Annotated in this window: 53 protein-coding genes (1 of these 53 only partly in view); 26 read left to right on the forward strand and 27 right to left on the reverse strand. The window is 70.6% G+C overall.

The window, feature by feature from the left end; all coding sequences use genetic code 11:
• From BLQ73_RS19670 to lon, 3 genes are all read right to left on the reverse strand, one after another.
• Positions 1-94 carry the 5' portion of a C39 family peptidase gene (locus tag BLQ73_RS19670; RefSeq protein WP_093171972.1) on the reverse strand. 1,187 nt of this gene lie to the left of the window's left edge, so only the first 94 of its 1,281 coding nucleotides appear in the window; its start codon is at positions 92-94; its stop codon lies off the left edge, out of view.
• 87 nt (positions 95-181) lie between these two features.
• The gene (locus BLQ73_RS19675) at positions 182-1,342 is read right to left on the reverse strand and encodes a Fic family protein (protein ID WP_093171974.1); all 1,161 of its coding nucleotides are present in this window, start codon (positions 1,340-1,342) and stop codon (positions 182-184) included.
• 73 nt (positions 1,343-1,415) lie between these two features.
• A complete protein-coding gene (gene lon, locus BLQ73_RS19680; RefSeq protein ID WP_093171976.1) occupies positions 1,416-3,785 on the reverse strand; it encodes an endopeptidase La in 2,370 nt (789 codons plus the stop codon).
• Positions 3,786-4,016: 231 nt separating this feature from the next.
• Here lon and BLQ73_RS19685 point away from each other — a divergent pair, with 231 nt between their 5' ends.
• From BLQ73_RS19685 to BLQ73_RS19715, 7 genes are all read left to right on the forward strand, one after another.
• Positions 4,017-5,339 carry a sensor histidine kinase gene (locus tag BLQ73_RS19685; protein WP_093171978.1) on the forward strand — a complete coding sequence of 441 codons (1,323 nt, stop codon included), beginning with the start codon at positions 4,017-4,019 and terminating at the stop codon, positions 5,337-5,339.
• Positions 5,336-5,998 (forward strand): response regulator, encoded by a 663-nt coding sequence (locus BLQ73_RS19690; RefSeq protein ID WP_093171980.1) that lies wholly within the window; start codon positions 5,336-5,338, stop codon positions 5,996-5,998. Before BLQ73_RS19685 ends, BLQ73_RS19690 begins: the two co-directional genes overlap by 4 nt.
• Positions 5,999-6,142: 144 nt before the next feature.
• On the forward strand, positions 6,143-6,895 hold the full coding sequence (locus BLQ73_RS19695; protein ID WP_093171982.1) for an alpha/beta hydrolase: 753 nt from the start codon (positions 6,143-6,145) through the stop codon (positions 6,893-6,895).
• Complete coding sequence (locus BLQ73_RS19700) at positions 6,885-8,060, forward strand: acyltransferase family protein (protein ID WP_245691208.1); 1,176 nt, start codon at positions 6,885-6,887, stop codon at positions 8,058-8,060. The genes BLQ73_RS19695 and BLQ73_RS19700 overlap by 11 nt, the downstream gene beginning before the upstream one ends.
• A 77-nt stretch (positions 8,061-8,137) precedes the next feature.
• Positions 8,138-8,788 (forward strand): biliverdin-producing heme oxygenase, encoded by a 651-nt coding sequence (locus BLQ73_RS19705; RefSeq protein ID WP_093171984.1) that lies wholly within the window; start codon positions 8,138-8,140, stop codon positions 8,786-8,788.
• A 29-nt stretch (positions 8,789-8,817) separates the two neighbouring features.
• Positions 8,818-9,417: a TetR/AcrR family transcriptional regulator gene (locus BLQ73_RS19710; RefSeq protein ID WP_093171986.1), complete on the forward strand. Its 600-nt coding sequence runs from the start codon at positions 8,818-8,820 to the stop codon at positions 9,415-9,417.
• Positions 9,418-9,452: 35 nt separating this feature from the next.
• The gene (locus BLQ73_RS19715) at positions 9,453-10,922 is read left to right on the forward strand and encodes an MFS transporter (protein ID WP_245691209.1); all 1,470 of its coding nucleotides are present in this window, start codon (positions 9,453-9,455) and stop codon (positions 10,920-10,922) included.
• A gap of 28 nt (positions 10,923-10,950) precedes the next feature.
• On the opposite strand, the gene BLQ73_RS19720 is transcribed toward BLQ73_RS19715, so the two are convergent.
• Positions 10,951-11,808, reverse strand: a complete 858-nt coding sequence (locus tag BLQ73_RS19720) for a hypothetical protein (RefSeq protein ID WP_093171990.1) — start codon at positions 11,806-11,808, stop codon at positions 10,951-10,953.
• 229 nt (positions 11,809-12,037) lie between these two features.
• Between BLQ73_RS19720 and arfB the strand changes: the two genes are divergently transcribed.
• From arfB to BLQ73_RS19735, 3 genes are all read left to right on the forward strand, one after another.
• Entirely contained in the window at positions 12,038-12,460 is a 423-nt protein-coding gene (gene arfB / locus BLQ73_RS19725) for an alternative ribosome rescue aminoacyl-tRNA hydrolase ArfB (protein ID WP_093171992.1), read from the forward strand.
• Between the two features lie 6 nt (positions 12,461-12,466).
• A complete protein-coding gene (locus tag BLQ73_RS19730; protein ID WP_093171994.1) occupies positions 12,467-12,931 on the forward strand; it encodes an NUDIX domain-containing protein in 465 nt (154 codons plus the stop codon).
• 187 nt (positions 12,932-13,118) lie between these two features.
• Complete coding sequence (locus BLQ73_RS19735; RefSeq protein ID WP_093172084.1) at positions 13,119-14,309, forward strand: M20 metallopeptidase family protein; 1,191 nt, start codon at positions 13,119-13,121, stop codon at positions 14,307-14,309.
• A 250-nt stretch (positions 14,310-14,559) separates the two neighbouring features.
• On the opposite strand, the gene BLQ73_RS19740 is transcribed toward BLQ73_RS19735, so the two are convergent.
• Positions 14,560-15,147, reverse strand: a complete 588-nt coding sequence (locus tag BLQ73_RS19740; RefSeq protein ID WP_093171996.1) for a DUF6328 family protein — start codon at positions 15,145-15,147, stop codon at positions 14,560-14,562.
• A gap of 343 nt (positions 15,148-15,490) precedes the next feature.
• Positions 15,491-16,414 carry a TIGR03619 family F420-dependent LLM class oxidoreductase gene (locus BLQ73_RS19745; protein WP_093171998.1) on the reverse strand — a complete coding sequence of 308 codons (924 nt, stop codon included), beginning with the start codon at positions 16,412-16,414 and terminating at the stop codon, positions 15,491-15,493.
• A 114-nt stretch (positions 16,415-16,528) separates the two neighbouring features.
• On the opposite strand from BLQ73_RS19745, the gene BLQ73_RS19750 reads away from it, so the two are divergent.
• Positions 16,529-17,488, forward strand: a complete 960-nt coding sequence (locus tag BLQ73_RS19750) for an aminoglycoside phosphotransferase family protein (protein WP_245691210.1) — start codon at positions 16,529-16,531, stop codon at positions 17,486-17,488.
• A gap of 60 nt (positions 17,489-17,548) precedes the next feature.
• Positions 17,549-17,818: a TFIIB-type zinc ribbon-containing protein gene (locus BLQ73_RS19755; RefSeq protein WP_093172000.1), complete on the forward strand. Its 270-nt coding sequence runs from the start codon at positions 17,549-17,551 to the stop codon at positions 17,816-17,818.
• 140 nt (positions 17,819-17,958) lie between these two features.
• Here BLQ73_RS19755 and BLQ73_RS19760 read toward each other — a convergent pair whose 3' ends face one another.
• The 6 genes from BLQ73_RS19760 to BLQ73_RS19785 form a co-directional block, all read right to left on the reverse strand.
• Entirely contained in the window at positions 17,959-18,927 is a 969-nt protein-coding gene (locus tag BLQ73_RS19760; RefSeq protein WP_093172002.1) for a hypothetical protein, read from the reverse strand.
• 45 nt (positions 18,928-18,972) lie between these two features.
• Positions 18,973-20,622: an ABC-F family ATP-binding cassette domain-containing protein gene (locus tag BLQ73_RS19765; RefSeq protein ID WP_093172004.1), complete on the reverse strand. Its 1,650-nt coding sequence runs from the start codon at positions 20,620-20,622 to the stop codon at positions 18,973-18,975.
• 449 nt (positions 20,623-21,071) lie between these two features.
• The gene (gene meaB, locus BLQ73_RS19770; RefSeq protein WP_093172006.1) at positions 21,072-22,070 is read right to left on the reverse strand and encodes a methylmalonyl Co-A mutase-associated GTPase MeaB; all 999 of its coding nucleotides are present in this window, start codon (positions 22,068-22,070) and stop codon (positions 21,072-21,074) included.
• Entirely contained in the window at positions 22,060-24,243 is a 2,184-nt protein-coding gene (scpA, locus tag BLQ73_RS19775; protein WP_093172008.1) for a methylmalonyl-CoA mutase, read from the reverse strand. Before scpA ends, meaB begins: the two co-directional genes overlap by 11 nt.
• A gap of 2 nt (positions 24,244-24,245) precedes the next feature.
• Complete coding sequence (locus tag BLQ73_RS19780; RefSeq protein ID WP_093172010.1) at positions 24,246-26,054, reverse strand: methylmalonyl-CoA mutase family protein; 1,809 nt, start codon at positions 26,052-26,054, stop codon at positions 24,246-24,248.
• A gap of 51 nt (positions 26,055-26,105) precedes the next feature.
• Positions 26,106-26,885 carry a peptidoglycan recognition protein family protein gene (locus BLQ73_RS19785; protein WP_245691212.1) on the reverse strand — a complete coding sequence of 260 codons (780 nt, stop codon included), beginning with the start codon at positions 26,883-26,885 and terminating at the stop codon, positions 26,106-26,108.
• A gap of 101 nt (positions 26,886-26,986) precedes the next feature.
• Here BLQ73_RS19785 and BLQ73_RS19790 point away from each other — a divergent pair, with 101 nt between their 5' ends.
• Entirely contained in the window at positions 26,987-28,342 is a 1,356-nt protein-coding gene (locus tag BLQ73_RS19790; protein ID WP_245691213.1) for a DUF5925 domain-containing protein, read from the forward strand.
• Positions 28,343-28,418: 76 nt separating this feature from the next.
• Here BLQ73_RS19790 and BLQ73_RS19795 read toward each other — a convergent pair whose 3' ends face one another.
• A complete protein-coding gene (locus BLQ73_RS19795) occupies positions 28,419-28,886 on the reverse strand; it encodes an ATP-binding protein (RefSeq protein ID WP_093172014.1) in 468 nt (155 codons plus the stop codon).
• 213 nt (positions 28,887-29,099) lie between these two features.
• On the opposite strand from BLQ73_RS19795, the gene BLQ73_RS19800 reads away from it, so the two are divergent.
• Entirely contained in the window at positions 29,100-29,573 is a 474-nt protein-coding gene (locus tag BLQ73_RS19800; RefSeq protein ID WP_245691214.1) for an adenylyltransferase/cytidyltransferase family protein, read from the forward strand.
• Positions 29,574-29,724: 151 nt separating this feature from the next.
• Entirely contained in the window at positions 29,725-30,696 is a 972-nt protein-coding gene (locus tag BLQ73_RS19805; RefSeq protein WP_176955553.1) for a magnesium transporter CorA family protein, read from the forward strand.
• Between the two features lie 107 nt (positions 30,697-30,803).
• Here the strand turns inward: BLQ73_RS19805 and BLQ73_RS19810 are convergent, their stop codons facing one another.
• A complete protein-coding gene (locus BLQ73_RS19810) occupies positions 30,804-32,300 on the reverse strand; it encodes an alpha/beta fold hydrolase (protein WP_176955554.1) in 1,497 nt (498 codons plus the stop codon).
• Positions 32,301-32,624: 324 nt separating this feature from the next.
• Between BLQ73_RS19810 and BLQ73_RS19815 the strand changes: the two genes are divergently transcribed.
• The 5 genes from BLQ73_RS19815 (at position 32,625) to BLQ73_RS19835 (ending at position 36,345) form a co-directional block, all read left to right on the forward strand.
• A complete protein-coding gene (locus BLQ73_RS19815) occupies positions 32,625-33,035 on the forward strand; it encodes a TOBE domain-containing protein (RefSeq protein ID WP_093172018.1) in 411 nt (136 codons plus the stop codon).
• A 46-nt stretch (positions 33,036-33,081) separates the two neighbouring features.
• Positions 33,082-33,831 (forward strand): molybdate ABC transporter substrate-binding protein, encoded by a 750-nt coding sequence (gene modA, locus BLQ73_RS19820; protein WP_093172094.1) that lies wholly within the window; start codon positions 33,082-33,084, stop codon positions 33,829-33,831.
• A gap of 4 nt (positions 33,832-33,835) precedes the next feature.
• Complete coding sequence (locus BLQ73_RS19825; protein ID WP_093172021.1) at positions 33,836-34,660, forward strand: ABC transporter permease; 825 nt, start codon at positions 33,836-33,838, stop codon at positions 34,658-34,660.
• A 23-nt stretch (positions 34,661-34,683) separates the two neighbouring features.
• Complete coding sequence (locus BLQ73_RS19830) at positions 34,684-35,727, forward strand: ABC transporter ATP-binding protein (RefSeq protein ID WP_218125939.1); 1,044 nt, start codon at positions 34,684-34,686, stop codon at positions 35,725-35,727.
• A 126-nt stretch (positions 35,728-35,853) separates the two neighbouring features.
• Positions 35,854-36,345, forward strand: a complete 492-nt coding sequence (locus tag BLQ73_RS19835) for an Lrp/AsnC family transcriptional regulator (RefSeq protein ID WP_093172025.1) — start codon at positions 35,854-35,856, stop codon at positions 36,343-36,345.
• On the opposite strand, the gene BLQ73_RS19840 is transcribed toward BLQ73_RS19835, so the two are convergent.
• From BLQ73_RS19840 to BLQ73_RS19850, 3 genes are all read right to left on the reverse strand, one after another.
• Entirely contained in the window at positions 36,302-37,018 is a 717-nt protein-coding gene (locus BLQ73_RS19840) for a hypothetical protein (RefSeq protein WP_093172027.1), read from the reverse strand. The genes BLQ73_RS19835 and BLQ73_RS19840 overlap by 44 nt on opposite strands.
• A 333-nt stretch (positions 37,019-37,351) precedes the next feature.
• A complete protein-coding gene (locus BLQ73_RS19845; protein WP_093172030.1) occupies positions 37,352-37,705 on the reverse strand; it encodes an SseB family protein in 354 nt (117 codons plus the stop codon).
• A 291-nt stretch (positions 37,706-37,996) separates the two neighbouring features.
• Positions 37,997-40,030 carry an NsdA family TPR-like regulatory protein gene (locus BLQ73_RS19850; RefSeq protein ID WP_093172032.1) on the reverse strand — a complete coding sequence of 678 codons (2,034 nt, stop codon included), beginning with the start codon at positions 40,028-40,030 and terminating at the stop codon, positions 37,997-37,999.
• A 298-nt stretch (positions 40,031-40,328) separates the two neighbouring features.
• Here BLQ73_RS19850 and BLQ73_RS19855 point away from each other — a divergent pair, with 298 nt between their 5' ends.
• Entirely contained in the window at positions 40,329-40,781 is a 453-nt protein-coding gene (locus BLQ73_RS19855; RefSeq protein WP_093172034.1) for a hypothetical protein, read from the forward strand.
• Positions 40,782-41,046: 265 nt separating this feature from the next.
• On the opposite strand, the gene BLQ73_RS19860 is transcribed toward BLQ73_RS19855, so the two are convergent.
• The 8 genes from BLQ73_RS19860 to BLQ73_RS19895 form a co-directional block, all read right to left on the reverse strand.
• Positions 41,047-42,861, reverse strand: a complete 1,815-nt coding sequence (locus tag BLQ73_RS19860) for an L-lactate permease (RefSeq protein ID WP_176955555.1) — start codon at positions 42,859-42,861, stop codon at positions 41,047-41,049.
• A gap of 122 nt (positions 42,862-42,983) precedes the next feature.
• On the reverse strand, positions 42,984-44,798 hold the full coding sequence (locus BLQ73_RS19865; protein ID WP_093172038.1) for a gamma-glutamyltransferase family protein: 1,815 nt from the start codon (positions 44,796-44,798) through the stop codon (positions 42,984-42,986).
• A 17-nt stretch (positions 44,799-44,815) separates the two neighbouring features.
• A complete protein-coding gene (locus BLQ73_RS19870; RefSeq protein ID WP_093172040.1) occupies positions 44,816-46,153 on the reverse strand; it encodes an MFS transporter in 1,338 nt (445 codons plus the stop codon).
• An 88-nt stretch (positions 46,154-46,241) separates the two neighbouring features.
• On the reverse strand, positions 46,242-47,954 hold the full coding sequence (locus tag BLQ73_RS19875; RefSeq protein ID WP_176955556.1) for an amidohydrolase: 1,713 nt from the start codon (positions 47,952-47,954) through the stop codon (positions 46,242-46,244).
• 4 nt (positions 47,955-47,958) lie between these two features.
• Positions 47,959-49,281, reverse strand: a complete 1,323-nt coding sequence (locus BLQ73_RS19880) for an FAD-binding oxidoreductase (RefSeq protein ID WP_093172044.1) — start codon at positions 49,279-49,281, stop codon at positions 47,959-47,961.
• Positions 49,278-50,108, reverse strand: a complete 831-nt coding sequence (locus BLQ73_RS19885; RefSeq protein ID WP_093172046.1) for a fumarylacetoacetate hydrolase family protein — start codon at positions 50,106-50,108, stop codon at positions 49,278-49,280. The genes BLQ73_RS19880 and BLQ73_RS19885 overlap by 4 nt, the downstream gene beginning before the upstream one ends.
• 201 nt (positions 50,109-50,309) lie before the next feature.
• Complete coding sequence (locus BLQ73_RS19890; RefSeq protein ID WP_093172048.1) at positions 50,310-50,804, reverse strand: DoxX family protein; 495 nt, start codon at positions 50,802-50,804, stop codon at positions 50,310-50,312.
• A 40-nt stretch (positions 50,805-50,844) separates the two neighbouring features.
• Positions 50,845-51,372 carry a VOC family protein gene (locus BLQ73_RS19895; RefSeq protein WP_093172050.1) on the reverse strand — a complete coding sequence of 176 codons (528 nt, stop codon included), beginning with the start codon at positions 51,370-51,372 and terminating at the stop codon, positions 50,845-50,847.
• Between the two features lie 135 nt (positions 51,373-51,507).
• Here BLQ73_RS19895 and BLQ73_RS19900 point away from each other — a divergent pair, with 135 nt between their 5' ends.
• A complete protein-coding gene (locus BLQ73_RS19900; protein ID WP_093172052.1) occupies positions 51,508-51,900 on the forward strand; it encodes a RidA family protein in 393 nt (130 codons plus the stop codon).
• Between the two features lie 55 nt (positions 51,901-51,955).
• Positions 51,956-52,813 (forward strand): carbon-nitrogen hydrolase family protein, encoded by an 858-nt coding sequence (locus BLQ73_RS19905; protein WP_176955557.1) that lies wholly within the window; start codon positions 51,956-51,958, stop codon positions 52,811-52,813.
• Positions 52,814-52,899: 86 nt separating this feature from the next.
• On the opposite strand, the gene BLQ73_RS19910 is transcribed toward BLQ73_RS19905, so the two are convergent.
• Positions 52,900-53,688, reverse strand: a complete 789-nt coding sequence (locus tag BLQ73_RS19910) for an FCD domain-containing protein (protein WP_093172056.1) — start codon at positions 53,686-53,688, stop codon at positions 52,900-52,902.
• A 36-nt stretch (positions 53,689-53,724) separates the two neighbouring features.
• Here BLQ73_RS19910 and BLQ73_RS19915 point away from each other — a divergent pair, with 36 nt between their 5' ends.
• The 3 genes from BLQ73_RS19915 (at position 53,725) to BLQ73_RS32545 (ending at position 56,049) form a co-directional block, all read left to right on the forward strand.
• Complete coding sequence (locus BLQ73_RS19915) at positions 53,725-55,218, forward strand: aldehyde dehydrogenase family protein (RefSeq protein ID WP_093172058.1); 1,494 nt, start codon at positions 53,725-53,727, stop codon at positions 55,216-55,218.
• Positions 55,219-55,275: 57 nt separating this feature from the next.
• On the forward strand, positions 55,276-55,701 hold the full coding sequence (locus BLQ73_RS19920; RefSeq protein ID WP_093172060.1) for a RidA family protein: 426 nt from the start codon (positions 55,276-55,278) through the stop codon (positions 55,699-55,701).
• Between the two features lie 189 nt (positions 55,702-55,890).
• Positions 55,891-56,049, forward strand: a complete 159-nt coding sequence (locus BLQ73_RS32545) for a hypothetical protein (protein WP_176955559.1) — start codon at positions 55,891-55,893, stop codon at positions 56,047-56,049.
• 198 nt (positions 56,050-56,247) lie between these two features.
• Here the strand turns inward: BLQ73_RS32545 and BLQ73_RS19925 are convergent, their stop codons facing one another.
• Positions 56,248-56,862 carry a DUF305 domain-containing protein gene (locus BLQ73_RS19925; protein WP_093172062.1) on the reverse strand — a complete coding sequence of 205 codons (615 nt, stop codon included), beginning with the start codon at positions 56,860-56,862 and terminating at the stop codon, positions 56,248-56,250.
• Positions 56,863-56,956 lie beyond the last annotated feature (94 nt).

The following is a 56,956-nucleotide window of genomic DNA, read 5'->3' on the forward strand; positions in this document are numbered from 1 at the left end:
AGACGACGCCCGCGGCGCCCTCCTTGGCCACCCCGACTTCCACCAACGACAAGAACACCGTGAGCATCACTGCGAACACCGCCACATCGACCATTCTTCGCAGCGACCGGCATCCCCCGGCGAGCCATATGCCCGTGTCAGGGAAAGCCTCCTCCAAAGCCGCATCGTCGCACGCCCCTGCCTACACGCGGGCCCGGCAGGGGTCGCGGTGGGGGGCTCGGTAGGGGTCGCGCAGCGGCGCCGCGCGCTGCGCGAAGTCGGCCCGGATCATGTCCATCCTCGGGCCGGGGGCGTAGAAACGCCCCTTGGTCTCGCCGTACGGCTTGAGCCATCCCCTGGCCGACAGGTCCCTGAGGTCGCGCGCGGCCTGCCCCTGGCTGAGGGACTCGTCGGACTGGTAGGTGCCGCGGCGGAGCCGCCGGCTGACGAACACCTGGTAGAGGGCGGAGACGCAGCGGGGGTTGAGCCCTTCGGCGCCGGTCGCGTCCTCCAGGAGCATCCACACCTCGCCCGCCTCGGCCAGGCGCTGCCGTACGCGCTGGGCCTGCATGTGGTGGGCGCGCAGGCAGAAGCGGACCCATGGCAGGGTGTCGGCGTGGGGGTTCCACCGTCGGCGGCCCACCTCGCCGAGAGCCGCGTGGTACTCGACGGTGACGCGGGCCTGTCCGAGCCACTCCTCGATGGAGGCGAACTCGGGGGTCGTGATCTGGTCGCGCCCGAGCACGAGGGATTGGAGCGCGCGGGACACGCGGCCGTTCCCGTCGAGCCACGGGTGGATCTTGACGAGGTTCAGGTGGGCCATCGCCGCGCGGACGTGGCTGGGCGCGGCGAGGTCGCCGTCGTTGAGCCAGGAGACCAGTTCGTCGAGGAGTTGGGACACCTCGGCGGCGTCAGGACCTTCGTAGACCACCTCTCCGGTGGTGGAGTCGCGCACGTAGACGGCTCCGGGCCGGAGCGTGCCCGGGGTCTTGTCGATGTGGTGGCCGATCATCATGAAGTTGAGCGCGTGGAGCACCCCGGCGTCGAACCGGAAGGCCGGGCTCTGGGCGAGCACCCGGATGTAGGTCATGGCCTGCTGGCAGCCGGCGATCTCCCGGGTGGCCGGGCCCGGGGTGTCGAGCGGATCCTCCCCCGACATGATGGACTCGATGTCCTCCACTCCGGCGCGGTAGCCCTCGATGGCGTTGGAGCCCTGGATGGCGCGGGCCTGGAGCTGCCGCCGGACCTGACCGTCCCACCGGTGCGGCTCGGCCAGAAGGTAGCGCAGGTCGCGCCGCATCTCCTCGATCTCGATCAGGACGTCTTCGTCCGCCGGCTCCAGCTTGGGTGTGCCGTACAACATGCCCCAATGACAACATGGGCAAATCATTCAGTCAAATGACTGAATGATTTGCCCAATTATGTCGTGGCGCAGGTCAGGCGGCGGCGACCGCCGTGGTGGCGGGCTCCAGAGCGAGGTCGAGGACCTCGCGCACGTCGCTCACCGCGTGAACGGTCAGCTCCGCCCGCACCTGCTCCGGCACGTCGTCCAGGTCGGGCTCGTTGCGGGCCGGGATCAGGACGGTCGTGATGCCCGCCCGGTGGGCGGCGAGCAGCTTCTGCTTGACCCCGCCGATGGGCAGCACCCGGCCGGTGAGGGAGACCTCGCCGGTCATCGCCACGTCCGACCTGACGGGCCGCCCGGACAGGAGCGACGCCAGGGCCGTGGTCATGGTGACACCGGCGGAGGGGCCGTCCTTCGGGATGGCCCCGGCGGGCACGTGGATGTGCACGCCGCGGTCCTTGAGGTCGCCGACCGGCAGCTCGAACTCCACCCCGCGCGAACGCAGGTAGGAGAGCGCGATCTGCGCCGACTCCTTCATCACGTCGCCGAGCTGGCCGGTCAGGGTCACCCCGGTCGATCCGGTCTCCGGGTCGGCCAGCGAAGCCTCGACGTAGAGCACGTCACCGCCGGCGCCCGTCACCGCGAGACCGGTGGCGACGCCCGGCACCGCCGTACGCTGCCGGGACTCCGGCAGGGACGACTCGGGCACGAACCTCGGGCGGCCGATGTAGTCGACGAGGTCGCCGACGCCGACGCCGAGCGGCAGCTCGGCCTCGCTGAGGGCGACCTTGGCCGCGACCTTGCGCAGCACCCGGGCCACCGAGCGCTCCAGGGCTCGCACCCCGGCCTCCCTGGTGTACTCAGCGGCCAGGCGGCGCAGCGCCCCCTCGTCGACCGCGACCTCGTCGGCGGTCAGGCCGGCCCGCTCCAACTGGCGCGGGAGCAGGTGGTCGCGGGCGATGGCGACCTTCTCGTCCTCGGTGTAGCCGTCGAGCGTGACGACCTCCATGCGGTCGAGCAGCGGCCCGGGGATGGCTTCGAGCACGTTGGCCGTGGCGAGGAAGAGCACGTCCGACAGGTCGAGCTCGACCTCCAGGTAGTGGTCGCGGAACGTGTGGTTCTGGGCGGGGTCGAGCACCTCCAGCAGGGCGGCGGTCGGATCGCCCCGGTAGTCGGCGCCGACCTTGTCGATCTCGTCGAGCAGCACGACGGGGTTCATGGAGCCCGCCTCGCGGATGGCCCGCACGATGCGGCCCGGCAGCGCCCCGACGTAGGTGCGCCGGTGGCCCCTGATCTCGGCCTCGTCGCGCACGCCGCCAAGCGCGACGCGGACGAAGGAGCGGCCCATCGCCCGCGCCACCGACTCGCCGAGCGAGGTCTTACCGACCCCGGGGGGCCCGGCCAGGGCGAGTACGGCACCGCCGCGCCGCCCGCCGACGACCCCGAGGCCCCTGTCCTTGCGCCGCTTGCGCACGGCGAGGTATTCGACGATGCGGTCCTTGACGTCGTCGAGGCCGGTGTGGTCGGCGTCGAGCACCGCCCGCGCGCCCGCGATGTCGTAGGCGTCGTCGGTGCGCTCGTTCCACGGCAGGTCGAGCACCGTGTCGAGCCAGGTGCGGATCCAGCCGCCCTCGGGCGACTGGTCGGAGGCGCGCTCAAGCTTGTCGACCTCCTTGAGCGCGGCCTCGCGCACCTTCTCGGGCAGGTCGGCGGCCTCGACGCGGGCCCGGTAGTCCTCCTCCTCGCTCGACGGGTCGCCCTGGAGCTCGGCCAGCTCCTTGCGCACGGCGGCGAGCTGCTGGCGGAGCAGGAACTCCTTCTGCTGCTTCTCCACGCCCTCCTGGACGTCCTTGCGGATGGTCTCGGCGACGTCCAGCTCGGCCAGGTGGTCGCGGGCCCATCCGATCAGCAGCTCCAGCCGCCGCGACGGGTCGGGCGTCTCCAGCAGCTCGATCTTCTGGGCGGTGGTCAGCCAGGGGGCGTATCCGGCGCTGTCGGCAAGCTCCGACGGGTCGCCGATCTGGTTGACGGCGTCGACGACCTGCCATGCGCCGCGCTTCTGCAGGATCGTGGTGACCAGGGCCTTGTACTGCCTGCCGTACTCCTCGGCGGCCTCGGTGACCCGCGCCTCCTCCACCTCGGCGGCCTCGACCCACAGGGCCGCCCCCGGCCCTGTGGTGCCCGAGCCGACGCGCACACGCGCCACCGCCCTCACGACCGCGGCGGGCTCCCCGCCGGGCAACCGGCCGACCTGCTCGACCACGGCGGTGACGCCGACCGCGCCGTAGCGCCCGTCGATCCTCGGCACCAGCAGCACCTGCGGCTTGCTCCGGCCGGCGGCCTGGGCGGCGTCGATCGCGGCGCGCACCTCGCCGTCGGAAAGATCGAGCGGCACGACCATGCCGGGCAGCACGACCGAGTCGTCGAGGGGAAGGACCGGAAGGGTCAGTATCTCGCTCACGCTCTCTCGCTCTCTCCAAAGGTTGAGTTATACCGACTCAAGTATTGGGAGCCTCTGAATGTTCCCGAACTTGAGCGTGTTCGCCGTCAGCGATCAACCGGGCCTCGGAGCGGCCACCCCGTACAAGCCCGCGGGGAGCCCATCACTTCCCGGTGTCCCCCAGAAGGGCCACCCCCTCTGTCCCCCTCAAGGGCGACGACGGACGCGAATACCCCGATCTAGACTCGACCGATGACCAACCGCGCCCGCGTGCGGGCGGGCCGCGCCCGCGGCCGTGCGTGGCGGGCGTTCAAGGCCGCGCTGTTCACCGGCACCGCCGAACCCGTCCCCCCGCGTCACCCTTCCTCACCGATCGCGACGTCCAGACGCAGAAACCTGCCCCTGCTCGGGGAGGCCGACGTCGTCGTGGTGCTCGACCTCGCGCTCGCCGTGGTCATGGGCCTCGCCTCGCTGGTCATGCTCGTGCTGAGAGGCGTGCCCCAGGGGTCCGAAGTGTTCCTCCTCCCGCTCTACAGCGGCATGCTGCCCGTCCTTCTCCGCGACCGGTCGCCGGTCGCGGCCTGGCGCCTCTGCCTGGTCGCGTTCCCCATCGGCCGGATCAGCCCTCCGCCGGACACCATCGGCACGGTGAACACGCTCACCTACGTCGCCCTCGCGCTCTGCCTCTACGCCGTGGCCGTCCGCTGCGAGCGCGACCTCACCATCGCCGCCGCCGTGCTCACGGTTCTCACCACGATCATGTGGAGCCCGGACGACGGACCGCTTGAGAAGTTGGCTCTCTGGACCCCCGACGAGATGCTCCTCGGTGTCATCGTCCCGCTGCTGGCGGCGCTGCTCGGCTCCAACGTGCGCGTACGGCGGCGCCTGTCGGGCGACACCCTGCGCGCCGAGGAGGCGGAGGCCGCCAAGGCGGCACTGGAGGAGCGGTCGCGCATCGCCAGGGAGCTGCACGACGTGGTGGCCCACCACATGTCGGTGATCGCCATCCAGGCGGAGGCGGTGCCGCTGCGCGCCGCGGGCGACGCCCGCGAACTGGAGGCGGGCCTGAAGGAGATCCGGGAGCTGTCGCTGAACGCGCTGTCGGAGATGCGGCGGGTGCTCGGCGTGCTGCGCGACGAGCACGGCGAACGGGACACCGCGCCGCAACCGGGGCTGGACCGGTTGGGCGAGCTGATCGCCAACGCGCGGGCGGCGGGACTGACAGTGGGCGTCTCCACGCCGGAGCCCCTGGACGACCTGCCGGACTCGGCCGGGCTGACGGCGTACAGGATCGTGCAGGAGTCTCTGAGCAACGCGATGCGCCACGCGCCGGGGTCCACGGTGACCGTGGCCGTGAGCCGTACGGCGGGCGAGCTGCTGCTGCGGATCTCGAACGGTCCGCCCGCCGTCCCCGTTGCGCGGATCGGCGCGGACGACGAGCGGGTGGGACCCGGGCACGGACTGATCGGCATGCGGGAGCGGGCGTCGATGCTGGGGGGCACGCTGGCGGCCGGGCCGACGCCGGACGGGGGCTTCCGCGTGAGCGCTAGGCTTCCGATCAAGGAGGTACGGTGACGATCCGGGTGCTGATCGCCGATGACCAGGGCATGGTGCGCACGGGCTTCCGCGTGTTCCTCGCCTCCCAGCCCGACATCGAGGTGGTGGGCGAGGCCGAGAACGGCCTGGTCGCGGTCGAGCGCGCGGCCGCGCTGAAGCCGGACGTGATCCTTATGGACGTGCGGATGCCGGTGATGGACGGCCTGACGGCCACCCGGGAGATCCTCGGCGGCACGGCCGACGGCCCCTCCAAGGTGCTGATCCTGACCACGTTCGATCTGGACGACTACGTCTACGAGGCCCTGCGGGCGGGGGCGAGCGGGTTCCTCCTCAAGGACGCCTCGGCGCTGCAGCTCGCCGAGGCGGTGCGCGTGGTCGCCGCGGGCGAGGCGCTCATCGCGCCGTCGGTCACCAAGCGTCTGATCGCGGAGTTCGCCCGGCTGGGCGGGCCGCGGGCGCCCTCGCTGCGGAAGATCGAGGAGTTGACCGAGCGCGAGACCGAGGTGCTCGCCCTCATCGCCCAGGGGCTGTCCAACCAGGAGATCGCCGAACGGCTCCACGTCTCCGACCAGACGGTCAAGACCCACGTCGGCCGCATGCTGGCCAAGCTCGGCCTGCGCGACCGCGCCCAGGCCATCGTCTACGCCTACGAGAGCGGCCTGGTGCGGCCTTTCTGAAGCAAGACCCTCTCTGCGGCACGGCTCCTCCGGGTCGCCCTCCGTAACTCCCCGGGACCACCCCGAAGATCACTCTCTGCGGTGACGTGCGCGACAGCGCCGGACTCCTACCGTCCTGCCTGAACCACAGGATGGGGAGAACGGATGACAGGTCGGACCATGGTGAGCGTGGCGGCGGTGGTGGCGGCCGTCGGAGGGCTGCTCGGCTCTCCGCAGGCCGCCCCGGTGGAGAAGCTCGTCCGGGTCTACGGGGATCTCGCCACCGCCGAGCACGTGGCGGTCGTGGTGCCGGGCTCGGACACCACGGTCGCCACGTTCGAGAGGCGGGGCGACAAGCCGTACAGCACGCCGGAGGGCGGGGCGAAGGCGCTGATGGCCGAGGCGCGGCGGGTGGACCCGGCGGCGAAGCTGGCGGTGGTCGCCTGGCTCGGCTACGACAGCCCGAAGACGTGGAGCCTTGGGGTGGCGACGGCGCACGCCGCCGAGGAGGGCGCACGTGCGCTGCGCGGCGTGGTGGATAACCTGGAAGGCAAGCGGGTGACGCTGCTGTGCCACAGCTACGGATCGGTGGTGTGCGCCAAGGCGGTGCCGGGCTCGGCGGTGGCCGATCTGGCCGTCTTCGGAAGCGCGGGCCTCCAGGTCGGCCACGCCCGTGACCTCGGCGGGGTGCGGCTCTGGGCGGGGCTCGGTGCCGACGACTGGATCAGCAACGTGCCGAACGTGACGATCGGCCCGTTCGGGTTCGGGGCCGACCCGATGCACCCGGACTTCGGCGCCCGCCGGTTCACGACCGGTCGGGCGGGCCACAGCGACTACCTGCGCCCGGAGTCCGAGTCCCTGCGCAACCTCACGCTGATCGCACTCGGTCGCGCCTCGGAGGTGACCGTTGTCCGCTGAGACCGCCGCACCACCGCCGATCCCACGGATCCGGGCCCGGCTGCGCGCTTACGCGGCGGGCGTGGACGCGGCCACGCCGGCGGGCCGCGATCGGGCCGCCGACGTGCTCCGCGCGGGGGCGATCGGCGGAGTGGTGCTCGGGCACTGGCTGGTCACGGCCTGGGACTTCACCGCGGAGGGCCACCTGGTGATGTCCAGCCCGCTCGCCTACCTGCCGGACCTGGCCCCGGTGTCGTGGGTGCTCCAGACCCTCGCCGTGTTCTTCTTCGTCGGCGGCCACGTGTCGGCGCGAAGCCTCCTCACCCTGCACGCGGACACCCGTGCGTGGCTGGGCGGGCGGATGGTCCGGCTGCTGCGGCCCGCCGTGCCGCTCCTGCTGTTCTGGGCGGTGCTCGCGACTGCGCTCACGGCCGCGGACATGCCGTGGCGCTCCCTGCGTTCCCTCATGCTGCCCGCCCTCGGGCCGCTGTGGTTCCTCGCCGTGTTTGCGGCGCTGACCGCGCTCACGCCGCTGCTGCTGCGCCTGCCGCCCTTCGCCGTCCCGGCCGCCATGGCCGGCGTCGTGCTGGCGGTCGACCTGGTACGGCCGTCGCCCGGCGGGCCGACGTCCCTGGGATGGGTGAACGTGCTCGCCGCGTGGCTCGTGCCGTACGGGCTCGGGGTGGCCTTCGCGCGCGGCCGGCTGCGCGGGCGCGCGGCGGCGTGGGGTCTGCTGCTGGGCGGCGCGGCGGGGATGGCGGTGCTGCTGGTGGGGTTCGGTTATCCGGCGAGCATGGTGGGGGTGACCGGCGCGCGGGTGTCGAACCTGTCGCCGCCGACGTTGGCCGCGGTGTGCTTCGGAGCGGCCCAGGTGGGGGTGGCGCTGCTCGCGCGGGAGCGGCTGGCGCGTCTGGCGCGCGGACCGGGCCTGTGGGCGGTGGTGGTGGTCATCAACCTGTCGGCGATGGCGCTGTTCCTGTGGCATCAGACGGCGCTCGTGCTGGTGGCGCTGGCGGCCATGCCGTTCGGCGCGGTGCCGGGGCTGCTCGCGCCGCCCGCCGACGCGGGGTGGATCGCGGGCCGGGTGGGATGGATGCTACTCCTCGCCGTGGCGGCGCTGGTCGCGGTGGTGGTCGCGTCCGTGGCCCGGCTCAAGTTTCACGACAGGGTGTCGCCATCCTCTTGACCACCGCGCGCCGTCTTTGCGACACTCTGTCGTGAAAGCTTTTCACGCTGGCACCGACCGACGCGAGTGAGTGGCATATGACCGATACGCCGTTCTCTGAAACCTTGAAGAACGCCACCTGGGGCGAGCATTCGCAGGCCGAGGACGACGGCTACCTCAAGGCGCTGATGGCGGGGCGGCTCAGCCGCGAGTCCTACGGCGAGATGGTGGCCCAGCACTACTTCGCCTACCTCGCGCTGGACGGCACCGCCAGGCAGCTCGCCGACGACCCGGTCGCCGGGCCATTCGTGCGGCCGGAGCTCTTCCGGGAGGAGGCCCTGATCCGCGACCTCACCACGATCTACGGCCCGTCCTTCCGGGACCGGATCTCCCCCAGCAAGCCCACCCTCACCCTGGTGGCGCGGATCAACCAGATGGCCGACTGGCCGGGCGGATACGTCGCCCACCACTACACGCGCTACATGGGCGACCTGTCCGGCGGGCAGTTCATCAGGATGGGGCTCCAGAAGATCTACGGCTACGGGCCCGGCGGCGGAGTGGACTTCTACCGCTTCGACATCGGCAGCCTGCCGCGCTTCAAGGAGGACTACCGCCGCAGGCTGGACGCGATGCCGGTGGACGGCTCCGAACGGCAGCGCGTCATCCGCGAGACCCGCCTCGCCTACCAGCTCAACACGGAGGTCCTGAGCGACCTCGGCCGCTCACTGCCCGCGAGCACGGCGGCCTGAACCCGAACGCGCTGTGCGACGATGGAGACATGCCCCGGATCTCGGCCGCCACGATCGGCGAACACCGCGCGCAGACCCGCGACCGCATCCTTGAAGCGGTCGCGCGGCTGGCCCGCAGGCAGGGCATCGACACCATCTCCCTGACCGATGTGGCGGGCGAGGCCGGCATCACCCGCACGGCGCTCTACAACTACTACCCCGACAAGGCCGCGCTCCTGCTGGGGTTCACCGAGCGCGTCACCAGCTACTTCATCGAGAGCTACGAGCGCGAGCTGCCCTCCGGGGCCTCCCCCGCCGACCGGCTGCGCGCCTTTGTCCGCCTCCAGCTCGCCGGGCTGCTCGCCCACCCCCACCCCGGCCCCGCCGACCTGAGCGCCACCCTCGGTCCCGACGCCTACCAGCGCCTCGCCGATCACGTCGCGCCGATGCAGCGCGTCCTCGTCGACATCATCGAGAGCGGGGTCGAGGCGGGCGACTTCCACGCCGACGACGTGCCGGCGACCGCCCGCTTCATCCTCGCCGCCGTCGGCTCCGAGCGCATCCCGCTGCTGGACGGCTCGACCACGCCGGAGGCCGCCGAGTCCCGCCTGACGCGGTTCGTCCTGCGGGCGCTCGGCGCGCGGGTCTGATGGCCCCCTCCGCCCGCCCGGAGGGTGACGGCGCGGTGGAGGACGGCCGCATCCGCCTCTCCTCGGGCCGGGGGCGGTGGGTCCTCGCCGCCACCGTGCTCGGCTCGGGCATGGCGATGCTCGACGGCACGGTGGTCAACGTGGCCCTGCCGACGCTCGGGGCGCAGCTCGACGCCGGGATGTCCGGCCTCCAGTGGACCGTCAACGCCTACACGCTCACGCTGGCCGGGCTGATCCTGCTCGGCGGCTCGCTCGGCGACCGCTTCGGGCGGCGCAGGATCTTCCTGATCGGCGTCGTCTGGTTCGCGATCGCCTCCGCGCTCTGCGGGCTGGCCCCCGACATCGAGGCCCTCATCGCCGCCCGCGCCCTCCAGGGCGTCGGGGGCGCGCTGCTCACCCCCGGCTCGCTGGCGATCATCCAGTCCTCGTTCGTCCGCGACGACCGGCCGCGCGCCGTCGGGGCGTGGTCGGGCCTCGGCGGCGTGGCCGCCGCCGTCGGGCCGCTGCTCGGCGGGTGGCTCGTCGAGACCGTGGGCTGGCGGTGGGTGTTCCTGATCAACCTTCCCCTGGCCGCGGTCGTCGTGGCCGTCGCCGTACGGCATGTGCCGGAAAGCCGGGACACCGCGGCGGCGGGACGTTTCGACGTGCTCGGCGCGGTGCTCGCGGCGCTCGCGCTCACCGGCGTCACCTACGGCCTGATCCAGGAGGGCGCGGCGCTACTCGCGCTGGTCCCGGGGGCGGCCCTCGGCGTGGCGTTCGTGCTGGTGGAGATGCGCAGGTCCCCCGACGCCCTCGTGCCGACGGGCCTGTTCCACGACCGGGTGTTCAGCGCGATCAACGTGGTCACCCTGGTGATGTACGCCGCGATGGGCGTGGTGTTCTTCCTCCTCGTCATGGAGCTCCAGGTCGCGGCCGGGTTCTCCCCCGTCGCCGCCGGGTCGGCCATGCTGCCGGTGACCGCCCTGATGCTGCTGCTGTCGGCCCCGGCGGGCGAGCTCGCGCGGCGGGTCGGCCCGCGGATGCCGATGACGCTGGGCATCCTGCTCTGCGCCGCGGGCATGGCGGGGATGAGCCGCATCGGCCCGGGGGCCTCCTATGTGATCGACGTCCTGCCGCCGGTCGTCGTCTTCGGCCTCGGGCTGTCGGCGGCGGTCGCGCCCCTCACCGCCACCGTCCTCGCGTCCGCCGAGGAGCGCTACGCGGGTGTGGCGAGCGGGGTCAACAACGCGGTCGCGCGCACGGGCGGGCTGCTCGCCGTGGCCGCGGTGCCTTCGCTGGCGGGCCTCACCGGCGACGCCTATCGCGACCCGGCCGCCTTCGCCTCGGGCTTCCGCACGGCGATGCTCGCCTGCGCCGCGCTGATGGCGGTGTCGGCCGTGATCGCCTTCCTCGCCGTGCGCCGCAACGTGCTGGCCCGCCCGGAGGCGCGCGAGCCGGAAAGCCGACCCCACTGCGCCGTCAACGCGCCGCCGCTGGAGCCCGACGACAAGCCTCGGACCCCGTAGCGCCGGCACGTGACGCGTTCCCCCGCGGTCAGAGCAGATACGGCTGGAGGTGGGGGTTCAGCCTGCCCGACCCCAGATATTTTTCCACCGTGTGGAAGTCGATCCAGTCGAGGTTCACCTGGATGTCCAGGTCGACGCCTCCGAACAGCGCGGCGAGCGCCGGAGGGATGGCCGCGATGTCGTCCTTGTCGGCGATGTTCACCCAGCGCGCGACACCTTTCGGACGCTGCCCCCGGCCCTTGACGGGGGCGGGCGTCAACCGGTCGAACACCACCCGGCGCAGTCCCAGGGGACTGCCCAGAGTGATCAGCAGATCCACCTCCAGGTCCGGGTTGGCCCACAGCGCCTCATAGGCGACGACGCTGCCGAGCGAGTGAGCGATCACCACCCGCGCCTTCTCCCGTCTGATCGTCTCGGCGACCTCGCTGGCGCACGCCGCCCGCGCCCCCTGCCTGCCGTCCAGGTAGGCCGACACCTCCGGGGCGAACAGGCCGGCGAAGGCCGCCGCCCGGTGGTCGAGGCGCGTCAGCAGCCATTCGGTGAGCCTGCGCAGCGACCCGGTCAGCGACTCCCCGACCGCGTTCTTCAGGGCGTCCACCTGGGCGGCCCACTCGACGAGGACGGCCTGCGCCTTCTGGTCCATCGGCTGCGGGGCGGCGGCCCTCATTGGAGCGTTCCCGGCCGGGCCGTCGTTCAGCAGGTGGGCGTAGTAGGCCACCGTCGTGATGTAGGACTGCCCCGAGTGGGCCGACCCGCCGGTGAGCCCCGCGTGCAGATAGCGGTCCCACTTGAGGCGCATGGCCTCCGCCGCCCCCTCGGGGGACCGGCCCGCTTCCTCGTAGTACTTGTGCTTACCGATTCCATGCACGCCGACGATGGCCGACACCGCGTACTCCTCAAGCTTTCCGGACCCCGCGCACACTTTGCCCGACCATGCGGGGCGCCACAACTCGGTCTGATAATTCGCTAGGGCACAATTCAGTTGCCTTCGCCGGAGACGCCCTCGATATCCTTGAGGTCCACGGCTTCCCGCCCCGCGATGCCGTACCGGACACCCCGCGTACGGCACCGCGAGCCACGCCCACACCCATCAGAAACCCGGAGGGTCCCGTCTCATGTCCGGCCCACTGCTCGTGCGCGGCGCCATCGCCATCCCCGAGGATGAGCTCCAGTGGCGCTTCTCACGCGCCTCCGGCCCGGGCGGGCAGGGCGTCAACACCACCGACAGTCGCGTCGAGCTCAGCTTCGACCTCGCGTCCACCTCGGCCCTCGGCCCCGCGCTCAAGGAGCGCGCCCTGGAGCGACTCGCCGGGCGCCTGACGGGCGGCGTGATCACCGTCGTCGCCTCCGAGCACCGCTCCCAGCTCCGCAACCGCGCCGCCGCCCAGGTCCGCCTCGCCCACCTGCTCGGCGAGGCCGTCGCCCCGCCGCCGAAACGCCGCCGCCCCACCAAACCCAGCCGGGCCGCCGTGCAGCGCCGCCTCACCGAGAAAAAGCACCGCTCCGACCTGAAGCGCCTCCGCCGCGGCGACCACTGAGGCACCATGGGCTCCCTGCACCCGATCACGCTCCAACCCAGCGTCCGCGCCCTTGTGCTCGACGGCGACCGGCTCATCGTGTTCCGCCGCACCCCGCCGGGACGGCCCGTCTACTGGTCGGTGCCCGGCGGCCACGTCGAGCCCGCAGACGCGACGTTCGAGCACGCGCTGCACCGCGAGATGCTCGAAGAGCTCGGCGCCGTGGTCAGGAGCGTCACCCCGCTCACCACCCTGCGCTGCCTGCGGCCCGAGGGCGTGAAGCCGCAGCACGTGTACGGCTGCCGCCTGGTCTCCCTGGACGCCGCGCTGCGCTGCGGCCCGGAGTTCGACGACCCCGCCCGCGGCCACTACGAGACCGTGCGTCTCCCCCTGGAACCGGCCGCTGTCGAAGGGCTCGACCTCGTTCCGCCGGAGCTCGCCGCGTATCTCGTCGAGCACATCGCCCGCCTCCCCGAGCTGATCGGCCCCTGACCCGCCGCGCCACTGGAGCCCGTTGTCCCCCGCCGACCCGGCCCCGATGGATCTTGCCGCCTTCCGGCCGTCCCGGGGCCTGTCCACACCGCCGCCTCCGCCGCTAGGTCGCCGGCGCAGGAGCGCCCGCCGGGAATGTGTGCGCGGCGACGAACCGCTCCCCCGGGAAACAGTGAAGAATGCCGTCATGTCGCTTCTGCAATCTGCCCGGGACATGAGTGGCGAGCTTCAGCGGCTGCGCCACGCCCTCCACGCCGAGCCCGAGATCGGCCTCACACTGCCGCGCACCCAGGAAAAGGTGCTCCAAGCCCTCGACGGACTGCCGCTAGAGATCGGCACCGGACGGTCGCTCACGTCGGTGACCGCGGTGCTGCGCGGCGGAAAGCCTGGCCCTGTCGTCCTGCTCCGCGGTGACATGGACGCGCTTCCCGTCCACGAGCGCAACGCCCTGCCGTACATCTCCACGGTGGACGGCGTCATGCACGCGTGCGGGCACGACCTGCACACGGCCATGCTCGCCGGGGCGGCCCACCTGCTGTCGGCGCGGCGCGAGGATCTCGCGGGGGACGTCGTCTTCATGTTCCAACCGGGGGAGGAAGGGCACGAGGGCGCGCGGTACATGATCGAGGAGGGGGTGCTGGACGCGGCGGGACGGAGGCCCGCCGCGGCGTACGCCCTCCACGTGGTGTCCGGGATGCTGCGGCCGGGGGTGTTCTCGGCACGCGGCGGGCCGATCATGGCCGCCGCCGACACCCTGGTGGTCACCGTACGCGGCAGAGGCGGGCACGGCTCGGCTCCGCACCGGGCGCTCGACCCGATCCCGGCGGCGTGCGAGATGGTGACCGCTCTCCAGACGATGGTCACGCGGGGTTTCGATGTGTTCGACCCCGTCGTCATCACCGTGGGCAGTTTCCACGCCGGAACCGCGGAGAACGTCATCCCCGACGAGGCGCGTTTCGAAGTGACGATCCGCACGTTCAGCAAGGCCAACCGCGCCGCCGTGAAGGAGCGCGCGGTCCGGCTGGTGACGAACATCGCCGAGGCGCACGGTCTGGCGGGCCGGGCCGAGTTCGGCATGGGCTACCCGGTCACGGTGAACGACCCGGACGAGTCGGCCTTCGCCGGCGACGCGGTGACCGACCTGCTCGGCCCCGGCAGGTACTTCGTCGCCCCTCAGCCCGTCACAGGGGCCGAGGACTTCTCCTACGTCCTCGACGAGGTCCCTGGCGCGTTCCTCTTCCTGGGGGCGTGCCCGCCGGAGCGCGACCCGGCCACCGCTCCCTACAACCATTCGGCGGAGGTGGAGTTCGACGACGCGGTGCTCCCGGACGGCGCCGCGCTTCTGGCCCACCTCGCCATGAGCCGGCTGGCGCGGTAGCGGAAACTCGGCCTGTCAGCCCATATTCGGAAATGGGTAAACCGTCTTTCCGGATGACTGAAATGAATTGACCCCGGACATGAGTCGACCGCCTCGTCGTCGGCGAGAGGCGGTCATGTGCGGGGTCCGCTCTACGGCGGTTATGGGAGAGCCGATAGGAGCCGGAGCCGGACACCGGGGTGCGGGCTAAGCGGAGGAGCGGTTTTAGCGCGGCGGGTGCCACCGCTCGTCGGCGGCACCCTGGGGTCGGTCAGGTTTCGTCCCTGTAGCCATGCCGCACACGCAACCACAGCGGCAGAACAAACCAGACGACCAAGAACCCGAATAAGGCCACTATCACGATATACGGCGCAGCCGTCATTCCCATGACGTCGAGGACGAGCATCAGAGCGCATCCCAGAGCGACCATGAGCATGACCAGCCCGACGAGGGTCAGGCGGCTCGCCAACTTGACCAGCTTCTTCTTCAGCTGCCGTCCGTAGACGATGCGGTGGAAGGGAGCCGGCGCGGTGAGCAGAGCCGCCGCGATCATCGTGGTGACCAGCGCCGCCACGTAGATGATTCGCTGAGTCGGTGTGATGGTGGCGAAGCGCGGCATGAAGGCGAGAGCCATCAGGAAGCCCGCCAGAGCCTGCACGGAGGTCTGGCCGATGCGGACCTCCTGCAGCAGCTCGGCGTAGCCGCGATTCAGAGCCTGAGCCGAGGACTCCTGCGTCGGCGCGCTCGGCGATGCCGGCGCGGACGCCTCCACGGTGTCGATCTCCGACTTACTCGGCTGGAACGCCTGGGCAGGCGTGACCTGTTTAGAGGGCAAGCGAATGCGGGTCGACTGTGCCATGACGCTCCTTGCGTTGGGGAACACTGGGTGGTGCCAAAAAGGCACCGATACCCGTTTGTACCCCCAGACACCGGACAAGGGAACACCTAGCACCGAGAATGTATAGGGAGAATTCACCTATCAGTCAAATATCAGACTTTTTCCCGCTTTAAAGGAATCCCTAGCCGCCTTTCGGAGATCATTAACTATCATCCGAGGGATGTTTCGCGCCTTCTTCGCTTAAGTCGGCAAAAGGGGCGCTAACACCCCTAGCATAGATTACCTCCAGGCGAGTCCCTTGTCTATTGCCACTCATAGACGGCGCTCCCCTTGGGAAAGGCCCATTGAGGGAAAATACACGCTTCTATCTCCCAACTCGCCCATCCGTACCGGGCGCCAGCAGCTCCAACGCCTCCTCGGCCCGGCGCATCGACACCACGGGGTCGGCCTCCACAGACCCGATCTCCTCATCGAAGTTGAGGTCGTGGAACACCTCGGTGACCCCCATCGCGGCGAGGCCCGCGACATCGGACCGGATCTCGTCGTAGGACCCCGTGAGCGGAGCACGCCCCGGATCCCCGCCCGGCCGCACCCTCGTCACCCCCCGCACAACGAACCGCAGCGCCGACGGGTCGCGCCCCGCCTCGCGGGCCGCGTCCTTGACCAGGGCTATCCGAGCGTCGATACGCCGCAGGTCGGCCGAGCTTGAGCTGATCCAGCCGTCGGCCAGCCGGCCCACCCGCCGCAGCGCGGCGTCGGCGTTCCCGCCGAGGAGCATCGAAGGCGCCGGACCGGGCCGAGGCTCCTGCCGGGAGGCCGGAAGCGTATAGACGTCCCCGTCGAACTCGGCCACCTCACGCGTCCAGAGGCGCCTCACCACCTCAAGGAACTCCTCCGCCCGGCGCCCGCGCCCCTCCATCGGGACGCCGGAGGCGGCGAACTCCTCCGGCATCCATCCGAGCCCGAACCCGGCCGTGAGCCGCCCCGCGGCCAGGTGCTGCAGCGTGGCGAGCTGCTTGGCGTAGTAGGCGGGAGAGGCCAGCGGGATGTTGAGGATGGCCGCGCCGAGCCGTATCCGCTCGGTCAGTCCCGCCAGGTACGCCAGGGTCGCGACGGGGTCCTGCACACTCTGGTACACCGGAGCCAGGGAGCGGTCCACCGGGACGAGAAGCCGTTGGAACGTCCACAGTTCGTGATAGCCGAGCTCCTCGGCCCGGCGCGCGATACGCGCCATGTTCGCCGGAGTGGCCCAGGAACCCGACATCGGTACGGCAAAGCTGATCTTCATTCCTTCACCTTAGAACGGTCCCACCCCCCGGCCCCGGCGCGCCGCCCCGCAATACGGGCGGCCGACCGTGCTCCCGGGTCACCGCGGGCCCCGCACCAATGGTTCACTTTCGTCATGACCCAGGCCCCCCACCTGACGCACCCCGCAGACGACTCCGCAGACGAACCCGCCGACGAGTTCTCCGACCCGCTCATCCGGGAGATGGCGCGCATCGCCCTCCGGCACGGCCGCGACCACGGCGGCGACAACGCCTCCGTCATGCCGACCCGGCCCGACGTGGTGATCGTGCGGGCGGGCGGTGTCGTCGTGAAGGCGCACGCCCCGGGCATGGCGGCCGGACCGCTGCGGATGCGCATGCGCGCCGCGGTCGAACCCGTGCTGGACGCCGTGCTGCTGCGGCCGTTGCACGCCGAGGTGGCCGACGTGCACGGCAGGCTTGTCACGGTCTGGCCCGCGGGCGAGCCGGTCGACCACGACGCCCCGGAGGCCGCCCCCTGGGAGGAGGCCGCACGGCTGCTGGCCGGGTTGCACGCCGTACCCGCTGGCGCGCTGCCGCCCCTGCCGCCCGCCGGCGGGCCCGCGCGCGCCGCGGACCTGGTGGCCTCGCTCACCGGCGACGGTCCGGAGGAACGGGTCGTCCGCCGGGTGTTCGCCGCGCTGCCGCCGGAGGCGCGGGGTGAGCGTCCGCATCCCGACGCCCAGGTGACCCACGGCGACTGGCACATGGGCCAGCTTGTACGGCTCGGCGCGTGGAGGCTCATCGACGTGGACGACTTCGGGCTAGGCGACCAGGCGTGGGATCTGGCGCGGCCCGCCGCGTGGTTCGCGATGGGGCTGCTGGAACGCTCTGCGTGGGAACGCTTCGTCACGGCATACGTCGAGGCGGGCGGCCGCGCGCTCGGCCCGGGCGACCCGTGGGAGCGGCTCGACGTCCCGGCGCGGGCGCTGTCCGCGCAACTCGCCGCGGGCGCCGTGGCCAAGGCGCGGAGGGAGCACCGGCCTCTCGACGAAGTGGACGCCCTGCTCGTGGAGACATGCGCCAGGATTGTGAGTGTGCGGGAAGCGCTGCCGTAGCGTCTTCACGCAGTAAGTTGTCGGTAGAGGCACATGAGCCAAGTGCAAGGAGACGGCTAAATGCAATGCCCGAAGTGTCGCGGCACGATGCGCACATACGACCGCAACGGAGTTCACATCGAGCAGTGTGAGAACTGCCGCGGGATCTTCCTCGACTACGGCGAGCTTGAGGCGCTGACCCGTCTGGAGTCGCAGTGGTCGCAGAGCCACGCCGCTCCCCCGCCGCCGCCGCCGGCTCACGGCGCTCCCGCGTGGGGCGCTCCGCACGGACACCACCACGGCAGCCACCACCGCAAGCGCGGCTGGGCGGGCCTGCTGTTCTCCAGCTGACGAAGCGATTCGCCGGCAGACCTCGACGATGAAGACCGCGGCCCTCCGCCCGAGGGTCGCGGTCTTCGTTCATCCGCCGGTCGGCGAGCCCGCAGGTCGGCGAGCCCGCAGGTCGGCGATTCCGTCTGCCGGCGCGCGCGTCAGTCCGGGAAGTCGTCGGGGTCGACGTTCTTGGTGCGGATCGTTCCGCCCCGCACGCCGTGGAGGGTGATGGTCCAGTTGTTCCACCGCACGTGTGTGGAGGTGTAGCGCGTCTTGAAACGCAGAGAGCTGCCGAACAACTGGAACGAGCACATGCGGCCGAACGCGCGCGCCTTGGACTGCCAGTCCTGGCCCTGGGTGAAGTAGATCTTGTACTTCCCGTCGCGCACGCCGGACACGGTGAACTTCTTCTTCTTGCGCACGTAGACGCTGAACGCCTTTTTCTTCCCGCGTATCACCGTCACGACCGCGTCGTACGACGACCCGTTGTCGATCTTGAGCGAGCCGCGGCCCGTCCTGCTCTCGGACCGCAGGAACCGCCCGTTCGACCACCGCCGGGACTGGCGCCCCGGGATCTTCACGGTGACCGCGTCGGCCGGGTAGTCGCCGAGCCGGGCGAGGTCCTCTCCGGCACGGTCCAGGTCCTTGATGTCGCCGGCCTCGCCGAGGGCCGTCATGACGCTGGACGCGGTGCACACCGAGCCCGCCCCCACGCTGAGTTCGACGGTGTCGAGCCCGCTGGACAGCGCGGCGAGCTGGGTGACATAGGCGATGTGGGCGGCCTCGGTCCCCGCCGGCGGCGTGAGCGCCTGGAGCCGCCCTCCGGCGTCGCGGAGCGCGTCGCTCGCGCCGTCGAGGCGTTTGCGCAGGGTCTTGCGCGTCTTGGCGTCCGCCAGCGACTCCAAGGAATCGCGCACCGGTCCGACCGCGGCCTCCAGCTCGCGGCGATAGCCGACGGGGTCGAGCCCGGTCGGCGTCGGCGGGGCGGTGACCCCGGATCCGTCTCCGCCGATGACACCGCCGGCGCTGGATTCCCCGCGCGGCGGCTGAACTGTTTCCGCGGTGCATCCTGTCAGAGCGAGAGAGGCGACGACCAGTACGCAGGGGATCGCACGGGGGGCAGTCACCAACCAACTATTTCCCGATTGATCCCCTGCGTCAATTGACATCGGTTACGCGACCTCGGTCAAGCCGGCCTCCCTGCCCATCCGGAGCCGCCGCGTGATGCCCACCGACTCCAGGAACGGCAGATCGTGGGAGACCACGATCAGCGCGCCCCGGTAGGCGTTGAGCGCCTGCGTCAACTGCGCCACGCTCGCCAGGTCCAGGTTGTTGGTGGGCTCGTCGAGCAGGAGCAGGCGGGGAGGCGGATCGGCGGACAGGAGGGCGGCGAGCACCGCACGGAAACGTTCCCCTCCCGACAGCGTGCCCACCACCTGGTCCACCCGCGCGCCCCGGAACAGGAAGCGGGCGAGCCGCTCCCGGATCGCCCCGACGGACGCGTCCGGCGCGAACCTCCGTACGTTGTCGAGCACGCTCAGCGCGTCGTCGAGCAGATCCAACCGCTGCGGCAGGTAGCCGACGCCCTTCACCCCGACGGCGGCCCGCCCCGCGAACCCGGGGGAATCGCCGACGAGCGCCCGCAGGAACGTGGTCTTGCCCGAACCGTTCGCCCCGGTCAGCGCGATGCGCTCCGGCCCCCGCACGATCAGCTCGTCGAGCGGGCGCCCCCGCTCGGCGGCGTCGCCGCCGTCCCCGTCCGGCTCGAAGCCCGGTACGCGCAGCAACTCCAGGCCCGCCACGGTGAGAACCGTACGGCCCGCCGGGACGTCGGTCTCAGGCAGGGTGATGCGGATCTCGGCGTCGTCGCGCAGCGCGCGCTGCGCCTCGGACAGCCTGTCGCGCGCCTCGGTGACCTTGTCGAGATGCTGGTTGCGGAGCTTGCCCGCCGACACCTGGGAGCGTCGTTTGAGCTCCCCGATCAGAATCCTGGGGAGGCCGCTGTCGGCGGCCTTTCTCGCGGTCCGCTGACGCCGGTCGAGTTTGATCCGCGTCTCGATGAGCTCGCGCTCCTGCCTCTTGACGTCGGCCTGGGCGGATCTCACGCCGCGTTCGGCGGCCTCGCGTTCGGCGGCGAGCACCTCCCGGTAGGCGGAGAAATTGCCGCCGTACATGCGGATCCCGCCCTCCGACAGATCGGCGACCTGGTCCACGCGTTCGAGCAGCGCCCGGTCGTGGCTCACCACCACCATGACGCCCGACCACGCGTCGACCGCCTGGTAGAGCCGCTGCCTGGCCGCGAGGTCCAGGTTGTTGGTGGGCTCGTCCAGCAGCAGCACATCCGGTCTGCGCAGGAACAGCGCGGCGAGACCCGTCATCACGACCTCGCCGCCCGACAGCGTGTCGGTGGTGCGGTCGAGCCCGATCCCGGCGAGGCCGAGCCGGTCCAGCTCCGCCAGCGCCCGCTCCTCCACGTCCCAGGCGTCGCCGACCGCGGCGAAGTTGTCCTCCGAGACCTCACCCCGCTCGATCGCGTGCAGCGCCGCCCGCACGTCGCTGATGCCGAGCAGGTCGCTGACCGTACGGCGTGCGCCCAGCGGAAGGTTCTGCGGCAGATAGCCCACCTCGCCGTCCACGGCGACGGACCCCGCGGCGGGCCGCAGCTCTCCGGCGATCAGCCGGAGCAGTGTGGACTTGCCCGATCCGTTGACCCCGATCAGCCCGGTACGGCCCGGCCCGAAGGCCGTGTCGAGGTCCTTCAGCACAGGGGTGCCGTCGGCCCAGGAATAGGACAGTCCATCAATGACAATGGAAAAAGCCATAAGGCCGCTCCTCCAACGTGTCGTGGTTTTCGTGACACTGCGGGAGGACACCGCGCGCATCGGCCGCCGCCGCGGGACGGTCACCGCATCACCGCTCGGACCGAGCCCACCGGGGCTGCGGCCTCATGCCCCTGGCGAGGAGCGGATGGAGCGGGAGGGAGCGTCCCGGAACACCACAGGAACGAGGAACCTGGGCGGGTCGCGGGGGAAGGGAGGCCGCCGGAGGCGGATCCACTGAGGCCGGATGCGCGGCACCCTTGACACGGGTGCGAGAACGCGGTGTCCGCGAACCTCAGATCCTCACTCTAAGCCCCCAAGGGACGGCAATAGGACCCCTGTAAGGTACGCAGCGACCTACGCCGCTGTCAACGACGTTTTCGAATCCCTTGGCCGAAAGAGCCGTCCCCCCGCCCCCGCTCTCCGAGCGGGGGCGGGGGAGGCGCGGCGGGTCAGCCGGAGCGGCGGGCCGCCGAGAACGCGGACAGGATCCGCTCGGCGGCGAGCGCGGGGGTGAGGGCGCCGTCGAGCACCTGCCGCTCCACCTCCGGGGACAGCGCGGCGACGGCGGGATGGTGGCGCAGGTCGTGGATCAGGCGATCCTGCACGAGCGTCCACGTCCAGCCCACCTGCTGGCGGCGCCGGCGTTCCGCCAGTTCCCCCGACGCCGACAAGGTGTCCTGGTGGTGGACGATCTGCCGCCACAGCTCGGGGATGCCCGTGCCCTCCTTCCCGCTGCACGTGAGCACGGGCGCGTGCCAGGTCGCCTCGTGTGAACGCAGCAGGCGCAGGGCTCCGGCGAGTTCGCGCGCGGCCTTGCGCGCGTCGGTCTCGTAGGCGCCGTCGGCCTTGTTGACGGCGATGACGTCGGCCAGCTCCAGGACGCCCTTCTTGATGCCTTGGAGCTGGTCGCCGGTGCGGGCCAGCGTGAGCAGCAGGAACGTGTCGACCATGTCGGCGACCGCCGTCTCCGACTGCCCGACGCCCACGGTCTCGACGAGCACGATGTCGTATCCCGCCGCCTCGACGACCACCATGGCCTCCCGCGTGGCCTTGGTGACGCCGCCGAGGGTGCCGGAGGTCGGCGACGGCCGGATGTAGGCCGCCGGGTCGACCGACAGCCGCGCCATGCGCGTCTTGTCACCGAGGATCGAGCCGCCCGTCCTCGTCGAGGACGGGTCCACCGCGAGGACGGCGACGCGGTGGCCCTCACCGGTGAGGAACACGCCGAGCCCGTCGATGAACGTCGACTTGCCGACACCGGGCACGCCGGTGATGCCGACGCGCCGCGCCTTCCCCGACAGCGGCGTCAGCTCGACGAGCAGCTTCTGGGCGAGCTCCTTGTGGTCGGCCCTCCCCGACTCGACGAGCGTGATCGCGCGGGCGATCCAGGCGAGCGAGCCGCTCTTGACCCCCTGCAGATAGTCCTCGAGCGCGGGCTTAGAGCGCATGGTCCAGCCGCGTCGAGAGCTCACGCAGCAGGCCGAGTGCCGCATCGGAGATCACGGTGCCCGGCGGGAAGATCGCGGAGGCGCCGGCCGCGCGCAGCTCGTCGAAGTCGCCGGGAGGGATCACACCCCCCACCACGATCATGATGTCCTCCCGCCCGATCGCGGCGAGCGCGTCGCGCAGCGCCGGGACCAGCGTCAGGTGCCCCGCCGCCAGGGAGGACACGCCGACGATGTGCACGTCGGCCTCGGCCGCCTGGCGGGCGACCTCCTCGGGGGTCTGGAACAACGGGCCCACGTCGACGTCGAAGCCGAGGTCGGCGAAGCCCGTGGCGATCACCTTCTGCCCCCGGTCGTGGCCGTCCTGCCCCATCTTGGCCACCAGGATGCGGGGCCTGCGGCCCTCCTGGACCTCGAACTCGGCGCAGGCCGCCCTCACCCGTTCGATCCCGGCCCCGGGACCTGCCTCATCGCGATACACACCCGAAATCGTACGGATCTGACCTGCATGCCGACCGAAGACCTTCTCCAGCGCGTCGGAGATCTCGCCGACCGTGGCCTTGGCCCTGGCGGCGTCCACGGCCAGCGCCAGCAGGTTGCCCGTTCCCGCCGCGGCCTTGGTCAGGGCGTCGAGCGCCGCGGCCACGGCGTCGCCGTCCCGCTCCTCGCGGAGCCTGCGCAGCTTGTCGAGCTGCCGCTCCCGCACCGCCGAGTTGTCGACCTTGAGCACCTCGATGGGCTCCTCGGCATCGGCGCGGTACTTGTTCACGCCGATGACCGGCTGCCGTCCGGAGTCGATGCGGGCCTGGGTGCGCGCCGCGGCCTCCTCGATGCGGAGCTTGGGCAGCCCAGCGTCGATGGCCCTGGCCATGCCGCCCGCGGCCTCGACCTCGGAGATGTGCTCCCAGGCGCGGAGCGCCAGCTCGTAGGTGAGCCGCTCCACGTAGGCACTGCCGCCCCACGGGTCGATCACGCGGCAGGTGCCGGACTCCTGTTGCAGAAGGAGCTGGGTGTTGCGGGCGATGCGCGCGGAGAAGTCCGTGGGGAGGGCCAGGGCCTCGTCCAGCGCGTTGGTGTGGAGCGACTGGGTGTGGCCCTGGGTCGCGGCCATGGCCTCGACGCAGGTGCGCACGACGTTGTTGAACACGTCCTGCGCGGTCAGCGACCAGCCGGAGGTCTGCGAGTGAGTGCGCAGGGACAGCGACTTGGGGTTCTTCGCGCCGAAGCCCTTGACGAGCTTGGCCCACAGCAGCCGCGCGGCGCGCAGCTTGGCGACCTCCATGAAGAAGTTCATGCCGATGCACCAGAAGAACGACAGTCTCGGTGCGAACCGGTCGATGTCCAGCCCGGCCTCCACGCCCGCCCTGAGGTATTCCACGCCGTCGGCGAGGGTGTAGGCGAGCTCCAGGTCGCAGGTGGCCCCGGCCTCCTGGATGTGGTAGCCGGAGATCGAGATCGAGTTGAACTTCGGCATCTTCTCGGAGGTGTACGAGAAGATGTCCGAGATGATCCTCATGGATGGTTCAGGCGGATATATGTAGGTGTTGCGGACCATGAACTCTTTGAGGATGTCGTTCTGGATGGTCCCTGCAAGCTGCTCCGGCGCCACCCCCTGCTCCTCGGCCGCGACGATGTAGAGCGCGAGCACCGGGAGCACCGCGCCGTTCATGGTCATGGACACGCTCATGCGGTCGAGCGGGATGCCGTCGAACAGCTGGCGCATGTCGTAGATCGAGTCGATGGCGACCCCGGCCATGCCGACGTCCCCGGCGACGCGGGGGTGATCGGAGTCGTATCCCCGGTGCGTGGCCAGGTCGAAGGCCACCGACAGGCCCTTCTGCCCGGCGGCGAGGTTGCGCCGGTAGAAGGCGTTGGACTCCTCCGCCGTGGAGAAGCCGGCGTACTGCCGGATCGTCCACGGTTGGTTGACGTACATCGTGGGGTACGGCCCGCGGAGGTACGGCGCGACGCCGGGATAGGTGGCCAGGAAGTCCAGACCGTCGAGGTCCGCCCCCGTGTAGAGCGGGCGTACGCCGATGCCCTCGGGGGTCTCCCACACGAGGTCGTCCGGCCCCTTGCCCGTGCGCTCCGCCACGGCCGCGGCCCAGGCCGCCGTGTCCGCGTCGGCACCGGGCGCCCCGGGACCGAGGTCGATCCCAGAGAAGTCGGGAATCATGCTCAACGGGTCACCCCCAGGTCGTCGAACGTCGTACGGAGCACCTCGAGCGCGTCGCACCCCGCGTAAAGCCGGGCGTCCACTCCTTCATGCTCCCCCTTGCCCGCCAGCCACACCTTGACCGCCCCCGCCTCCTTCAGCGCGGCGGCCACGGCCGCGGCGTACTCGCCGTACATCTTGTCGCTCGAACACAGGCAGGCCACGCGGCAGCCGCTGGCGCGGAACGCCTCGGCCAACTCGGCGGGGTCCGTCGACGGGCCGCTCGTCACCGTGGCGACGCCGCCGGCCTGGAACAGGTTGGCCGCGAACGTGGCCCGCGCGGTGTGGACCGCCACCGGGCCGAGCGTCGCCAGGAACACCGTCGGCCGCTCCGGCCGGGCGTCCGCCAGATCGCGCAGCGCCTCGAACTCCTCGGCGTAGCGGATCTTGGGCAGTCCGCCGCCCGCCGAGGCGCCGGCGAGACCGGGGCCCGCCGTCCTGACGGGAAGCCGCTCGGCGAGGTTCGGGAACTCGCTGACGCCCGTGAGAGGCACCTTCCGGTGCGCGATGTCGGCCGACCGGGCCCGCGCCGTCGCGGCGAGCCGCTCGGCGACGAACCCCGAGGCGAGGGCGGAGGCCATGCCGCCGGCCCGCTCGATCTCCTGGAACCGCTCCCAGGCGGCCTCGGCCAGGTCGGCGGTCAGCCGCTCGACGTACCACGAGCCGCCGGCGGGGTCCACGACCCTGCCGACGCCCGACTCTTCGACCAGCAGGGCGTGGGTGTTGCGCGCGATGCGCCGGGAGAAGGCGTCGGGCAGCCCGAGGGCCGCGTCGAAGGGCTGGACCGTGACAGATTCCGCGCCGCCGACGCCCGCGGCGAAGCACGCCAGCGTGGTGCGCAGCATGTTCACCCACGGGTCCCGGGCCGTCATCATCGCCGACGACGTCACCGCGTGCTGGCGCTGGCCGCCGAGCGCGGGCTCGCCGCAGACCTGCGCCACCCTGGCCCACAGCCGCCGCGCCGCGCGCAGCTTGGCGATCGTGAGGAACTGGTCGGCCGTCGCCGCGTAGCGGAACTCCAGCTGGCCGAGCGCCTCGGCCACGGTCAGCCCCGCGTCCGTCAGTTCGCGCAGGTAGGCCAGGCCGGTGGCCACCGAGGCGCCGAGCTCCTGCGCCTCGGCGCCGCCCGCGTCGTGGTACGGCGTGGCGTCAACGACGATCGCCCGGAGCTCCGCCGGTCCGGCCAGGCAGCGCCGTACGAGATCGATGTCGAGCGCGGTCTCCGCGCCCGTGCGGGCCCGGAGCCCGAGCGGGTCGAGGCCGAGGTTGCCGATCGGCGCCGTCTCGCCGCCCAGGGACAGGAGCGCCTCGGCCGCCTCGCGGGTCTGCTCACCCGCGTCGAGCACGACGGGGGCGAGGTCCAGGTAGACGTCTTTGAGGAGCTTCGGCAGCTCGCGCGCGGGGATGGCGTGTTCGCCGATCTCCAGCCACAGGGAGGTGACCCCGTTCTCGAGGTCGGCCAGGACGGCCTCGGAGTCGGCGACGGCATGGCGTTGCCGTACGTCCCAGCCGGAGGCGGCGGCGCCCTCGGGCCTGGTGCCGCGCACGAACGGCGCCAGCCCGGGAAGGCCGGGACTCCGCGGTGTGTCGGAGGAATCGTAAAGCGGGTGGACCGTTACACCGTCATAGGTCGGAGACGCCAGGGCCTCCTCCGGTGAACCGGCCTCGACACCCGACTTGCGAAGCACCCCTAGCGCGAGTTCCCGCCACTGCTCGCGTGTGGCGGGCGGGAACTCGGCGGCCAGGGTAAGTCGCTCAGGCTGCACCGTCATGTTCCGGAGGATAGGCGGCTCGCCTAAAGAACAATCGCTTGGGGGGGCTACTTACCGGTTCGAGGCGGACTCTTTAGCATTCCACGCAGCCTTCCAGGTGGCGGGTCCGACGACGCCGTCGACGCCTAGCTTCTGATCGCGCTGGAACTGGCGGCACACCTTCTCCGAGGCGGCCCCGTAGGCGCCGTCCGCGTCGATGGTGTAGCCGAGCTTCTTCATCTGGCGCTGCCAGGTGCGGACGTCCTCACCTCGCATGATCGGCGGATACTTCAGCAGCCTGCCGGGGAACTTGGGCGCCGTGCCGGAATTGGCCGGGGGCTTGCTTCCGGGGCGGGGCGCGCCCGACTTCACCCATGTGTAGAGGGCTTCACCGGGGCAGGCGGTGGGGTAGCCGTCGCGGTGGCCCTTGATCTCCCTGCCGGCACCGCCCTCGGCCCTGAGGTAGGCGACCGCGTCGAGGATGCCGTGCAGCATGTCGTCGTTGGGCTTCACCAGGCCAGAGCTGCCCACGAGCCCGAGCACCGCGTAGTGCGCGGAGTTCAGGCCCGCGCCGTTGGCCGCCGGAACTCTCTTCAACCCCCGCCCCTCGAACACCTTCCGATGTGGACAGACCACCATCGAATAGCCGATGTCCATCCAGCCATTGCCGTCCATGTGGTGCTTCTGGATGGATTTGACCATGGCGACGCACTTGTCATGGTCATCGATGATCTTCGGGTCGACCCGGCCACCGGTGTAGTGGACTTTGACGCCCTTGGTGGAGCTGAGGGTGGTGTAGGAGCCACGGGGGGATCGGGCTCCCCAGGCACGACGGGGGATGAGATTGTCCACGGACCTATCTCCAGTATGGCAATGAAATGACGACCGAGAGTAACCCCGGATCGGCTCCCATACCCCAGTTTTGGGGCATTCCACATGGATCATGGGAACTGATGGCAAACTCATTCGACGTACGCGAGCTGTGGCGGGATCATAGACCGCATGCCGTCGACGCCCCGCCGCTCCGCCACGCGAGCCGCGACCTGGCGAGGCGGCGAGACGGCCAGACGTCCGAACCGATCGGTCCCGCTCCGCGGACTCCCGCCTGGTCGGAACACCCTCACCTTAGGGAGGTCCACCTCATCGCCAACCACAACGGCGCCCAGCACAGCGCCGCCGACAAGGTCGACGCCGCGCGGCGCCCCGCCGACCGGGTGAGCCCCACGCACACCGCAGGCGATCTGCCGATGCGCGTCTGGCTCGACGACGGCGACTCCGCCGTCGACGTGATCGACGCGCTCGCGCTGTCGCCGTTCGCCACCGGCACGCAGCCCTGGTCGCGCACCGCGAGCCTGGAACGCGTACTGCCCGAGGCGCGGCTGATGCCCTCAAGCGGCGATCTCGTGCGCGTCGCCGTCGAGGACGGCCGCGAGTCCCGGCTGGTCTGCGGCGAGGGTTGGACGCTGCGCGTCGTCCGCTACCGCAGCCGGTCGGCCACCGTCAGCGTGACCGCGGTCAGCGAGGAGCTCACCCGCTCACTGATCGACGAGGTGGTCAAGGACGCCGTGGAACCCGCGCCGCCCTCCGACCACGTCGACATGGGGTTCTGGTGGCGCAGCTCCCACGGCGGACACCGCTCCGAGAAGCCGATCACCTCGCCGGCCTGGGCCGACATCGAGCGCAACTACGGCCGACACGTCGCCGAACGGCTCGGACGCCTCATGAGGGTCACTCCGAGCGAGGTCAACGGCCGTCTCATCCTTCTCCACGGCCCGCCCGGCACCGGCAAGACCACGCTGCTGCGCACGCTCGCCCGCGAGTGGCGTGACTGGTGCCAGGTCGACTGCGTGCTCGACCCGGAGCGCCTGTTCAACGACCCCGGCTATCTGATGGAGGTCGCCGTCGGCTACGACTCGGGCCCCGGCGACGACGAGAAGCGCCGCTGGCGGCTCCTCGTGCTGGAGGACTGCGACGAGCTGATCCGCGCGGGAGCCAAGGAGGCGACCGGTCAGGGCCTGTCGCGCCTGCTCAACCTGACCGACGGCCTGCTCGGCCAAGGCCGTGACGTGCTGGTCGCCATCACCACCAACGAGGATCTGGCCCGGCTCCACCCGGCCGTGGTACGCCCGGGCCGCTGCCTGGCCCAGGTGGAGATCGGCGCGCTCAGCGCCGAGGAGGCCGCGAACTGGCTCGGCACCCCCGAGGGCATCGGCCCCTCGGGGGCGACGCTGGCCCAGTTGTTCGCTCTCCGCGACGGTCGCGAGCTGCCGGCGCGGGAGGCTCCCGAGGCCACCGGCCTCTACCTCTAGCCGGCCCGCGAGCGAGACGGCCGCCGCGCCCGCGCCCGCTGCCGGGGCTCCACGCCCCGGCCGCGCGGCGCGGGCCTCAGCGCGGCAGCGGCGTGAACCGCGCGCCGGCGTCCACGGCGGCCACCCCGACCAGGTTGAGCGCGAGCTCGAACCACACGGTGTTGGCGCCGTCCTCCCTGCTCAGCCCCCACCGGTCGGCCAGGGTGTCGACCAGCGGCAGCCCCCGCCCTCCCTGGTCGGTCAGACCCGGCCGGCAGGCGCAGGGCGGCGTGGCGGAACCCTCATCGCTGACGACGATCCGCACCCGGTCCGGCATCGTGGTCACGGTCAGAGTGAAAGCCCCGCCCTCCCCCGACTGGGAATGCAGGACGGCGTTCGTGGCCAGCTCGCTCGTGAGCAGCACTCCGTCGTCGTGCAGGGGATGGTCCCGTCCCAGCGCCGCCGTCACGAGCCGCCTGGCCCGTTGAACCTGCTCAGGCACCCCGGGTAAACGGATCACCCAGTCTTGCGCCCCCTCCGCTTCGCCGTACTCCGACATGTCCATGGCACCTCCGGCAGGCTGCTCCCCGTTCCATTCGCACAGATAAGGACGCCGGAACAGCCCATCGAGATGTCGCCAAAAGGTATGAATGCGATTCCGTTGGGGCACCCCAGGTCGGCGGCGGCGTAGCCCGGGTGCTCGTTCGGTCGGCGTGCAGCGCTAATCTGCGACGTGTCGGGTTGGCCAGGAACGTCGATGCCTCGGGGGTGACTGGGCGTGAACAGACTGGAGCCCCAGTGGATGCTGCCGTACGACCGGCCGGGGGCGGCGGTCGTGACGGGGGTGTTCGACATCCTGCACGTGGGGCACGTCAGGTTCCTCCGCGGGGTCCGCGAGCGGGGGCTGCCGCTGGTCATCGGGGTGGAGGACGACCCACGCGTGCGCGCCTGGAAGGGCCCGACCCGTCCCCTGCACAGCGCCGACGAGCGGGCCGAGGTGCTGGCGGCGCTGCGGTTCGTCGACGGTGTGTTCATCGTCACCGGTCCGCCCGAGCTGAACCTCCCCGACGACTACGTGACCCTGCTGGCCCCGCTGCGTCCGGGAGCGCTCGCCCACACCGTCGGCGACCCCCACGCCGCGGGCCGCGCCGCCGCCGCCCGCATCCTCGGCGCCGCCTCCTGGGAGCTCGCCGCCGTGCCGGGGCGGTCGACGACCCGCATCGTGGAGTCGGTCACAGGTCTCCAACTCTGATCGCCAACCCTGATCTCCGACTCTGGCGGCTGCTGCGTTTCCGCCGCCGTATCCCCTGATCAGCCCCACTGTCCGGTACGGCGGAGCCCCGATTCCCGTTGATTCGCGGAGATCATATGCTGCGCCCTCCGGCTTCACTACTCTGGCGTCCATGCCCCGCACACGGCTGTACCGCGACGGTGTTCTGATCTCCGAGGGCTTCCCGGTGGCCGACGTCTCCGACCACCTCGGCGACACCGGATGCGTCGTCTGGTTCGACCTCTGCTCCCCCACCCCGGCCGACCTCGGCGTCATCAGCGAGGAGCTGGGCCTGCACCATCTGGCCGTGGAGGATGTCCTCTACGACCACCAACGCCCCAAACTGGACACCTACGACAGCCATCTGTTCGCGACCGTCTACAACGTGGAGTTCGACAAGGAGTCCGGCGGCCTGCGCTCCACGGAGATCAACGTCTTCATCACCAAGAACGCGCTGGTCACAGTGCGCGAGAACGACCACTTCGACATCGACGAGCTGGTCCGGCGCTGGGACTCCTCGCGCGACCTCGCCAAGCACGGCGTCGTCTTCCTGCTGCACGGCCTGCTGGACTACGTGGTGGACGGCCACTTCGACGTCGTCCAGGCGTTGGACGAGCAGATCGAGGGCCTGGAGGACCAGCTCTTCGACGGCCTGCCGGGCAACCGGGCGCTGCAGCGCCGGATGTTCGAGCTGCGCAAGACCATGGTGCAGTTCCGCCGGTACGCCCTGCCGATGCGGGAAGTGGTCGGCAGCCTGCTCCGGCGGGACGTCGAGGTCGTCGATCCCGGCATGACGCCGTACTACCAGGACGTCTACGACCACGTGCTGCGGGTGACCGAGTGGACGGACTCCCTGCGCGACCTCGTCGGCAACATCAGGGAGACGCATCTCACGCTGCAGGGGTACAAGCTCAACGAGATCATGAAGAAGATCACGGCCTGGGCGGCGATCATCGCCGTACCGACGATGATCACCGGCTTCTACGGCCAGAACGTGCCCTACCCGGGCTTCGGCCAGCCCATCGGCTTCTGGATCTCGGCGGCCACCATGGCCACGGCGTCCTTCGTGCTCTTCGCCGTGTTCAAGAGGAAGGACTGGATCTAGAGAGCCGACCGTGCCGCAGCCGCCGCAGCCGCCACAACCGCCGCGGACCGACATCGGGCCTGTCCCGCCGCAGCGGGCTCCTGCCGTACGCGGTGCGCGGGGGGCGGTCACGGGGAGCAGGTGCGTGTCTCCGGCGGGCGGCCGTCGACGAGGTAGGCCGTGGCGGCGGCGTCGGCACACGGGATGCCGCCGCCGACGACCTGGGCACCTGTCTTCTTCACGATGAGCAGCGACGCGTTGAACCGCCTGGCGACCGCTTCGGCACCCGGCACCGGGGCATACCTGTCCATCTCCCCGTTGACGATGAGCGGCCGCACATGCCCGGCTCCACGCAGCGCCCCCAGCGGAGGGCTCGGCCGCGGCCAGGCACCGCATGTGACGAACTGCGAGGCCACCCCGGGCGTCTGAGGAAGCTCATCGCCGGAGGTCCGGTAGTCGTTGAGCACCCGCTCCACGGTCGCGCCCCAGGCGAAGTCCGCGCAGTAGACGCCGAGCAGCAGCGCGGTGCTCTCCGGCGAGGAGGTCGCGCTGCCGATGTCGGCCGGGATCCCGATCGCCGCCAGCCGCCGCAGCGCCTCCGGCCTGCCCACGCGCGCCTCGGAGACCGCGAACGAGAAACGCGACCAGTTCGCCGGGTCCAGGGAGACGGCCCAGGCGGCCTCAAGAAGGGTGCGGTAGGCGGGTTCCTCACCGGGAGCGGGGACACGCTCGATCTGGGCCACGGCCTTGGCCTCACCGATGGGGTCCTTGCTGGTGTAGCACTCCTGGGGATGCGTCTCGCACCACGGGGCGAAGCCCGCCAGGCTATGCCGCAGGTTCGATGTGATGACGTCGTTGAGGACGTCCCCGGTCGGCGCGTGCGTGGGCTGCGCGCGGGAGGAGAGCGTGTAGTCGACACCGGGGGTCGCGGTATCGACGGCCCCCGTGAGCAGGGCCGCTCGCACGCGGTTGGGATATGTCGCGATATATGCCTGGCCGATGATCGATCCGTATGAATGCATCCACAGCGTGACCTTCTCCTCGCCGAGCAGTCTGCGGATCTCGTCGACGTCGCGGGCCGTGGGCAGGCTGCCGAGTTCACCCGCCAGAGAGCCGATCTTCTGCCGACACTCCGAAACGTAGGTGCGGGCCGCGATGTCCAGCGCGGCGACATCGGGGGCATGCGTCAGGCTGGGCAGCTTCGCGAGCTCGGCGACCGCCCCGCCGGGCCTGCCGCAGTCGACCCGGTTGCTCTGCCCCACGCCGCGGGGGTCGAAGCCGACAATGTCGAACCGCGCCGCGATCTCCGGCGGCCACAGCGCGATGGGCGCATAGAGCCCCTGCGTCTCCGGCCCTCCCGGGTTGTAGATCAGCACGCCGATCCTGTTGTCGTGATCCGCCGCCGGGACGCGGGACACGGCCATGTCGATGCGCGGTCCCCGCGGGAACCGCCAGTCGACCGGCACGCTCACGGTGGCGCACTCCCGCACCGGCTGCCCCGTCACGCGGCACGGTGTCCACGTGAGACTTTCCGGCGCCTGCCGCGGCGGCGTCGCCCGTCCGCACGCGAACGCGCCGAGGAGCGCCGCGAGCGCAAGGCCCACACGCCAGTACGGCACAGCCATCGGCGACCCCCCGGAAATCGCACACACTCCGTCCCCATGCGCGTCCGGCCGCCGGCCGTACGAGCGCCTGCCCCCTCCGAGCGCCCCTGCCCGCATGGGCCGGCATCAACTCAGGCCGACCCCCACCGCCGGTTTCCCCGAAGCCCTCGCTCCCCCGGTGGCACGCGCTCCCTCACTCTCCTACCCATAGCTCTTCCCGTTGACCGCCCGGAACGGACCGTCCCACAAGAGCCGCATATACCAGGAATAGCGGGATAGTTTCGTGGCTTCTGCAAGGGCAATCCCGTGAAGCACCCGGATTTTGCGAGAGTAAAGTGATATCTCGTGACGACGTTTGGGATCAGTGAAGCCGCCGCGTTGCTCGGTGTCAGCGCCGACACCGTTCGCCGATGGGTGGACGCGGGCCGGCTCCCGGCCACGCGAGACGAACACGGCCACCGCAGGGTGTCCGGACCCGACCTCGCCGCCTTCGCCAGAGCCCAGGCCTCCGGCGACAACGGCACCGGGCAGTCTTCGGCACGCAACCGCTTCCGAGGCATCGTGACGGATGTGATTAAAGATGCCGTCATGGCCCAGGTGGAGATCGCGGCTGGACCGTTCCGCGTCGTGTCCCTCATGAGCCGGCAGGCAGCCGACGAACTCGGCCTCGCACCCGGCGTGGTCGCGACAGCGGTGATCAAGTCGACCAACGTCGTCGTGGAGATACCAGATCCCACCCGGGCCTCCGGCCAGTAAGGAGTTTTCCGTGCTCAGGCTCCTCCCCCGACGCGCTGCCGCCGCCATGGCGATCGCCGCCCTGACCGTGACCACGGCGGCCTGCGGAGGCTCCTCCCCCGACGCCTCTCCCTCCGCGGCGTCCACCAAGACCGTGACGGTCTTCGCCGCGGCCTCCCTCACCGGCACCTTCACCGAGATCGGCAAGGCATTCGAAGCAGGCAATCCAGGCACTGCCGTACGTTTCAACTTCGGCTCCAGTGCCACCCTCGCCCAGCAGATCGTCCAGGGAGCGCCCGCGGATGTGTTCGCAGCCGCGAGCCCCGCCACGATGAAGACCGTCACCGACGCCTCGCTGGCCGCCGCGCCCACGACGTTCACCCGCAACAAGCTGGAGATCGCCGTGCCGTCGGACAACCCCGCCAAGGTCAACGGCCTCGCCGACCTGGCGAAACCCGAGGTCAAGGTCGCGCTCTGCGCCGAGCAGGTGCCGTGCGGCGCCGCCGCCGTCAAGGCTCTGGAGGCCGCAGGGGTCAAGATCACCCCCGTCACTCTGGAGCAGGACGTCAAGGCCACCCTGACCAAGGTCGAACTCGGCGAAGTGGACGCGGCCCTCGTCTACCGCACCGACGTGATCGCCTCGGGCGGCAAGGTCAAGGGCATCCCCTTCCCCGAGGCCGACAAGGTCATCAACGACTATCCGATCGCGGCCTTGACCAAGGCCCCGAGCGGCGACCTCGCCCAGCGGTTCGTCGACCTCGTCGTGTCCAAGCAGGGCACCGACGTGCTCACCAAGGCCGGGTTCGAGGCCCCCTGATCGCATGACGCCATCCGCGACGTTCCATCGTTCCCGGCCTCGCCCCGCGGTGGGCCGGGCGCCTTGGGCACTCGTGATCCCCGCGGCGCTCGGTCTGGCCTTCCTCGTGCTCCCCCTGGCCGGGCTGCTGGTGCGGGCCCCGTGGTCGACCCTGCCGAGCAGGCTGGCCGAGCCCCACGTCCTCGAAGCGCTCAGGCTGTCCCTCGTCACCGCCACCATCGCCACGGCCATCTGCATCCTGCTGGGCGTCCCGCTCGCGTGGGTGCTCGCCCGCACCTCCTTCCCCGGGCGCCGCGTCGTCAGGGCGCTCGTCACCGTGCCCCTGGTGCTCCCGCCCGTCGTCGGCGGCGTCGCCCTGCTCCTCGTGCTCGGCCGCCGCGGCCTCGTCGGCCAGTGGCTGGACTCGACCTTCGGAATCACCCTGCCCTTCACCACGGCGGGCGTCGTCGTGGCCGAGGCGTTCGTGGCGATGCCGTTCCTCGTCATCAGCGTCGAGGGCGCGCTGCGCGCCGCGGACCCCCGCTACGACGAGGCGGCGGCCACGCTCGGCGCGGGGCGCTGGACCGTGTTCCGCAGGGTCACGCTGCCGCTCGTCGCCCCCGGCATCGCGGCGGGCGCCGTGCTCTGCTGGGCACGCGCCCTCGGCGAGTTCGGCGCGACCATCACCTTCGCCGGTAACTTCCCGGGCCAGACCCAGACCATGCCGCTCGCCGTCTACCTCGCCCTGGAAACCGAGCCCGAGGCGGCCATCGTCCTCAGCCTCGTGCTGCTCGCCGTGTCAGTGATCATCCTCGCCTCCCTTCGCGACAGGTGGGTGAACTCCCCGTGATCGACAAGGCAGGTGACCCGCTCGTGACCGACAGAACCGGCCTGAACGCCCACCTGGTCGTCGAACGCCCCGCTTTCCGGCTCGACCTCACCGTGGAGGTCGCGGATGGCGAGGTCGTGGCCCTGCTCGGCCCGAACGGCGCCGGCAAGACCACCGCCCTGCGCGCCCTGGCCGGGCTCACCGGCCTGACCGGGGGCGGCATCCTCCTCGGCGGGCGCGACCTCACCAGGGTTCCCGTCGAGCGCCGCGCGATCGGCATGGTCTTCCAGGACTACCTCCTCTTCCCTCACATGTCCGCCCTGGACAACGTCGCGTTCGGCCCCCGCTGCCAGGGCGCCTCGAAGGCGCAGGCACGCCGTACGGCACGGGCCTGGCTCGATCGCGTCGGCCTCGGCGAACACGCCGACGCACCACCGGGGCGCCTGTCCGGAGGACAGGCGCAGCGGGTCGCCCTCGCCCGTGCCCTGGCCGTCGAGCCGAGACTGCTCCTGCTCGACGAGCCCCTCGCCGCGCTCGACGCGCACACCCGTCTGACCGTCCGCGCCGAACTCCGGCGCCATCTGGCCGAGTTCGCCGGGGCCACCGTCATCGTCACCCACGACCCCCTCGACGCCATGGTGCTGGCGGACCGGCTCGTCGTCATCGAGGCCGGGTCCGTCGTGCAGTCGGGCACGGCGGCCGAGGTGGCCCGCCGTCCACGCACGGACTACGTCGCCAGGCTGGTCGGACTCAACCTCTACAGAGGTGAGGCGAGCGGCCATGCCGTGCAGGTCGGCGACATCGTGTTCAACGTCTCCGAACACCTCGCGGGGCCGGTCTTCGTCGCCTTTCCACCGACCGCGGTCTCCCTTTTCCGCTCACGGCCGGACGGAACCCCACGAAACCTGTGGGAAGCCCGCATCGACGGCATCGAACGGCACGGCGACAATGCCCGTGTCCATCTCGACGGCCCGATCCCGGCCTCCGCCGACATCACCCAAGCCGCTCTCGCCGAGTTGGACCTGCAGCCCGGCCGCCGGATCTGGGCGTCCGTGAAGGCCACCGAAACCCACGCGTATCCGGCTTAAGGCGCTCGCAGTCAAGAGAACGTCAGGATTCTCCGTGCGCCCGTGGTGGTCGCGTATCCATACCACCGCACGCTGAGCCCCCTCTCTAGCCTCAAACCAGGAAATCTTCCTCGAAGGGGCTGACCTGTGAAGCGCACCCGTACGGCGAGCGAACCCCCCTCACTACCGATCCTCGATGAGATCGACCGCCGTATCTTGAGCATCCTGATGCGCGACGGACGCACCAGGAATTGCGACCTCGCCAAGGATGTGCGGCTCGGCGACAGCGCCGTCGCCGCCAGGATCCGGCGGCTCAGCGACGCGGGCGTGCTCGCGGCCATTCGCGCTCATCTCAACCCCGCCGCGCTCGGCCGCCCCGTCGAAGCGGTGGTCCGCGTACGGCTCAAGCCCGGCACCGTGAGCGCCCACTTCGAAGAGCGGCTTCGCACGGTGCCGGCCGTCCTCGACGCCTTGGTGCTCGCCGGAGACGTCGACGCCGAAGTGCGAGTGGCCTGCCGGGACCTCGCCGACCTTGAGGACACCCTCGCGGCCCTCAGGCGGATAGGAGCCGACCACACCCACACCGACCTGGTGATCAGGAGCGTCGGCGAGCTCGGGGCGACGGTACTTTCGGATTGACCGCCGAGGCGGGCATATCCCGTGCCCGCCTCAGCGGAGGAACCCTTGACAGCCCCTGCATCCGCACGCGGGCCTCGGCCAGATCGCTGATCTCCATGCGCATGCCGGAGGTCTGCGTGCCCGAGATCTGCGTGCCCGAGCGTGCCATGTCGCCGGCTTCACCCTTCCTGATGGGTTTTCCTTCAGTCATGGATCTCGCCGTGCCGGCAGACACGGGACGCCGTGCGGAAGCAGCCGCGCCGTCCACGCCCTGGGCGGGGAGCGTCACGCCGGAAGGCCCCGGCACCCCACGCAGCCGATGGGTAGGCCCCTCGCGCGGCCGGAGCATCGCCGCCACGGCCGTTCCGCCCAGGGCCGTGACGACGAAGAGCACCAGGCGCGCCGCGTCGTCGGTGGACAGGGACAGCTCCCCGGCGTCGTTGACCAGGAACCCCGTGGTGAACATCCACGCGATCACGCCGGTCCCCAGTGAGGCCCCGATCCGCACGCCGCTCAGCGCGAAGCCCGCCACGGCCATCGCCATGATGAGCACGCGACCGGCCAGATCCCCCTGGGAGAACACCAGAGAGGCGAGCGCCGTCGCCATCACCACGACGGTGAAGCCTGCGGCCAAAGGAAGCCCGACAGGCGTTCCGCTCCCCTGAGGGCGGAACCCTCCGACCATCATCTCCACTGCCTTTCCCTAGAGGATTCGCTGCTTCTCGCCACCTCCCACGCCGCCCATGCCTCATGCATGTCGATCGGGCCGGTCGAGCACGTCGACTTGAGGGCTCGGCCTCGGCACCGGGATCATTCGCAGGTCACGATGGCGATATAGAGTGAGAAGATTCCTTCTTTTCCATCGAACTACTCAGAAGCACCGGCGGATGCTTCTCTTGCGTGTTCCTGACACGCTTACCTTGGATATTTACGCAATTGATACACCTGAGAGCACCTACGGCTCCGCCGTCCCGGATCTGTTTTAGACGGTGCCCCGATGTCCTTCCCACCGACGTTCGTCACCTGATCAACGGACCATCGACCTATTCCCGCACCGGGGCGCCGGTGCGCCTCGGCCTCGCTCACGGGCGGGCCTCCACCCGCCCGCCTCACATATCCCGCGGTCGCCCTCCGCCGCACCGGTCGGGTCGACGATGATCTCCACGGTTCCGAGCCCGCCGACCATCGCCCGTAGTGCGGGAACGCTGAGCCGCACACTCTCCTGGCGCTCCCCGAACACCCCGACCAGCCGCTCCCGCGACGTGAACCCCACGACGGTCCGCTGTCCGGCAGCAGTGCGGAAGTATCGCAGGGCGACCGTCCCTCCCCCACCCCGCACCGGCACGAGCAACGCCCCTTCACCCTCACCGTCGTGGATCACCGAGACCTCCGCGTCTTGCGCCGGCCCATTCGCCGGACGACTGAAACGCTAAGCCTCACGGCACAACTCGGCCGCCTCCACGACGGAATCCTGACACCCCTCCCGCGCCCTTTGACACATCCTTGACGCCAACCTCGCAGGTACGGCGAAAACCATATTCACATTGACAAGGATAAGGTTCTGAACATGTTCAGAACCACGTCCGCGAAATAGAATCACATTTCATTTCTCCGCGGACATTACAGACGTGCTGATCGTGGTCTTCGCGGGGCTTCCCTCGTGTGCTGTGGTCTATGAAGTGATGCAGTCGAAGGCCGTGGCGAAGGCATCGGCTAAGGCTTGGTCGGTGGACCACGCGGCTCGGCGGAGCGGTAGCAGGGTCTCCCGCACACGTGAAGACAGCACGGTTCCGCCGAGCGGAGGCAGGACTCGCATGCCCTCCTGGAAGGCGGCGCGTTCGTCACCCATGGTGAGCAGCACCGAGGCGAGCATGGCACGGGCCCACAGGCGGTCACGTGCACCGGCGGACAGGTCGTCGGCGGCAGCCCTGAGCCGGTCGGCCGCTGTGGCGAGGCGCCCCAGCGCCAGAGCGCCCACGCCTTGCGCGGTGGAGAAGTCACCGGTGTTCAGGGAGTCCGCCCAGTGCGGATCGTCCTCGTGGGGTCCCCGCTCGAACTCGCGGATCGCCCGGGCCATCGCCTCCCGATGTTCTTCGGCGTGGCCGAGCGCGGCGCGAGCCAGTGCCTCGTGGAGTGCCAGCATGGCGTAGACACGGGGCGTGGCCCAGTGGCGGGCAGACTCGTAGGCCATGTCGAGGACGCGGAGCGCTTCGCGCCCGCCTGAGGGTTGATCGCCGCCAGGTCGGCTCGACCGGGCGGCGGAGGCCAGGGCCGCCTGCACGAGCAGCCGGGTGTCGCCGGCCTGCGTCGCGTAGAGGCACGCCTCGCCGTAGAGCGTGCCCGCGAGCTCGCCCATGGCGGCGTCGAAGGCCAGCCGTCCCGCACAGATGCTGAGCTCCCCGGAGACGGAGAGCAGCCGCCTGCCCACCGTTTCGGAGAAGTCGGCCTCGTCCAGCATGCGCCTGGCACGCGCCAGCAGGCTGAGCGCCGACCCGACCAGGAGGGCGCCGCCGATCACCTGGTCTTGCGCGTAGAGCCGCTCCACACACGTCTGCAAATAGGCCACATGCGCGGCATTGACGCGTGCGGGCACCACCACCCCCACCCCATACGGCAAGGCGTTCACGTGGACTTGCCGGACATTGGCCAGCATGCCCGCCGACCAGGTCAGCCCCATGGGACCGTGCGGTCCGGCGGTGCGGGAGCGGCCGGGGCCGACGTCTCCCATGCCCCCAGATGAATCATCAGGGGGTTTGGCGTCGGCGGCGGCGCGGATGGGGCGCGGTGGAAACGGCGGTTGGCGCGGGCGGGGATGGCCGGGTCTCGACGGGCAGGCCGTGCCGCCTGGCCGGGAAGCTCCCGGGGGCTTGGCGATGGGCGGCGAGCCGAAGGGCCGGAGCGGGGCGGGCGGGAACGGGCCGCGCCGCGCACGCCCGGCGTCGTCCGCCTGAGGCGGCGGAGGCGTGCAGGTGGCGGCGTCACGTGGATCGTCGCGGTCGGCCGGTGGAGCGGCGGCACTGTGGGGAACCTGTGGAGCGGCGGCACTGTGGGGACCCTGTGGAGCGGCGGCACTGTGGGGAACCTGTGGAGCGGCGGCACTGTGGGGAGCGGCGGCACTGTGGGGAGCGGGCCGGGCGGCGTGGATGGACGCCCCCTCCACAAGGTCGAGGTGGTGTGCCGGGTGTCCCCCGCCGGTCACCGGAACCTCCGTCGTGCATGCGGACGTGTCCGCATGCACGATGGGATGCGCCTGGTCTCCGGAACCACGGGGAAGCGCTCCGGACACGTGGACGGACGCGCCCGACGCGTCGCCGGCCGCGGCCTGTGGCACCGGGGCGCCGGTCAGCAGCGGCGTGAGCGCGTGGCGCGGCATGTCGATCGCGTCGGCGAAGCGGAGCAGCTCCCGCAGGTCGAACAGCGTGTCGCGTTCGCCGCTCTCGACCCTGGCCACCGAGCTCTGCGACCAGCCGATCAGGCTCGCGAACTCAAGCTGGCTCATGTTGAGCGCACCGCGCACCAGGGCGAGGAAGCCGCTCAGGTTGTGCGCGGCCAGAGCCTCTCGGACGGGAGCGCAGTCCCACAACCAGGAGGGAGCCGCGCCCGAGATCTCCTTGACCGACCTTTCGCACGATGCACAGACCGGCCCGCTCCCGTATCGGCTCAGCCGTGTCCTCCCGCAGCCGGGGCACAGGCGTGTCTCGTTCATGGGGTCCCCCTTTGTTCTCCACCCGACAGGGCTGTCCTTCACCCGACGAGGCGGAGAACAAGGTAGGGCTCGGGACCGACAAGATTCGATGCCGATGTGTCATCGGTCGCCTGCGTTGAGTGATGACACATCGGCGTTTCGCAGGCGAGCACGATCGAGGAGGCTCTGGAGCCGATATCCGTCGAGCACCGCTCATCGGAATCGCGGATCCGCACACCCACCTGTCCGGTCGCTCACGCCGTCCAGGTGGGTGTGCCCTCCGTGCCGAAGTGGCGGGCTCGTTCCCAGGGAGGTGCACATGTCCACTCCGGATCTCGCGGCGGAGGCGCTGAGAAACGCGCTCGCCGAGGTCGGCGTGTTCACGCTCGCAAGCGACGTCCACGCCCAACGCGGGGGCTTCATCACCATCGGGGTGGCTCCGGGAATGCTCGTATGGTGCGGCACCGAGTCATACCGCTGGATCAGCGCCACCAACACCTGGCGGGTCCACCCGATCGACGACCCCGACGGAGCGGCCCGCCTCCTCGCCGACCACATCGAGGCGGACCCGGTCTTCGATCTCCGGGCCCGGTTCCCCGACTGGACGATCCTCCGTGTCTCCGGCACCGATCGCCTCTGCGCCGCCCCCGCGGCGGCCGGCCTCGCCACCGCACCGGCCGTCAGCGCGGCCTCCATCGACGAGCTCGCGGCCCGGCTCCTGAAAGTCGAGGCCGAGCACCGCCACGACCCGCCCCACCCCCCGCTGCCGTAACCACATCCGCGACGAAGCCGACGAAGCATCAGGACACCGCACCCCGCCCCCGGACCGTCCGCGCGGGACTCGCCCTCGCCTCCCACCCGACCGCGAGGCACACCTCGCACGCGACCCCGGGGCTCGCGTACACCAGACCGCGGGGCTCTCCCGGCACCCGCACGTGTCCAGCGGACCCGGCCGACGGGAGGGCGGTCCCGTCAAAAAGGCCGCCCCATGGCCGTGGACTCACGGCCATGGGGCGGAAACGGGCACGCCTCTCGCACTACGGAGAGGCCAGATACACCAAGAGCGTGGTCAGCGCGGCGGTCACCACCAGCAGCACCCAGGACACCGCGATCGCCTTCCGGAAGACACGCCCGGTCAGCGTGCGGTCGTTGAGCGACACGGCGCCGATCGTCGTGGTGACGGGGGCGAGCGAGTTGCCGATGTTGCCACCGGCGAGCTGGGAGGCCAGCAACGCGGCCGGGCTGGCGCCGATCTGGCCGGCGACGTCCCGCTGGAGCGAGGCGAACAGCGCGTTGGACGAGGTGGTCGACCCGGTGAGGAACGCGCCAAGGCACCCGATGAGGGGAGCGGCCAGCGGATAGAGGGGGCCGATGGCCTCGGCCACGCCGACCGCCACCATTCTCACCATTCCGGTGTCGGTCATGAGGTTGGCGACCGCGGTCAACGCCAGCACCGACCCCGCGGACTTCCATGACTGCTTGCGCCAGGCCCGGACGGTGGGCCTGAGAGCCCCGCGCGGCCAGATCCCCCGGATACGCCAGACGAGAAGCCCGAGGAGCGCAGCGATGACTATGTAGGTCGCGGGGTGCCCCAGCAGGGCGATCGGCGTGTAGGTGTCGACCGGCGCGTTGACCAGCCCGTACTCCGTCTGGGTGGCGGGGAACGACGGGCCGAGCAGCAGGTTGTTCTTGACCCACTCACGCGAGGGCCCCGGCACATACACGGCGAGCGCCAGCAGGAAGAGCAACGCATACGGCAGGAAGACCATGACGGCTCGCGCCGACGTGGCCTCCACGTCGGTTCCGGCGCTCCCGCCGCCTCCCTCCGGTGCCGCCTCGCCCTTTCCACCGCCGCCGGCACCGCCACCACCACCGGCGCCACCACCACTGGCGGCGGCGCCACCGGCACTGCCACCGGTGGCGACCGCGACCCGGCCCTTGGCCTCTCCCGACGCGAGGTGCTCGGCGGCACCCGCCGGCTGCCCGGCGCCCGCCGCAGGGACAGGTTCCGCCGACACCGCGGCGGCCTGCCTGCGCCGTTCGGCCCTGGTGAGCAGGCGGAGCAGGGCGACACCCACGAGTCCGGCCGCGCCGGCCGCCAGGGAACCGATGGCCGGTTCCGCGCGGACGGCGAAGAACTGGGCGCCGACCATCAGGGGGCCGCAGAGGGCCAGCACTCGCCAGGCACGCGCCAAACCGCGCAGGCCGCCGTACATCAGGGCGACCAGCACTCCGGCGATCAGCGCGTTGACGCCGAGCAGCAGCGAACTGTCGGCCGCGTATTCCGCGGTCTGCGCACCGTCGAGCGACGCCGTGAAGGCCCCCATGTAGAAGGAGGAGCCCATCGATCCGAACCCGACCGACCAGTGGTAGCCGACCAGCGGCAGAGCGACGGCCAGGACAGGGCGCACACCCATCGTGACGAGCAGTGGAGCGGCCACCGCGATGGGCACGCCGAATCCCGCGACACCTTGCACGAGCGACGCGAAGATCCAGGCGACGACGAGGACGTTCTCAACGTCCCGCGGCAGGATGCGGCGGAGCACACCGCCTGATCGTTCCAACCCCATGCGGGTCGTGCAGTGGTGCAGGAACAGCGCCGCCACGACCACGCACAGGATCCAGACGCCGACCCACAGTCCCTTACCGACGCCGACGAGCAGGGCCTGCGGCCCCGCCCCGAAGAACACCGCGGCGAGGACGACGGCGGTGCCGAGGGTGACCAGGCCGTTCACGGCGGTGGACCACCGGCCCCAGATCACCAGCGCCAGCAGTACGACGATAGGGGCCACGGCGATGAGCCAGTGCCCCAGGTGCACGGCGGGCAGACCATCGGCCAACCCAGTGTTCACAGATGCTCTCCAACTTTCCGAAACCACCCGCACATTGCGGTGGCGAAGGGCGTCACGTCACCCCCGCCCACCCGCGGCCGTGGTAACGGCGCAGCGGAGGACGGGGGTGGCGTGGAATCAGGTCACCGCCCGGTGGCGTAGGCGAGGCCGTCGCGGGGGTCGGCGGCGGCGTGGACGAAGCCGGTCTCGGGGTCGCGCCCGACGGCGCACATCCGGCTGAGCGTCCAGGCGGCGGCCTCCACGATCTCGTGGCCGCGGGCGCGCAGCTCGTCGAGCACCTCGGCGCCCAGGCTGACCTCGGCGTGCACTTGGCCGGGGGCCGCGGCGCGCGGGTAGAACGACGAGGGGAAGTGCGCCGTGTGGAACGTCGGGGCGTCGATGGCCGCCTGCAGCCCCATCCCGGCGACGAGACGGTTGAGCAGGAACATGAGCTGCCACTGGTCCTGCTGGTCTCCGCCGGGCGACCCGAAGGCCAGCACGGGCTCGCCGTCGCGCACCACGAGGCTGGGCGAGAGCGTGGTCCGGGGACGCTTGCCGGGGGTGAGGGTGGTGGGAAGGCCCTCTTCCAGCCAGGTCATCTGGAGCCGGGTGCCGAGGGGCAGCCCCAGCGAGGGGATGATCGGCGAGGCGTGGAGCCATCCGCCGCTCGGCATGGCGGCGACGATGTTGCCCCACCGGTCGACGGCGTCGACGTGGACGGTGTCGCCGTCGATGGGTCCTGTCCTCTGGCGGGCGGCCTGGGAGGGTTCGCCGACGCTGGCTCCGAGCCCGCTTGTTCCGGCCCGCGCCTCGGAGCCGCCTCCGGCGATCGCCCGCTTCCACGCCTCTTCGATGAAGGCGGGGAGTTTGGGCTGCCGGCCGTCGAGCGCGCCGGGGCGCAGCTCGTAGGAGGCGGTGTCGCCGATGAGGGCCCTCCTCGCCGCCGAGTAGTCGGCGGCGAGGAGGCCGGTGATGTCGGCGCCGTCGCCGTACCACGCTTCGCGGTCGGCGAAGGCGAGTTTGGCGGCTTCGATGACGGTGTGCACGTAGTCGGCGGTGCCGGGCTTGAGGTCGAGCGGTTCCAGGAGTGCGAGCTGCTGGAGCAGCGCCGGTCCCTGGCTCCACGGCCCGGCCTTGTAGACGGTGTGGCCGCGGAAGTCGACGTGCAGCGGATCCTCGTAGGCGGGGCGCCACGCGGCCATGTCGGCCCCGGTGAGGACGCCGGCGTGAGCCGAGCCGGAGGAGTCGTGCCAGGGCAGGCGGGCGAAGGCGTCGACGGCTTCGGCGACGAAGCCTTCGCTCCAGGCGGTGATGGCCGCGTCGATCTGGGCTTCACGGCCGGCGCCGCCGTGCTCGCCCTCGGTGATCAGCCTGAGGAAGGTCGCGGCGAGTGTGGGGTTGGTGAACCGCTCGCCGGCCTTGGGGGCCCGGCCGCCGGGCAGATAGAGCGCGGCGGAGGTGGGCCAGTGGTCGCGGAACAGCTCGGCGACGGCGGTGATGGTCTCCGCGGCGGCGGGGCTGAGGGGGAAGCCGCGTACGGCGTAGCCCATCGCTGGGGAGAGCACCTCCCGGAGCGTCATGGTGCCGTGGTCGCGCAGGAGGGTGAGCAGGGCGGGGGTCGCGCCCGGGATGGGCGCGGCCAGGGGGCCGGAGCCGGGCACGAGGTCGAGCCCGAGTGACCGGTAGTGGGCGGATGTGGCGCCCGCCGGGGCGGGGCCCTGACCGCACAGGACGCGCGGTGTCTTGTCGTCGGCGCGGGCGAAGATGATGGGCACATCACCCGCCGGCCCGTTCTGGTGGGGTTCGACCACTTGGAGGGTGAACGCGGTCGTGACCGCCGCGTCGAAGGCGTTGCCTCCGGCTTCAAGGGCCGCCATTCCCGTCGCGGTCGCCAGCCAGTGGCTGGACGAGACCGCGCCGAAAGTACCGGTCAGTTCGGGCCGGGTGGTGAAGGACATGACATCTCCACTACGGGTTAGGCCGCTTGCGGGGCTTTCGCGGCCTGGGGGTCTTCTGCGAGGCTGCGGCGGTGGGTCTCAGCGAGTCCGAGGAAGGACAGCAGGCTGATCACCGACACGCCGACCATATAAACAGTGATCAAGGTGGAGGTTTCGTTCACCTCGTAGAGGGTGGCGGCGATCGTGGGCGCGATCGCGCCACCGAGCAGCGCTCCCACCTGGTAGCCGAGCGTCACGCCACTGTAACGCACGCTGGTGCCGAACAGCTCGGAGAACAGGGCCGCCTGCGGCCCGAACAGGGTGCCGGTGATGCCATTCATCACCGTGATAGCCAGGAGGATGAGCCAGGTGTTGCCCGTGTCCATGAGGGGGAAGAAGACCGCCGACCAGATCACGAGGGCGATGGAGGCCGCGATGGAGACGGTGCGGCGCCCGATGCGGTCGGACACGATCGCGGAGACCACCATGGCCGTCGCCATGACCGCCATGCTGGCCAGGATGGACATCAGGATCTGCTGACGCGGCAGCTTGAGCACCGAGGTGGCGTAGGTGAGCAGGTAGACGATGACGATATAGCCGACGCCGCTGTTGGCGATGTACGTGCCGGCCGCCAGCGTCACTTCCTTCGGGTAGCGGCGAAGCACCGTGATCACCGGCAGCCGTCGGTCCCGCTCCTCCTGCTGCTTCTTCTGCGCCTGCTCGAAGAGCGGGCTCTCCTCGACGCTGAGGCGCACCCACAGTCCGACGAACACCAGCAGGACGCTCGCCAGGAACGGCACGCGCCAGCCCCACGAGTTGAACACGTCGTTGGTGGTGACCTGGTCCAAGATGAGGAAGGCGGCGTTGGACAGCACCAGTCCGGCGGGGATGCCGAGGGAGATGAAGCTGCCGTAGAGGCCGCGCTTGTTGCTGGGGGCGTGCTCGACGGCCATGAGCGCCGCGCCGCCCCACTCCCCACCGAGGCCGACGCCTTGGAGGAACCTCAAGGTGACGAGCAGGATCGGCGCCCAGACTCCGATGTGCTCGTAGGTCGGGAGCAGGCCGATGGCGAACGTCGAGCCGCCCATCAGAAGCAGCGACCACACGAGCACGGACTTGCGGCCGAGGCGGTCTCCGAAGTGGCCGAAGATGATGCCGCCGACCGGCCTGGCGATGAAGCCGACGGCGAACGTGGCGAAGGAGGCCAGAGTGGCCACGAACGGCGACATGGCGGTGAAGAACTGCGGGCCGAACACCAGCGCGGCGGCCAGGCCGTACAGGTAGAAGTCGTACCACTCAATGGTGGTCCCGGCCATGCAGGCGGCCGCGATGCGGCGAAGATTGGTTGGGCGTTTCGCGATTGCGGCGTCGGCCATCGGGGGCCTCATCTCTTCAGTACCGAGCTTGTAGGGAGGTGGAACGGAACCCCCGGCGGGGTCGGATTCGGGAACGGCGGCGGCGCGGTCAGGCGCGCAGGCGGCCGGAGTCGTGCACGATGCGCCCGCCGAGCATGGTCAGAGCGACCTCGGTGCCGGGCAGCGCGTCGACGGAGGTGGTGAGGGGGTCGCGGTCGACGACGATCAGGTCGGCGTGGGAGCCGGGAGCCAGGGTGCCGATGCCGTCGAAGCGGAGGATGCGCCCGCCGGAGCGGGTCCACATGTCCAGGGCCTGGGTACGGCTGACGCCGTGGCCCGGCGAGGTGTGAACACGTCCGCTCGCCACGAAGTACGGTTCCTCGGCGATCGCGATCTGCTCGAAGGGGTTCTTGGGCCCCCAGTCGCTGCCGCAGCCGACGGTGAGACCGGTGTCGATCAGCCGCTTGATCGGGACGAGATCGCGCCAGACGTGCTTGCCCATGCGTTCGCCGTACACCTCGCCCTTGGCCCAGCCGAAGCCGGGGCAGGTGGTGAGGTCGAAGCCGAGGTTCTGGTACCGGCGGGCCTGCGGCCCGTTGATCAGCGCCGCGTGCTGGATGATCCATCCGCGCCGCCGTACCTCGTCGGCGAACTCGGGCGCCTCCAGGATGGAGAGGATCACGTCGTGGTCGCCGTAGCCGCCGGCCAGGAAGTTGGCGCGGATGCCGCGGTCGAGGCAGTAGGCGGCGAAGGTGCGGATCTTCTCCTCGGAGATGAACGCCGTGCCCTTGGTGGGCCGTCCGAAGGGGTCGGAGTACGGCTCCGGCGCCATCATGTGGCCGGGCCACGCCGGCCCGCCGGAGGCGGACAGGGTGAGGCCGAACACGCGGAGCATGTCGTCGCCGTCGCCGAGTTCCTTGGTCAGGCTCTCCAGGGTCGCCTGGAATTCCGGCATGCTCTTCGGCTGGAAGGGCGGCCGGGCGCACATCTCGACCTCCATGGAGATCGCGACCCGGGTGGTGAGCTCTCCGGCGGCGTGGAGAGCGCGGTAGGCGTCGAGGAATTCGAACGTCACGTTGTGCGGTTCGTAGACCGTGGTGACGCCGCGCCGGTTGTAGGTGGCCATGGCGTCGCGGGTGACGCCGGGCAGGTCGACGGCGGGACGCGGAAGCTGGGTGAGGATCTGCGTCCAGAACGGGTCGTAGTTGTAGATCTGGTTGACCGCGCCGCGGAGGATGCCGGTGAGGGACCCTGTGTGGTCCTTGTCGAGGGTGACGTCGCAGACCTGGTCGGGGATGAAGTCGGTGAGTCCGACGGCGCGCAGTCCTGCGGTGTTGAACACGCACACGTTGGGGGTGACCGGCGCCCATGCCTGGATGAGGACGGGGTGGTCGGTGGTGGCCCGGTCCAGGATGTGCCGGTCGGGCAGGACGCCTTCGGCGAGGTCGCGGTAGGACCTGCGCAGGAAGTAGAACGGTTCGCCGACGGGGGTCGTCATGATCCACGTGCCGGGCGGGACGGTCTTGGCTCGTGCGGCGATGCGGGCCACGATGTCGTCGTGGTCGACGGCGTCGGTAAGGTCGACCAGCGGGGTGATCTGCCCGGCGTGCTGCATCATGTGCGGGTGGATGTCGATCAGGCCGGGCATCACCGACAGGCCGTCGAGGCTGATCTCGCGGCCTTCGCCCAGTTGGGCCCGGAGCGTCGCGCGGTCTCCGGTCGCGGCGACCTTCCCGTCGCGCAGGAGGATCGCCTCGCTCGGCTTTCCTCCGTCAAAGGTGTGGACCGTTCCATTGTGCAGCAGGATCGGTTCGCTCGACATAGTGCTAAACCTCCACGACATGGCCGAATCTGAGCAGGCCCTGCGGGTCGTAGACCCGCTTCAGAGCGGCCAGCCGCCCGTACGTTTCCGCAGTGTATGCACGCCTCGGGTCGCCCTGGCCGCAGAAGTTGAGCAGCGTGCCACCGGTGTGGCTCGCGGCGACGGCGTTGGCGACGGCCGCTCCCGCGGTCGCCGTGTACTCGGGGAGCCCGACGGACAGCAGGCAGAATTCGGCGTCCCGCCCGCCGACGGCGTTCGGGATCTGGGGTTCCCGGGCCGCGGCTCCGCCGAGATGGCGGATCTCCACCAGGTCGAGCGGCAGCTCGACGTCAGGGCCCGCGGCGGCGAGCAGGTCGCCCACGGGCAAGTCGCGCAGCAGCACGCAGTACTCGCCGAAGTCCAGCGGATTCGGAGGGTCGTTGTGGATGGCGCCGACCTCGGTGTAGGGGCGTTCGCGCAGCTCGTCGAGGAGGACCGTGCCCATGCGGCGCAGCGGCGCGACCAGGGCGGCCCCCTCCTCGGCGCTGCCCAGGTGGGCCATGCGCAGGTGGACGACGACCCGTCCGCGGATCTGCTCGGGCAGCCCCGGCGCGTCGGGGAGACGCAGGATCGCGATGGACGAGGTCGTCTCATCCGGCAGTCCGGTCACCCAGTCGCGGTAGGCGTGGAGCAGGTCCTCGGCCGACTCGCCGGCGAAGTAGACGCCACCGGCGTAGAACCGGGCGACGGGCACCAGGCCGATGACCATCGAGGTGACGATCGCGAGGTTGCCCTTGCCGCCGCGCAGCCCCCAGAACAGGTCCGGCTCGCGCTCGGGGTCCACCGTGCGCGTGACGCCGTCCGGGGTGACCACTTCGAAGGAGCGCACATGGTCGGCTGCGTAGCCGTACTTGCGCGACATCGGACCGAGTCCTCCGCCGAGGGTGAACCCGATGGCCCCGACGCCGGGGAACGACCCGTTGAGTGGGGCCAGGCCGTACGGCGTGGTGGCCTTGATCACCTCGCCCCAGGTCGCTCCCGCCTCGATCCGCGCGGTGCGCGCGCCCGGGTCGACGGTGACCGCGCGCATGCCCCGGGTGCTGACCAGCAGCGCCCCGGCGACGTCGGCGGTCAGCCCGTGGCCGGTGGCCTGTACGGCGACGCCGAGTCCCCGTTCGCGGGCGTGGCCGAATGCCGCGGCCACGTCGTCAGGGCAGGTCGCGCGGACCGCGAGGTCCGGGGCGAGGGTGAAGGCGGTGTTGTACGCGAGGGTCTCGGCTGCGAGGCCGGGGTCGCCGGCCCGCAGCACAGAGCCGCGGAGCCGGCGCGCTAAGGCCTCGGCCGTCATGGCCTGGCCGCCGCGTCGGTGACGGGGTTGCGCAGCACCCCGATCCCTTCGATCTCCACCTCGATGACGTCACCGGGGGTGAGGAGCTTGGGAGGGGTGCGGGTGAAGCCGACACCGGAGGGCGTGCCGGTGGCGACGACGTCGCCGGGGCGCAGCGACGAGGTCTGCGAGATGTAGGAGAGGATCCGGCTGACCGAGAAGATCATGTCGGAGGTGTTGCCGTCCTGCATCAGCTCGCCGTTGACCTTGGCCGTGAGCCTCTTGCCGTTGGGCGACTCCATTTCGTCGGCGGTGACCACCACCGGACCGATCGGGCCGCTGCGGTCGGGGTTCTTGCCGAGCGTCCACTGCGTGGTGTCGAACTGCCGGTCGCGGGCGCTGATGTCATTGAAGACGGTGTAGCCGAGCACGCCGGCCATGGCCTTGTCGCCGTCGACGTCGGTGAGCGTCTCGCCGACGATCACGGCGAGCTCGACCTCCCAGTCGAGGCCCTTCTCGATGGCGGGGACGGGGATCGACTCGCCGTCGCAGACCAGCGTCGACGCCCAGCGGCCGAAGACCGTGGGGTAGTCGGGGACCTGGGCGTTGGCCTCCTCGGCGTGGGCGAGGTAGTTCAGTCCGACGCAGAAGACCCTGGTGGTCTCGGGAACGGGCGGGACCTGGGTGAGTCCGGCGACCGGCACGGAGGCGCCGCTGGGGGCCTCGGCGAGGTAGCGGGAGGAATCCGCGTAGAAATCGTCGATCGGCGCGATCGGTACGACCGTGTCGTCATCCTGTAGGGCGCCGACGTAGCGGACGTTCCCCTGGAGGAACCCGATGAGTTTCATTCGTTCTCCTTGGACGTTGTCCCGCCGGTGGCGGGGAGAGGGTGGTCCGGGCAGGCGGTATCGGCCTTGTGGGACGCGTGGTGGGACGCGATGCGGTGGTCGCGTCGGACCGAAGGGGCCCGGACGGCCCTACGGGTCAGTGGGCCGGTACGCCGGTGGCGCACGGGCAGTGCGCGGGCTGCCCGTGCCAGGAACCGCTGATCAGGCGGGCCGGTGGCGGAGCGATCGCAGCACCGGAACGGCCGCCGCCACGAGGGCGAGCACGACCGCACCAGGCCCGACAGCCGCGGGCCACGGAGGCAGAAGCACCGCGTCCAGCGACCAGGCGCCCGGACCGGCGAGCGCGACCGCGGCACAGACAGCGGCGAGGAACAGGGGATATTCGCCGCCGCCCAGAGTGTTCCAGACGGTTCCAGCCTTGATCACCATCGAGATGCCCGCCACGAGCATCGTGCCGATGGCCATCGCAGCCGCGAGCGGCGTGAGGAACCCGGCGAGCAGCAGCACGCCGGCGGCCAGCTCGCACAGGGCCGCGAGAACCGTCATGGCCCAGCCCGGCCGGTGACCGAGGGACTCGAAGAACACGGCGCTCGCCGAAAGCCCCGGACCCCGGAACCAGCCCAGCGACTTCTGAGCCGCATGACAGATGAGAATGACTCCGAGCACAAGGCGGAGGAGGGCAAGCGCAGCATCCATCGTGGTTCTCCTCGGAAAGGACGGTACAGCGGTCGCGCGACTACTTGTCGACGTCGATGCCCTCAAGCAGGCGCGTGTCGACGTAGCCGGTCTTGCCGTACTTCTCGACCGAGGCGCGGACCTGCTCGACGAGCTCCTCGGCGGGGCGCGTGAGGTCAAGCCCCTCCAGGAAGCCCTGCTTGGCCTCAAGGCCCGTGGGCCAGTAGACCTCGCAGCGGTTGCCGTCCGGGTCGTAGAAGTAGACGCCGATGGCGTTGCCGTGAGTAACGGTGTACTCGATCTTCACGTCGTTCTCGACGAAGCGGCGGTAGAAGCCGAGCACGTCCTCCAGCGTGGAGCAGCGGAACGAGATCTGCTGCAGCCAGAGCTCGCCGTCACCGACGGTGCGCCCGCCGCAGAGGAGAACCTCGTGGTGCTCGATCTCGGGACGGGAGCTCAGGAAGATCATCCCGTGCTCGCGGTCGTCGTCGGTGATCTGGAGCCCGAGGACATCCTTGTAGAAGGCCAGGGAACGTTCCATGTCGCGGACGTGGATCCCGACGTGCGCGAGGCGTTCGATGGTCGGCATGTCACCCCTATACGTTCTATTGATTAGGTTCGATTAGGATCGACCTGGCCGAACCCCCTTGTCAAGGGGATGCGGCACCTGTTTTGGTTATACCTGTTTCATCATGTTCACCTTCGCTTGTCCAGGAGGACACACATGGCGCGCGAACTTTCCAACCCGGCCGACCTGCACCCCGCCACCACCTACAGCCACCTGGCCATCGCCCAGGGCCAGACGCTCGTGTTCGTCGCGGGCCAGGTCCCCTTCGACAAGGACCGCCAGATCGTGGGCGGCGACAATCTGCGCGAGCAGACCCTCGCGGCCATGGCCAACGTGCACACCGCGCTGAAGGCCGCGGGCTGCGACTGGGACAACGTCGTGCGCAGGACGATCTACACGACCCTGCCCCACTCCCTGGAGGAGATCACCACGGCGGTAAGGGACGCGACGGGCGGCGCGGCCAACCCGCCTCAGTCGATCGTAGGCGTGAGCGGGCTGGCGCTTCCCGGCCTGCTGATCGAGGTCGAGTGCACCGCCGTACGGGACTGATCGACACGGGACTGATCGACTTCGTGGTCAACGGCTATTGATGGGATCTAGTGAGATGTCGCAGAGTCTGACCGTTTCGTGCGTCCAGCTCAACGTGCACGACAACGACCGCGAGGGCACCGTCCGGCGATGCCTCGACCTGGTCGACCGCGCGGCGGAGCAGGGCGCGAAACTGGTCGTGATCCCGGAGATGTGGAACGGTATAGGGTTCGCGGTGCCGGAGGGCGAGGACATCGCCGAACCGGTGCCCGGCCCGTCCACCGATCTGCTCGCCGAACGCGCCAGGCGCCACGGGCTCTACATCGTCGGCTCGCTGTACGCCACGGCACAGGACGGCTCCCGCGTGAATCTGGCGCCGGTGATCGGTCCGGAGGGAACGGTCCTCGGCTCCTACGCCAAAAGCCACCTGTTCGACGCGCCGGGACGGGTCGACATCCCGGTCGGCGTCAGGGAGTCGGACCGGGTGAGGGCTGGCAGCGACCTGCCGGTCATCCCGACCGAGTTCGGCCCGCTCGGCGTGGCGATCTGCGCGGACCTGCGGTTCCCCGAGGTCTTCCGGACGCTCGCCCTGCGCGGAGCGCGGATCATCGTCCTGCCCTCCGCGTTCCTGAGCCCGCGTATGGACCACTGGGAGTTCTTCATGCGCGCCCGCGCGACGGAGAACCAGGTCTACATGGTCGCCGCCAACCAGAGTGGCACCGAACCGGTGAGCGGTCTCACCTTCGTCGGCCGGTCCATGGTCGTGGACCCGTGGGGCACCGTGGTCGCCACGGCCTCGGACGGCGACTGCGTGGTGACGACACACCTCGACCTGGGGCTGATCGACCTCACCCGTGAGCGCTTTCCGCTGCTGGCGCAGCGGCGGCCCGAGCTGTACGGCGAGCTCGTGTCACGCGCCACCGCGACGGGATGAGCACAACGAGGCGCCGCCCGTCCGACGATCTCGGACGGGCGGCGCTTCAACGACGTGCGGCCTCCGGCCGGCCTCTAGTCGACCCTCTAGTCGACCTCGGCGGCGATCGGCGCGCCGGACCGGTAGTCGAGCGTGTGCGCGCGGGCGGCGAGCTCGGCCTGGTCGGGGTCGCCGGAGATGATCGCCTGGACCAGGTCGACGTGCAGGTGCAGCCGGTGCTGCTTGTAGACGGCGTGCTCGTGGGGGCTCAGATCATGGGAGACGGCCAGCGCCTGGTCCTGGATGAACTGCGCCAGACCAATGTAAATCGTTTGCAGGACTTTGTTGGCGACGATCTGGGCGATGCGCTCGTGCAACCGCCAGTTGGCGCGGAGGAAGCGCTCCGGGTCGGCGACGGCGTCGGACATCGCGTCGAGCAGCACCCGCAGGTCGGCGATGTCCCGTGCGCTCCGGTGCCTGGCCGCGTCGGCGGCCACCAGCGGTTCCAGGCTGTCTCTGACCGCGACGGCGTCGGCCACCGTGACCGGCTCGCTGTGCACGGCCAGCAGGGTCTGCCCCAGCCGGACCACCGGGTCGGTCGGCGCCACGAAAAGTCCGCCTCCAGGCCCAGGACGCACAACGACGCGGCCCTGCGACTGGAGCAGACGCACCGCCTCGCTCACGGTAGCCCGGGCGAGCCCGGTGTCCTGGCGAAGTTCGTCTTTGGTGGCGATGCGGTCGCCCGGCATCAGCCGACGACTCACGATCATTTCCTCTACGTGCCGTGCGAGTGCTTCCGCCTTGGGGACCCCGACTGCCAATGCCATGTAACCAGTATAACCATCACATTCTCTCATTACCTCTTGACAGCCCAAACTGGCCTGACCGATGCTCATTGAGCATAATCAATCGAATGTTTTCTGGGGGATTTCATGCAGTTCTCATCCGTAGAGAGCACCAGCACAGCCGAGTCCTTCATGCTCATCGACGGCGATTGGACCCCCGCGCGTACGGATGAGTGGATCGACGTCGAGAGCCCCGCGACCCGGCAGCCGGTTGGCCGTGTGCCGCGCGGAAACGTCGCCGACATCGACCGGGCCGTCCAGGCCGCCGCCACGGCCTTCCGGTCCTGGCGCGGCGAGGCTCCCGCCGTACGCGGCCTCGCCCTGCTGCGAATCGCCGACGACATCGAGGCCGACTCCGAGCGGATCGCCCGGCTGCTCGCCTCCGAGACCGGCAACGCCATCCGCCGCCAGGCCAGGCCCGAAGTGGCGAGCGCCGCCGCGCTCTTCCGCTACTTCGGTGGCGTGGCCGGCGAGGCCAAGGGAGAGACCGTGCCGCTCGGCCACGGGCTGCTCAACTACACGGTGCGCGAACCGCTGGGCGTGGTGGGCGGCATCATCCCGTGGAACGCTCCGGTGCAGCTCGCCTCCGTGAAGATCGCGATGGCGCTCATCACCGGCAACACCCTCGTGCTCAAGGCGGCCGAGGACGCGCCGCTCGCCGTACTGGAGATCGCGCGCATCTGCTCCCGCCACCTCCCCCCGGGCGTGCTGAACGTGGTCACGGGCTACGGTGTCGAGGCGGGCGCGGCGCTGCTCGCCCACCCCGGCGTCGACAAGCTGTCCTTCACCGGTTCGACGGAAGTGGGCAAGATCGTGATGCGGGCCGCCGCGGACCGCATCCTGCCCGTCTCACTGGAACTCGGCGGCAAGAGCCCGGTCATCGTGTTCCCGGACGCCGACGAGGACGCCGTCGCCGCCGGTGTCGTCGACGGCATGCGCTTCACCCGGCAGGGCCAGTCGTGCACGGCGGGTTCGCGGCTGCTCGTCCACGCCTCCATCTTCGACTCGTTCCTCGACCGGGTGGTCGAGGCGGTGTCGCGCCTGCGGATGGGCGACCCCCTCGACGAGCGCTCCGACCTCGGCACGGTCGTCAACCAGACGCAGTACAACCGGGTGCGCTCCTACATCGACGACGGCCTCACCTGCGGTGCGACCCCCCTGATCGGCGGCCTTCCCGCCGAGGCCGGCCCCGGCGACGGCCTCTACGTCCCGCCCACGGTGTTCCGCGGCGTCGAGCCGTCCTGGCGCGTGGTGCGCGAGGAGATCTTCGGCCCGGTCCTGGTCGCGATCCCCTGGCACGACGAGGCCGAGGCCCTGCGCATGGCCAACGACACCCACTACGGCCTCGCCGCCTACGTCTGGTCGCACGACATCGGCCGGGCCCTGCGTACGGCGCACGCCATCGACGCCGGCTGGGTACAGGTCAACCGTGGTCTCGGGCAGCTTCCGGGTATGAGCTACGGAGGCATCAAGCAGAGCGGCCTGGGCCGCGAGTTCTCGCTTGAAGGGGCCCTGGACAGCTTCACCCACCGCAAGACCATCACCGTCGACACCCACGCGACGCCCATGGCCAGGGGGTGATGGCCACGGGGTGATGCCACACATAGATCCCGACATCACCTGAAGGTAGAGACAGCCATGAACATCCAGCGCATCGACACGATTCCGGAGCGCGCGGGAGACCTGCCCTATGCGCCCGCGGTCAGGATCGACGCTCCCGCCACCATGTATTTCCTGGGTGGCGCGACCGCGTTGCCGCTTTACCACAAGCATCCGCATGTGCCGGAGGAATGCGTGCTGCCCGACGACATCGTTGAGCAGACCCACCGTGTCATGCGCAACATTCAGGGTGTTCTTGAGCATCTCGGGCTGACCTGGCGAAACATCGTCAAAACCACGAATTATCTCACCGATATTCGTGACGCCGACCTGATGCACGCCACCATGGCCGAGTACTACCAGGGGTGGACTCCGGCCGCCACCATGGTCGCCGTCAACAACCTCAGCTCTCCTGGGGCCCGGTTCGAACTCGACGCCGTCGCAATGGGACCGCACCCAGCCTGAACCCGTCCGCCGCGTTCGGGACCTCTTCCGCACGGGGGTTCCGAAAGCGGCGGTGCGTTGTGGGCGCGCGACCGTTGACGGGGGGCCGAAAAGGCATTACGGTTATTCTTAAGAAAGTTTCCTAAACACAATCGCGCTCACCTGGCGATTGACCTCTCACCCCACTGGCTCTCCCCCCAGGAGTCTTGCATGAGAGTGAGAAGATCGCTGACGGGCGTCGCCGCCTCGGCCCCGGCCACCACCGGGGCGCTCGCGGCCACGGCCGGCACCGCGCACGCGGTCCCTTCCGACCGCGCCCCCGTGCGGGCCTACGGGCCGATCCCCCATCACCACGTGCAGAAACGCTGACCTGCACGCCCACGATCGTCGCTGACACCCGCCCCCGGGGAACGGGCACATTGGTGGCAGCGCCGTGGCCCGGCCGGGAGCCAGGCACCGCCCGGCCGGGGCCGTACGGCATGAGCCGAAGTCGCCGCGGAGCCGCGACCTGCCGGGACGCTTACGCAAAAAGGGCCGGGCGCGAAGGCCCGGCCCGCACGAGGCGGCTCACTGCCCGAGAAGCTTGAGCATCTGCTTGACCTGCGATGAGCGCAGGGCCTCGACCTTCTTCGCGAGGTCCATGACCTCCGGGTTGCTCCCGTCCGCCAGCGCCCCACGGGCCATCTGCACCGCGTCGTCATGGTGCGCGATCAAGGTGTTCAGGAGTTTCTCCTGGAATCCCTCGTCCGGCGCCTCCTTCACAAGCTTCAACTCCTGGGCGGTCATGCCCGGCATGCCCCCGTGGTGGTCGTGCTCGTCGGGCGGCGCCGTCATCGGCTTGTTCCAGCCCTTCAACCACCCCGCCGCAGTGGCGATCTCGGAGGTGTGGGACTTGACGATCGACGCCGCCAGCTTCTTCACCTCACCGTTGACGCCACGGGAGTCGGCGAGCCACGCCACGTCCATCCCCTGCCCGTTGTAGGGGATCAACATCTGCAGGAACATCACGTCTGCGTCGTTGTAGGAGTTACTCGTGGCCTCGGGGCCCAGCTCTTCGGGCAGGGCGACGGAAGTGGCGGCCGGGTGATCGCCCGCAGCGGTGTGTCCCGCTGCGCTGTGGCCTCCGCATCCGGAGAGCAGCAGGATGCACAGAACTGCCATGACGGGCGCGCGGTTCTTCACGCGGGGTGCTCCTCGGCTGAAGGTTCGTCGGGGTCGGCGAACCCTCCGCCCGACGGCCCTGTGGCGGGCGGAGGGCGGAGGGCTCCTGTCCGGG

Source organism: Sinosporangium album, assembly GCF_900100605.1.
GTDB lineage: Bacteria > Actinomycetota > Actinomycetes > Streptosporangiales > Streptosporangiaceae > Sinosporangium > Sinosporangium album.

Coding starts and splice junctions, on each gene's coding strand:
- BLQ73_RS19675 (WP_093171974.1), bottom strand. CDS start 1,342: ATGTTGTACGGCACACCCAAGCTGGAGCCGGCGGACGAAGACGTCCTG.
- BLQ73_RS19685 (WP_093171978.1), top strand. CDS start 4,017: ATGACCAACCGCGCCCGCGTGCGGGCGGGCCGCGCCCGCGGCCGTGCG.
- BLQ73_RS19695 (WP_093171982.1), top strand. CDS start 6,143: ATGACAGGTCGGACCATGGTGAGCGTGGCGGCGGTGGTGGCGGCCGTC.
- BLQ73_RS19705 (WP_093171984.1), top strand. CDS start 8,138: ATGACCGATACGCCGTTCTCTGAAACCTTGAAGAACGCCACCTGGGGC.
- BLQ73_RS19710 (WP_093171986.1), top strand. CDS start 8,818: ATGCCCCGGATCTCGGCCGCCACGATCGGCGAACACCGCGCGCAGACC.
- arfB (WP_093171992.1), top strand. CDS start 12,038: ATGTCCGGCCCACTGCTCGTGCGCGGCGCCATCGCCATCCCCGAGGAT.
- BLQ73_RS19730 (WP_093171994.1), top strand. CDS start 12,467: ATGGGCTCCCTGCACCCGATCACGCTCCAACCCAGCGTCCGCGCCCTT.
- BLQ73_RS19735 (WP_093172084.1), top strand. CDS start 13,119: ATGTCGCTTCTGCAATCTGCCCGGGACATGAGTGGCGAGCTTCAGCGG.
- BLQ73_RS19740 (WP_093171996.1), bottom strand. CDS start 15,147: ATGGCACAGTCGACCCGCATTCGCTTGCCCTCTAAACAGGTCACGCCT.
- BLQ73_RS19745 (WP_093171998.1), bottom strand. CDS start 16,414: ATGAAGATCAGCTTTGCCGTACCGATGTCGGGTTCCTGGGCCACTCCG.
- BLQ73_RS19750 (WP_245691210.1), top strand. CDS start 16,529: ATGACCCAGGCCCCCCACCTGACGCACCCCGCAGACGACTCCGCAGAC.
- BLQ73_RS19755 (WP_093172000.1), top strand. CDS start 17,549: ATGCAATGCCCGAAGTGTCGCGGCACGATGCGCACATACGACCGCAAC.
- BLQ73_RS19765 (WP_093172004.1), bottom strand. CDS start 20,622: ATGGCTTTTTCCATTGTCATTGATGGACTGTCCTATTCCTGGGCCGAC.
- meaB (WP_093172006.1), bottom strand. CDS start 22,070: ATGCGCTCTAAGCCCGCGCTCGAGGACTATCTGCAGGGGGTCAAGAGC.
- scpA (WP_093172008.1), bottom strand. CDS start 24,243: ATGATTCCCGACTTCTCTGGGATCGACCTCGGTCCCGGGGCGCCCGGT.
- BLQ73_RS19780 (WP_093172010.1), bottom strand. CDS start 26,054: ATGACGGTGCAGCCTGAGCGACTTACCCTGGCCGCCGAGTTCCCGCCC.
- BLQ73_RS19790 (WP_245691213.1), top strand. CDS start 26,987: ATGGCAAACTCATTCGACGTACGCGAGCTGTGGCGGGATCATAGACCG.
- BLQ73_RS19795 (WP_093172014.1), bottom strand. CDS start 28,886: ATGGACATGTCGGAGTACGGCGAAGCGGAGGGGGCGCAAGACTGGGTG.
- BLQ73_RS19805 (WP_176955553.1), top strand. CDS start 29,725: ATGCCCCGCACACGGCTGTACCGCGACGGTGTTCTGATCTCCGAGGGC.
- BLQ73_RS19810 (WP_176955554.1), bottom strand. CDS start 32,300: ATGGCTGTGCCGTACTGGCGTGTGGGCCTTGCGCTCGCGGCGCTCCTC.
- modA (WP_093172094.1), top strand. CDS start 33,082: ATGGCGATCGCCGCCCTGACCGTGACCACGGCGGCCTGCGGAGGCTCC.
- BLQ73_RS19825 (WP_093172021.1), top strand. CDS start 33,836: ATGACGCCATCCGCGACGTTCCATCGTTCCCGGCCTCGCCCCGCGGTG.
- BLQ73_RS19850 (WP_093172032.1), bottom strand. CDS start 40,030: ATGAACGAGACACGCCTGTGCCCCGGCTGCGGGAGGACACGGCTGAGC.
- BLQ73_RS19855 (WP_093172034.1), top strand. CDS start 40,329: ATGTCCACTCCGGATCTCGCGGCGGAGGCGCTGAGAAACGCGCTCGCC.
- BLQ73_RS19865 (WP_093172038.1), bottom strand. CDS start 44,798: ATGTCCTTCACCACCCGGCCCGAACTGACCGGTACTTTCGGCGCGGTC.
- BLQ73_RS19870 (WP_093172040.1), bottom strand. CDS start 46,153: ATGGCCGACGCCGCAATCGCGAAACGCCCAACCAATCTTCGCCGCATC.
- BLQ73_RS19875 (WP_176955556.1), bottom strand. CDS start 47,954: ATGTCGAGCGAACCGATCCTGCTGCACAATGGAACGGTCCACACCTTT.
- BLQ73_RS19880 (WP_093172044.1), bottom strand. CDS start 49,281: ATGACGGCCGAGGCCTTAGCGCGCCGGCTCCGCGGCTCTGTGCTGCGG.
- BLQ73_RS19885 (WP_093172046.1), bottom strand. CDS start 50,108: ATGAAACTCATCGGGTTCCTCCAGGGGAACGTCCGCTACGTCGGCGCC.
- BLQ73_RS19890 (WP_093172048.1), bottom strand. CDS start 50,804: ATGGATGCTGCGCTTGCCCTCCTCCGCCTTGTGCTCGGAGTCATTCTC.
- BLQ73_RS19895 (WP_093172050.1), bottom strand. CDS start 51,372: ATGCCGACCATCGAACGCCTCGCGCACGTCGGGATCCACGTCCGCGAC.
- BLQ73_RS19900 (WP_093172052.1), top strand. CDS start 51,508: ATGGCGCGCGAACTTTCCAACCCGGCCGACCTGCACCCCGCCACCACC.
- BLQ73_RS19905 (WP_176955557.1), top strand. CDS start 51,956: ATGTCGCAGAGTCTGACCGTTTCGTGCGTCCAGCTCAACGTGCACGAC.
- BLQ73_RS19910 (WP_093172056.1), bottom strand. CDS start 53,688: ATGAGCATCGGTCAGGCCAGTTTGGGCTGTCAAGAGGTAATGAGAGAA.
- BLQ73_RS19915 (WP_093172058.1), top strand. CDS start 53,725: ATGCAGTTCTCATCCGTAGAGAGCACCAGCACAGCCGAGTCCTTCATG.
- BLQ73_RS19920 (WP_093172060.1), top strand. CDS start 55,276: ATGAACATCCAGCGCATCGACACGATTCCGGAGCGCGCGGGAGACCTG.
- BLQ73_RS32545 (WP_176955559.1), top strand. CDS start 55,891: ATGAGAGTGAGAAGATCGCTGACGGGCGTCGCCGCCTCGGCCCCGGCC.